This window comes from uncultured Streptomyces sp. (assembly GCF_947488945.1).
Taxonomy (GTDB): Bacteria; Actinomycetota; Actinomycetes; order Streptomycetales; family Streptomycetaceae; genus Streptomyces.
The window spans coordinates 287,119-342,812 of record NZ_CANLBS010000003.1; the positions used below are offsets into that span (position 1 = coordinate 287,119).

General features: G+C 72.7%; 50 protein-coding genes, 1 pseudogene and 1 CRISPR repeat array (2 of these 52 only partly in view). Of the genes and pseudogenes, 18 read left to right on the forward strand and 33 right to left on the reverse strand.

Annotation, left to right across the window (positions count from 1 at the left end):
- Positions 1 to 235, forward strand: the 3' portion of a protein-coding gene (locus Q0994_RS05685; protein WP_299529841.1) for an AI-2E family transporter. Its footprint begins 881 nt before the window's first position; the window shows 235 of its 1,116 coding nt (coding positions 882-1,116); its start codon lies beyond the left edge, outside the window; its stop codon occupies positions 233 to 235.
- 28 nt (positions 236 to 263) lie between these two features.
- On the opposite strand, the gene Q0994_RS05690 is transcribed toward Q0994_RS05685, so the two are convergent.
- On the reverse strand, positions 264 to 2,393 hold the full coding sequence (locus Q0994_RS05690; RefSeq protein ID WP_299529843.1) for a SpoIIE family protein phosphatase: 2,130 nt from the start codon (positions 2,391 to 2,393) through the stop codon (positions 264 to 266).
- A 240-nt stretch (positions 2,394 to 2,633) separates the two neighbouring features.
- On the opposite strand from Q0994_RS05690, the gene aspS reads away from it, so the two are divergent.
- The 3 genes and pseudogenes from aspS to Q0994_RS05705 all read left to right on the forward strand — a co-directional run bounded on the left by aspS (position 2,634) and on the right by Q0994_RS05705 (position 6,073).
- On the forward strand, positions 2,634 to 4,433 hold the full coding sequence (aspS, locus tag Q0994_RS05695; RefSeq protein WP_299529845.1) for an aspartate--tRNA ligase: 1,800 nt from the start codon (positions 2,634 to 2,636) through the stop codon (positions 4,431 to 4,433).
- Positions 4,434 to 4,613: 180 nt separating this feature from the next.
- A pseudogene (locus Q0994_RS05700) lies at positions 4,614 to 5,162 on the forward strand (dioxygenase); the annotation flags it as partial.
- 119 nt (positions 5,163 to 5,281) lie between these two features.
- Entirely contained in the window at positions 5,282 to 6,073 is a 792-nt protein-coding gene (locus Q0994_RS05705; RefSeq protein WP_299529847.1) for a L,D-transpeptidase family protein, read from the forward strand.
- A 129-nt stretch (positions 6,074 to 6,202) separates the two neighbouring features.
- Here the strand turns inward: Q0994_RS05705 and metG are convergent, their stop codons facing one another.
- Complete coding sequence (gene metG, locus Q0994_RS05710; protein ID WP_299529849.1) at positions 6,203 to 7,810, reverse strand: methionine--tRNA ligase; 1,608 nt, start codon at positions 7,808 to 7,810, stop codon at positions 6,203 to 6,205.
- Positions 7,811 to 8,029: 219 nt separating this feature from the next.
- Positions 8,030 to 10,087: a VWA domain-containing protein gene (locus Q0994_RS05715; RefSeq protein ID WP_299529851.1), complete on the reverse strand. Its 2,058-nt coding sequence runs from the start codon at positions 10,085 to 10,087 to the stop codon at positions 8,030 to 8,032.
- 270 nt (positions 10,088 to 10,357) lie between these two features.
- On the opposite strand from Q0994_RS05715, the gene Q0994_RS05720 reads away from it, so the two are divergent.
- Both Q0994_RS05720 and Q0994_RS05725 read left to right on the forward strand, forming a co-directional pair.
- The gene (locus Q0994_RS05720) at positions 10,358 to 12,412 is read left to right on the forward strand and encodes a PhoX family phosphatase (protein WP_299529853.1); all 2,055 of its coding nucleotides are present in this window, start codon (positions 10,358 to 10,360) and stop codon (positions 12,410 to 12,412) included.
- Positions 12,413 to 12,475: 63 nt separating this feature from the next.
- A complete protein-coding gene (locus tag Q0994_RS05725) occupies positions 12,476 to 12,892 on the forward strand; it encodes an RNA-binding S4 domain-containing protein (RefSeq protein ID WP_299529855.1) in 417 nt (138 codons plus the stop codon).
- 139 nt (positions 12,893 to 13,031) lie between these two features.
- Here Q0994_RS05725 and Q0994_RS05730 read toward each other — a convergent pair whose 3' ends face one another.
- The 4 genes from Q0994_RS05730 to Q0994_RS05745 all read right to left on the reverse strand — a co-directional run bounded on the left by Q0994_RS05730 (position 13,032) and on the right by Q0994_RS05745 (position 17,353).
- On the reverse strand, positions 13,032 to 14,987 hold the full coding sequence (locus tag Q0994_RS05730) for an FUSC family protein (protein ID WP_299529857.1): 1,956 nt from the start codon (positions 14,985 to 14,987) through the stop codon (positions 13,032 to 13,034).
- Positions 14,988 to 15,069: 82 nt separating this feature from the next.
- Complete coding sequence (locus Q0994_RS05735) at positions 15,070 to 15,321, reverse strand: DUF2630 family protein (protein WP_299529859.1); 252 nt, start codon at positions 15,319 to 15,321, stop codon at positions 15,070 to 15,072.
- A gap of 78 nt (positions 15,322 to 15,399) precedes the next feature.
- Entirely contained in the window at positions 15,400 to 16,359 is a 960-nt protein-coding gene (locus tag Q0994_RS05740; RefSeq protein ID WP_299529861.1) for an NADP-dependent oxidoreductase, read from the reverse strand.
- Between the two features lie 118 nt (positions 16,360 to 16,477).
- The gene (locus Q0994_RS05745; protein WP_299529863.1) at positions 16,478 to 17,353 is read right to left on the reverse strand and encodes a hypothetical protein; all 876 of its coding nucleotides are present in this window, start codon (positions 17,351 to 17,353) and stop codon (positions 16,478 to 16,480) included.
- Positions 17,354 to 17,470: 117 nt separating this feature from the next.
- Here Q0994_RS05745 and Q0994_RS05750 point away from each other — a divergent pair, with 117 nt between their 5' ends.
- Positions 17,471 to 17,878, forward strand: coding sequence for a hypothetical protein (locus Q0994_RS05750; RefSeq protein ID WP_299529865.1), 408 nt, complete (start codon positions 17,471 to 17,473; stop codon positions 17,876 to 17,878).
- 160 nt (positions 17,879 to 18,038) lie between these two features.
- On the opposite strand, the gene Q0994_RS05755 is transcribed toward Q0994_RS05750, so the two are convergent.
- The 3 genes from Q0994_RS05755 to Q0994_RS05765 all read right to left on the reverse strand — a co-directional run bounded on the left by Q0994_RS05755 (position 18,039) and on the right by Q0994_RS05765 (position 20,486).
- Positions 18,039 to 18,461, reverse strand: a complete 423-nt coding sequence (locus Q0994_RS05755; RefSeq protein ID WP_299529867.1) for a universal stress protein — start codon at positions 18,459 to 18,461, stop codon at positions 18,039 to 18,041.
- 268 nt (positions 18,462 to 18,729) lie between these two features.
- Positions 18,730 to 19,386: an FMN reductase gene (locus Q0994_RS05760; RefSeq protein ID WP_299529869.1), complete on the reverse strand. Its 657-nt coding sequence runs from the start codon at positions 19,384 to 19,386 to the stop codon at positions 18,730 to 18,732.
- Positions 19,387 to 19,391: 5 nt separating this feature from the next.
- Complete coding sequence (locus tag Q0994_RS05765) at positions 19,392 to 20,486, reverse strand: LLM class flavin-dependent oxidoreductase (protein WP_299529871.1); 1,095 nt, start codon at positions 20,484 to 20,486, stop codon at positions 19,392 to 19,394.
- Positions 20,487 to 20,779: 293 nt separating this feature from the next.
- Here Q0994_RS05765 and Q0994_RS05770 point away from each other — a divergent pair, with 293 nt between their 5' ends.
- On the forward strand, positions 20,780 to 20,914 hold the full coding sequence (locus Q0994_RS05770; protein WP_299529873.1) for a DUF6126 family protein: 135 nt from the start codon (positions 20,780 to 20,782) through the stop codon (positions 20,912 to 20,914).
- A 256-nt stretch (positions 20,915 to 21,170) separates the two neighbouring features.
- A CRISPR array of direct repeats spans positions 21,171 to 21,384; the repeat unit is 31 nt; unit sequence GTGCTCTCCGCGCGAGCGGAGGTGGGCCGCA.
- Between the two features lie 48 nt (positions 21,385 to 21,432).
- Here Q0994_RS05770 and Q0994_RS05775 read toward each other — a convergent pair.
- A complete protein-coding gene (locus Q0994_RS05775; protein WP_299529875.1) occupies positions 21,433 to 21,612 on the reverse strand; it encodes a hypothetical protein in 180 nt (59 codons plus the stop codon).
- Between the two features lie 695 nt (positions 21,613 to 22,307).
- Here Q0994_RS05775 and trpS point away from each other — a divergent pair.
- Entirely contained in the window at positions 22,308 to 23,357 is a 1,050-nt protein-coding gene (gene trpS, locus Q0994_RS05780) for a tryptophan--tRNA ligase (protein WP_299530318.1), read from the forward strand.
- Between the two features lie 112 nt (positions 23,358 to 23,469).
- Here the strand turns inward: trpS and Q0994_RS05785 are convergent, their stop codons facing one another.
- A complete protein-coding gene (locus tag Q0994_RS05785; RefSeq protein WP_299529878.1) occupies positions 23,470 to 25,494 on the reverse strand; it encodes an NAD-binding protein in 2,025 nt (674 codons plus the stop codon).
- A gap of 240 nt (positions 25,495 to 25,734) precedes the next feature.
- Entirely contained in the window at positions 25,735 to 26,253 is a 519-nt protein-coding gene (locus Q0994_RS05790) for a hypothetical protein (RefSeq protein WP_299529880.1), read from the reverse strand.
- Between the two features lie 343 nt (positions 26,254 to 26,596).
- On the opposite strand from Q0994_RS05790, the gene Q0994_RS05795 reads away from it, so the two are divergent.
- Entirely contained in the window at positions 26,597 to 27,670 is a 1,074-nt protein-coding gene (locus Q0994_RS05795) for a CdaR family transcriptional regulator (protein ID WP_299529882.1), read from the forward strand.
- Positions 27,671 to 27,976: 306 nt separating this feature from the next.
- Here the strand turns inward: Q0994_RS05795 and lysA are convergent, their stop codons facing one another.
- The 3 genes from lysA to Q0994_RS05810 all read right to left on the reverse strand — a co-directional run bounded on the left by lysA (position 27,977) and on the right by Q0994_RS05810 (position 30,518).
- Positions 27,977 to 29,350, reverse strand: a complete 1,374-nt coding sequence (lysA, locus tag Q0994_RS05800; RefSeq protein WP_299529884.1) for a diaminopimelate decarboxylase — start codon at positions 29,348 to 29,350, stop codon at positions 27,977 to 27,979.
- A 14-nt stretch (positions 29,351 to 29,364) separates the two neighbouring features.
- Positions 29,365 to 29,736, reverse strand: a complete 372-nt coding sequence (locus Q0994_RS05805) for an SAV_915 family protein (RefSeq protein WP_299529886.1) — start codon at positions 29,734 to 29,736, stop codon at positions 29,365 to 29,367.
- Positions 29,737 to 30,017: 281 nt separating this feature from the next.
- Complete coding sequence (locus Q0994_RS05810; RefSeq protein WP_299529888.1) at positions 30,018 to 30,518, reverse strand: hypothetical protein; 501 nt, start codon at positions 30,516 to 30,518, stop codon at positions 30,018 to 30,020.
- Positions 30,519 to 31,541: 1,023 nt separating this feature from the next.
- Between Q0994_RS05810 and Q0994_RS05815 the strand changes: the two genes are divergently transcribed.
- Positions 31,542 to 32,135 carry a hypothetical protein gene (locus Q0994_RS05815; RefSeq protein ID WP_299529890.1) on the forward strand — a complete coding sequence of 198 codons (594 nt, stop codon included), beginning with the start codon at positions 31,542 to 31,544 and terminating at the stop codon, positions 32,133 to 32,135.
- A gap of 109 nt (positions 32,136 to 32,244) precedes the next feature.
- On the opposite strand, the gene Q0994_RS05820 is transcribed toward Q0994_RS05815, so the two are convergent.
- The 5 genes from Q0994_RS05820 to Q0994_RS05840 all read right to left on the reverse strand — a co-directional run bounded on the left by Q0994_RS05820 (position 32,245) and on the right by Q0994_RS05840 (position 37,309).
- Entirely contained in the window at positions 32,245 to 33,627 is a 1,383-nt protein-coding gene (locus tag Q0994_RS05820; RefSeq protein WP_299529892.1) for a cation:proton antiporter, read from the reverse strand.
- Positions 33,628 to 33,629: 2 nt separating this feature from the next.
- Positions 33,630 to 34,100, reverse strand: coding sequence for a cation:proton antiporter regulatory subunit (locus Q0994_RS05825; RefSeq protein WP_299529894.1), 471 nt, complete (start codon positions 34,098 to 34,100; stop codon positions 33,630 to 33,632).
- A 284-nt stretch (positions 34,101 to 34,384) separates the two neighbouring features.
- The gene (locus tag Q0994_RS05830; RefSeq protein WP_299529896.1) at positions 34,385 to 35,872 is read right to left on the reverse strand and encodes a flotillin family protein; all 1,488 of its coding nucleotides are present in this window, start codon (positions 35,870 to 35,872) and stop codon (positions 34,385 to 34,387) included.
- Between the two features lie 174 nt (positions 35,873 to 36,046).
- A complete protein-coding gene (locus Q0994_RS05835; RefSeq protein WP_299529898.1) occupies positions 36,047 to 36,556 on the reverse strand; it encodes a hypothetical protein in 510 nt (169 codons plus the stop codon).
- Between the two features lie 267 nt (positions 36,557 to 36,823).
- Positions 36,824 to 37,309, reverse strand: coding sequence for a peroxiredoxin (locus Q0994_RS05840; protein ID WP_299529900.1), 486 nt, complete (start codon positions 37,307 to 37,309; stop codon positions 36,824 to 36,826).
- Between the two features lie 313 nt (positions 37,310 to 37,622).
- Here Q0994_RS05840 and Q0994_RS05845 point away from each other — a divergent pair, with 313 nt between their 5' ends.
- Complete coding sequence (locus tag Q0994_RS05845; protein ID WP_299529902.1) at positions 37,623 to 39,557, forward strand: SpoIIE family protein phosphatase; 1,935 nt, start codon at positions 37,623 to 37,625, stop codon at positions 39,555 to 39,557.
- Positions 39,558 to 39,616: 59 nt separating this feature from the next.
- On the opposite strand, the gene Q0994_RS05850 is transcribed toward Q0994_RS05845, so the two are convergent.
- Positions 39,617 to 39,856: a hypothetical protein gene (locus Q0994_RS05850; protein ID WP_299529904.1), complete on the reverse strand. Its 240-nt coding sequence runs from the start codon at positions 39,854 to 39,856 to the stop codon at positions 39,617 to 39,619.
- A gap of 659 nt (positions 39,857 to 40,515) precedes the next feature.
- Between Q0994_RS05850 and Q0994_RS05855 the strand changes: the two genes are divergently transcribed.
- The 4 genes from Q0994_RS05855 to Q0994_RS05870 all read left to right on the forward strand — a co-directional run bounded on the left by Q0994_RS05855 (position 40,516) and on the right by Q0994_RS05870 (position 44,469).
- Complete coding sequence (locus Q0994_RS05855) at positions 40,516 to 40,848, forward strand: MerR family transcriptional regulator (RefSeq protein WP_299529905.1); 333 nt, start codon at positions 40,516 to 40,518, stop codon at positions 40,846 to 40,848.
- A 318-nt stretch (positions 40,849 to 41,166) separates the two neighbouring features.
- Entirely contained in the window at positions 41,167 to 41,370 is a 204-nt protein-coding gene (locus tag Q0994_RS05860) for a cold-shock protein (RefSeq protein ID WP_266706811.1), read from the forward strand.
- A 380-nt stretch (positions 41,371 to 41,750) separates the two neighbouring features.
- Positions 41,751 to 43,328: a DEAD/DEAH box helicase gene (locus Q0994_RS05865; protein WP_299529910.1), complete on the forward strand. Its 1,578-nt coding sequence runs from the start codon at positions 41,751 to 41,753 to the stop codon at positions 43,326 to 43,328.
- Between the two features lie 340 nt (positions 43,329 to 43,668).
- Complete coding sequence (locus Q0994_RS05870) at positions 43,669 to 44,469, forward strand: peptidoglycan recognition protein (RefSeq protein ID WP_299529912.1); 801 nt, start codon at positions 43,669 to 43,671, stop codon at positions 44,467 to 44,469.
- Positions 44,470 to 44,486: 17 nt separating this feature from the next.
- On the opposite strand, the gene Q0994_RS05875 is transcribed toward Q0994_RS05870, so the two are convergent.
- The 9 genes from Q0994_RS05875 to Q0994_RS05915 all read right to left on the reverse strand — a co-directional run bounded on the left by Q0994_RS05875 (position 44,487) and on the right by Q0994_RS05915 (position 51,834).
- On the reverse strand, positions 44,487 to 44,852 hold the full coding sequence (locus tag Q0994_RS05875) for a PH domain-containing protein (RefSeq protein WP_299529914.1): 366 nt from the start codon (positions 44,850 to 44,852) through the stop codon (positions 44,487 to 44,489).
- Between the two features lie 114 nt (positions 44,853 to 44,966).
- Positions 44,967 to 45,362, reverse strand: coding sequence for a molybdopterin-binding protein (locus tag Q0994_RS05880; RefSeq protein WP_299529916.1), 396 nt, complete (start codon positions 45,360 to 45,362; stop codon positions 44,967 to 44,969).
- A 107-nt stretch (positions 45,363 to 45,469) separates the two neighbouring features.
- Positions 45,470 to 46,297: an enoyl-CoA hydratase/isomerase family protein gene (locus Q0994_RS05885; RefSeq protein ID WP_299529918.1), complete on the reverse strand. Its 828-nt coding sequence runs from the start codon at positions 46,295 to 46,297 to the stop codon at positions 45,470 to 45,472.
- The gene (locus Q0994_RS05890; protein WP_299530320.1) at positions 46,294 to 47,424 is read right to left on the reverse strand and encodes a cytochrome P450; all 1,131 of its coding nucleotides are present in this window, start codon (positions 47,422 to 47,424) and stop codon (positions 46,294 to 46,296) included. The genes Q0994_RS05885 and Q0994_RS05890 overlap by 4 nt, the downstream gene beginning before the upstream one ends.
- A gap of 255 nt (positions 47,425 to 47,679) precedes the next feature.
- Positions 47,680 to 49,074: a cytochrome P450 gene (locus Q0994_RS05895; protein ID WP_299529920.1), complete on the reverse strand. Its 1,395-nt coding sequence runs from the start codon at positions 49,072 to 49,074 to the stop codon at positions 47,680 to 47,682.
- A 187-nt stretch (positions 49,075 to 49,261) separates the two neighbouring features.
- Positions 49,262 to 49,852, reverse strand: a complete 591-nt coding sequence (locus tag Q0994_RS05900; RefSeq protein ID WP_299529922.1) for an ATP/GTP-binding protein — start codon at positions 49,850 to 49,852, stop codon at positions 49,262 to 49,264.
- Entirely contained in the window at positions 49,827 to 50,201 is a 375-nt protein-coding gene (locus tag Q0994_RS05905) for a DUF742 domain-containing protein (RefSeq protein WP_299529924.1), read from the reverse strand. The genes Q0994_RS05900 and Q0994_RS05905 overlap by 26 nt, the downstream gene beginning before the upstream one ends.
- Positions 50,198 to 50,602, reverse strand: coding sequence for a roadblock/LC7 domain-containing protein (locus Q0994_RS05910; RefSeq protein ID WP_299529926.1), 405 nt, complete (start codon positions 50,600 to 50,602; stop codon positions 50,198 to 50,200). The genes Q0994_RS05905 and Q0994_RS05910 overlap by 4 nt, the downstream gene beginning before the upstream one ends.
- Positions 50,599 to 51,834: an ATP-binding protein gene (locus tag Q0994_RS05915; RefSeq protein WP_299529929.1), complete on the reverse strand. Its 1,236-nt coding sequence runs from the start codon at positions 51,832 to 51,834 to the stop codon at positions 50,599 to 50,601. Before Q0994_RS05915 ends, Q0994_RS05910 begins: the two co-directional genes overlap by 4 nt.
- A gap of 1,355 nt (positions 51,835 to 53,189) precedes the next feature.
- Between Q0994_RS05915 and Q0994_RS05920 the strand changes: the two genes are divergently transcribed.
- Positions 53,190 to 53,414, forward strand: a complete 225-nt coding sequence (locus tag Q0994_RS05920; RefSeq protein ID WP_299529931.1) for a hypothetical protein — start codon at positions 53,190 to 53,192, stop codon at positions 53,412 to 53,414.
- A 223-nt stretch (positions 53,415 to 53,637) separates the two neighbouring features.
- The gene (locus Q0994_RS05925; protein ID WP_299529933.1) at positions 53,638 to 54,030 is read left to right on the forward strand and encodes an ATP-binding protein; all 393 of its coding nucleotides are present in this window, start codon (positions 53,638 to 53,640) and stop codon (positions 54,028 to 54,030) included.
- 175 nt (positions 54,031 to 54,205) lie between these two features.
- Here Q0994_RS05925 and Q0994_RS05930 read toward each other — a convergent pair whose 3' ends face one another.
- Both Q0994_RS05930 and Q0994_RS05935 read right to left on the reverse strand, forming a co-directional pair.
- Positions 54,206 to 54,514 carry an SCO5918 family protein gene (locus Q0994_RS05930; protein ID WP_299529935.1) on the reverse strand — a complete coding sequence of 103 codons (309 nt, stop codon included), beginning with the start codon at positions 54,512 to 54,514 and terminating at the stop codon, positions 54,206 to 54,208.
- Between the two features lie 298 nt (positions 54,515 to 54,812).
- On the reverse strand, positions 54,813 to 55,694 hold the 3' portion of the coding sequence (locus Q0994_RS05935) for a DEAD/DEAH box helicase (RefSeq protein WP_299529937.1). It continues 663 nt past the right edge of the window; the window shows 882 of its 1,545 coding nt (coding positions 664-1,545); its start codon lies beyond the right edge, outside the window — the gene reads right to left on this strand; its stop codon occupies positions 54,813 to 54,815.

Consider the following 55,694-nt stretch of genomic DNA (forward strand, 5'->3'; position numbering starts at 1 on the left):
GATGATCCAGAGCCGCACGGTGCAGATGCACCCGGCACTCATCCTGATCACGCTGACCGCCGGGGCAAGCGTCGCCGGGCTGCTCGGGATGCTGCTCGCGGTGCCGCTGTGCGCGGCGGCCTTCGGGGTGATCGGCGAGCTGCGCGACGGCTACGGCCCGAAGGGGGCGCCGCCCGCCGCGCCGGGGGACGGCGGGCCCGGCGGCTCCTCACCTGCCGGGGACGCGGGGACGTAGAAGCGCGTCCCCGGCTCGGGGGCGGCCTTCATGCCCCGGGGAAGTCCTTCGCCTCGGTGGACTCGTGCAGTTCGAACCAGATCGACTTGCCCTCGCCCTGCGGGTCCACGCCCCAGGCGTCGGCCAGCATCTCCATCAGCACCAGGCCGCGTCCGCTGGAGGCCATCTCGCCGGGGCGGCGCTTGTGCGGCAGCTCGTCACTGGCATCGGCCACCTCGACCCGGAGCCTGCGCTCGCCCGGCTCGCCGGACGCCTCGGCCACCATCACGGCGTCCCCGTCGGTGTGCACCAGCACGTTGGTCGCCATCTCGGAGAGCATCAGCACCGCCGCGTCGACCTGTTCGTCGTCGGCCCAGTCGTGCAGCAACTGGCGCAACTGCTGGCGGGCGACAGAGATCCGCTCGGGCTCGGCCTGGGCGATGCCGAGCGCGGTACGCCGGGTCGGCGCCTCGGGTCGCGGGTGCGGGACCTCGCGGCGCAGCAGCAGCAGGGCGATGTCGTCCTCGTGGCGCTCGGCCAGCGGCCCGATCGTGTAGTGCGAGGTGGGGCCGTGCACGGCCTGCACCAGCGCGTCGGCCAGCTTGTCCAGGTCCCCGCCGTCCTCGGTACGCGCCTCCAGCACGGGCTGCAGCCTGCCCCAGCCGGTCAGCAGGTCGTGGCCGCCGGTCTCGATGAGCCCGTCGGTGCAGAGCATGAACGTCTCGCCCGGTTCCAGCACCACCCGGGTCGTCGGATAGTCCGAGTCGGCCTCGATGCCGAGCGGCAGCCCGCCCTCGGTCTGCCGGATCATCGCCGTGCCGTCGGCGCTCACCACCACCGGGTCCGGGTGGCCCGCCCGCGCGATGTCGAGCGTCCCGGTCTCCGGGTCCACCTCGGCGTACAGGCAGGTCGCGAAGCGGGCCGCGGCCTCGTCGTCCCCGGCCTCGTTGTCGTCCTCGTACGCCTCGGTGAGCCCGGCCAGGAAACGCGAGGCGCGGGCGAGCACCGCGTCCGGGCGGTGGCCCTCGGAGGCGTAGGCGCGCAGCGCGATGCGGAGCTGGCCCATCAGTCCGGCCGCCCGCACGTCGTGGCCCTGGACGTCGCCGATGACGAAGGCGATCCGGCCGCTGGGCAGCGGGATCATGTCGTACCAGTCGCCGCCCACCTGGAGCCCGCCACCGGTGGGCACGTACCGCGCGGCGACGGACATGCCGGGGATGCGCGGCCCGAGGGACGGCAGCATCGACCGCTGGAGGACCTCGGAGATCGCGCGCTCGGTCTCGGCGGCCCCGGCCCGTGCCAGCGCCTGCGCGAGCATCCTGGCCACCGTCGTCAGCACCGCCCGCTCGTCCGGGGTGAACGCCACCGGCTGCCGGAACCCCGCCATCCAGGCGCCCATGGTCCGGCCGGCCGAGACCAGCGGCAGGAAGGCCCACGACTTGCGTCCGAAGTGCCTGGCCAGCGGCCAGGTGACCGGGAAACGGCGGGCGTACTCCTCGGGCGACGCCAGATAGATGGCGCGGCCGGTGCGGGCCACCTCCGCCGCCGGATAGTCGGCGTTGAGGAGCATGTCCGAGAACGGTTCCTCGTCGCCCACGTTGTGCCCGTGGTGGCCGATGATGGTCAGCCGTCCGCCGTCGACGCCGAAGACCGCCAGCCCGTCGGGGGAGAAGCCGGGCATGGAGAGCGAGGCGGCGACCCGCAGCACCTCGGTGGTGGAGCGGGCCTCGGCGAGCGCGCGGCCGGCGTCCAGCAGGAACGCCTCGCGGGAGCGGCGCCAGTCGCCGGTGATGGAGGTCTGCGCGGCGCTGGCTCCCGGTTGCGGCTCGGCGACCTCCTGGAGCGTCCCCACCATCGAGTACACGTCGGAACCGGACTCCGCGTGGGTCAGCGGCTTGGCCCGGGTACGCACGGTGCGGATCACCCGGCCGTCGTCGTCCACCACCCGCAGCCGGGCCTCCGCCAGAGTGCCTTCCGCGATGGCGAGGCTCACCACGGCGCGGATCTCGTTCCAGTCGACCGGGTGGTAGCGGGCGCGCACCACCCTCTCCTGGACCGTCCCGGCGCCGGGCAGATCCAGGAGCCGGGCCGCCTCGGCGTCCAGCGTGACGGTCCCGGCCGTGGTGTCCCAGCGCCACAGCCCGGTGGCGAGGGCGGCCAGGATCTCCTCGGTGCGCATTGCCCCACTTTAGGAAGATGCTTTCGCCGGACGCCACCGAGGGAACGCCCCGTCCCCGCTGCCCCGGGTGTTCGGCGAGGGGTGCCGAGCGCCCGCGGGCCCGCCGTGCGGCGGCCCCCGGCGTGGTCCGGCGGCCGTCGGAACGATCTTGAGGGGGTCACTGCAATGAAGTGGTGGCGATCCGGGCGGTAGCCTGGGGTGGCTCACAGCACCCCAACCGCGAAGACTGGATGAACGACGATGCATCGGTACAGGTCCCACACCTGCGGCGAGCTCCGCGCCTCTGACGTCGGCACCGACGTCCGGCTGAGCGGCTGGCTGCACAATCGGCGCGACCTGGGCGGCATCCTCTTCATCGATCTCCGGGACCACTACGGCCTGGTCCAGCTCGTCGCCCGTCCCGGCACCCCCGGCAACGAGGCGCTGGCGAAGCTCACCAAGGAGACCGTCGTCCGGATCGACGGCAAGGTCTCCGCGCGCGGTGCCGAGAACGTGAACCCGGAGCTTCCGACCGGTGAGATCGAGATCGAGGTCACCGAGGTCGAGGTGCTCGGCGAGGCGGCCCCGCTGCCCTTCACCATCAACACCGAGGACGGGGTGAACGAGGAGCGCCGCCTGGAGTACCGCTTCCTCGACCTCCGCCGCGAGCGCATGCACCGCAACATCATGCTGCGCTCGGCGGTCATCGCCTCCATCCGCTCCAAGATGGTGGCGCTCGGCTTCAACGAGATGGCCACGCCGATCCTCGCCGCGACCTCCCCCGAGGGCGCCCGCGACTTCGTCGTCCCGTCCCGGCTGAACCCCGGCAAGTTCTACGCGCTGCCGCAGGCCCCGCAGCAGTTCAAGCAGCTTCTGATGATCTCCGGGTTCGACCGGTACTTCCAGATCGCGCCCTGCTTCCGCGACGAGGACGCTCGCGCCGACCGCTCGCCGGGCGAGTTCTACCAGCTCGACATCGAGATGTCGTTCGTCGAGCAGGAAGACGTCTTCCAGCCGATCGAGAAGCTGATGACCGAGCTCTTCACCGAGTTCGGCAACGGCCGCGAGGTCACTTCGCCGTTCCCGCGCATCCCGTTCCGCGAGTCGATGCTGAAGTACGGCAACGACAAGCCCGACCTGCGCGCCCAGCTCGAACTGGTCGACATCTCCGACATCTTCGAGGACTCCGGCTTCAAGGCCTTCGCGGGCAAGCACGTCCGCGCCCTGCCGGTGCCGGACACCGCCGGGCAGTCGCGGAAGTTCTTCGACGGCCTCGGCGAGTACGCCGTCGAGCACGGCGCCAAGGGGCTCGCCTGGGTCCGGGTGGGCGAGGACGGCACGCTGGCCGGCCCGATCGCCAAGTTCCTCACCGAGGCGGACGTCAAGACGCTCACCGAGCGGCTCTCCCTCGTCCCGGGCCACGCGGTCTTCTTCGGCGCCGGCGAGTTCGACGAGGTCTCCAAGATCATGTCGGCCGTCCGTGTCGAGGCCGCCAAGCGCGCCGGGCACTTCGAGGAGAACGTCTTCCGGTTCTGCTGGGTCGTCGACTTCCCTATGTACGAGAAGGACGAGGAGACCGGCAAGATCGACTTCTCGCACAACCCCTTCTCGATGCCCCAGGGCGGCCTGGAGGCCCTGGAGACCAAGGACCCGCTGGACGTCCTGGCTTGGCAGTACGACATCGTCTGCAACGGCATCGAGCTGTCCTCGGGCGCCATCCGCAACCACGAGCCCGATCTGATGCTCAAGGCCTTCGAGATCGCCGGCTACGAGCACGAGACCGTCGAGCGCGAGTTCGCCGGCATGCTCCGCGCCTTCCGCCTCGGCGCCCCGCCGCACGGTGGTATCGCCCCGGGCGTCGACCGCATGGTGATGCTGCTCGCCGACGAGCCCAACATCCGCGAGACCATCGCGTTCCCGCTCAACGGCAACGCCCAGGACCTGATGATGGGCGCGCCCAGCGAGCTGGAGGAGAGTCGGCTGCGTGAGCTGAACATCCAGCTCCGCAAGCCCGTCGCGGCCAAGGAGAAGGCAGAGCCGAAGGGCGACGCCGCGAAGTAACCCCGCCGCCGGACCGCTCCGGCGCATGTTTCACGTGAAACAGCCCCCGATCACCTGATCGGGGGCTGTTCCGGTACATCCGGGCGTCGGCGGGCGTACTGCCGGCCCGCCTCTCGGACGCTCGGAGGAGACCCACGGGAACGCACAGTCCGCGCCCACGTCGCTGCCGCGCGACGCGGAGGCGGCGGCACCCCGCCCTCGGGAGCCCCGACCGACATGCCGACCGACGTTCCCACGGACGTCCCCACCGGCACGCCCACCGGCACTCCGCCGTCCGGCGGCCCCGGCGGCGGGGGCGGCGGCGGCCACAGCGAGCCCACCGACGACGAGCGCTACCTGTGCGGCACCCAGCTCACCGACAAGCACGGCCGGGTGGAGTTCAGGACGGTCTTCCCCGGCTGGTACCAGGGCCGCTGCGTGCACATCCACACCAAGGTCCACGTCGGCGGCACCCTGACGGACGCCGGCTACGAGGGCGGCCACACCTGCCACACCGGCCAGCTCTTCTTCCAGGAGTCCGTCGTCCTCGACTCCGCGAAGGTGGCCCCCTACTCCACCAGCACCACCACCCGCACCACCCTCACCGAGGACACCATCTACGACCGGAGCGGCGTCACCGGCGGGCTGATGAGGGTCACCCACGCCGAGAAGCACATCGCGCGCGGCGTGGTCGGCTCGATCACCCTGGGCGTCGACCGGGACGAGACCCACGACGGCACCGACCTCTGACGGCTCGTGGGGCGGCGGACGTACAGCCGGATGGCCCCGGCCGGGGTTCGTGGAAGGCGGGCGAGGCAAAGACTGACTCCCGAGAGCCCGTCAGCCGGCATCCCGAGGAGCCTTGCACCGTGTCCGCTCACGTCCCCGAACCGCCCCGCCGCCCCTGGGCGCCGGCCGTCCTGGTCCTGATCGTGTTCCTGTTCCTCTCCGGCTGCGCGGACCGTCCGGCGGCCGCCCCGGCGGCCTTCCCGCACGGTGCCGCGGGGCCGGAGGCCGAGGGGGAGCGGGCCGCGCTCGCCGTCCCGGCCGTCCCGCGCGTCGTCCCTCAGGAGATCCCCGGACTGGGTCCGGCGACCCGCGACCTGATCCCGAGCGGCGCGCTGCAGGCGTTCGTGGTGACCGGTGAGGACGCCGACTCCAACCGCTCGACGGCGGTCCTCTACGCCCGCGACTCACCGGCCGCGGACTGGCGGCCGGTGACCGGCCTCTGGCCCGCCCACAACGGGATGCAGGGCTGGACCGGCTTCCACGAAGCCGGTGACCTGCGGTCCCCGACCGGTGTCTACGCGCTCACCGACGCGGGCGGCCTGCTCCCCGACCCCGGCACGCTGCTCCCCTACGACCAGCATGAGTACTTCGCCACGGACGGCGAGGGGTTCTTCGGGGAGTCCCTGGAGGGGTCCTTCGACTATGTGGTGGCGATCAACTACAACCGCACGCCGGGGATGTCCCCGCTCGACCGCACCCGCCCGCTCGGAGCGGAGCGCGGCGGCGGGATCTGGATCCACGTCGATCACGGCGGGCCCACGCAGGGCTGCGTCTCGGTCGAGGAGGAGCACATGGAGGAGCTGCTGCGCACCCTCGACCCGGCGAAGCAGCCGGTGATCGTGATGGGGGACGCGACGTCGCTGGCGCGCTGACCCGTACACCGGGACGGCGGACGGGAGCAGGGGCACGGACGCGGAAGAGGGCGGGACCCGGTGCTCGGGTCCCGCCCTCTTCGCCGTTCACGGCCCTGCGCCGTTCACGGCCCTGCGCCGTCCCCGTCGTCAGGAGGCGGGCTTCTCCTCCAGGCGGGGGAAGAGCACCGCGCCCTTGGTGACCGTCGCGCCCACCGGCAGCCGGCCCCAGGTGCCCGCGTCGGCGATCAGCTGGTCGGCCAGGGCGCCCAGGGAGGCCTCGGCGCCCAGCGACTCCCACAGCTTCTGCGAGGTCTCCGGCATGACCGGGTTCAGCAGGACGGCGACGCCGCGCAGCGCCTCGGCCGCCGTGTACAGGATCGTCGCGAGACGGGCCTGGCCCTCCGGGGAGGTGTCCTTGGCCACCTTCCACGGCTCCTGCTCCGTGATGTAGCCGTTGACCTGCTTCACGAAGTCGAAGACGGCCAGGATGCCGGCCTGGAAGTCCAGGTCCTCGCCGATCTTCCGGTCCGCCGTGGCGACCGCCCCGGCCAGCCCTTCGTGGATCGCGGCCTCGGCGTCACCGGCGGCCGTGGCCTCCGGCAGGGCGCCGCCGAAGTACTTGCCGACCATGGCCGCCACCCGCGAGGCGAGGTTGCCGTAGTCGTTGGCCAGCTCGGAGGTGTAGCGCGCCGAGAAGTCCTCCCAGGAGAACGATCCGTCGCTGCCGTAGGCGATGGCCCGCAGGAAGTACCAGCGGTACGCGTCCACGCCGAAGTGCGAGGTCAGGTCCTGCGGCTTGATGCCCGTGAGGTTCGACTTGGACATCTTCTCGCCGCCGACCATCAGCCAGCCGTTGGCGACGACCTTGCCGGGCAGCGGGAGGCCCTGCGCCATCAGCATGGCCGGCCAGATGACCGAGTGGAAGCGCAGGATGTCCTTGCCGATCAGGTGGACGTCGGCCGGGAAGGTGCCGTCGAACTTCTCCTGGTTGGAGCCGTAGCCGACCGCCGTCGCGTAGTTGAGCAGCGCGTCGATCCACACGTAGATGACGTGCTTCGGGTCCCACGGGACCGGGACGCCCCAGTCGAAGGTGGAGCGGGAGATCGACAGGTCCTGGAGGCCCTGCTTGACGAAGTTCACGATCTCGTTGCGGGCCGACTCGGGCTGGATGAAGCCGGGGTTGGCCTCGTAGAACTCCAGCAGCTTCGGTCCGTACGCGCTCAGCTTGAAGAAGTAGTTCTCCTCCTTGAGGAGCTCCACCGGCTTCTTGTGGATCGGACAGAGCTTGGTGCCGTCCTCGGCCTCGATCAGGTCGCCGGGGAGCTTGTACTCCTCGCAGCCGACGCAGTACGGGCCTTCGTACCCGCCCTTGTAGATCTCGTCCTTGTCGAACAGGTCCTGCACGAACTCCTGCACACGGTCGGTGTGCCGCTTCTCCGTCGTCCGGATGAAGTCGTCGTTCGCGATGTTGAGGTGCTCCCAGAGAGGCTTCCACGCCTCGTCCACGAGCTTGTCGCACCAGGCCTGCGGGGTGACGTTGTTCTTCTCGGCCGTGCGCATGATCTTCTGACCGTGCTCGTCCGTGCCGGTGAGGTACCACACCTTCTCGCCGCGCTGGCGGTGCCAGCGCGTGAGCACGTCGCCTGCGACGGTCGTGTAGGCGTGGCCCAGGTGAGGAGCGTCGTTGACGTAGTAAATGGGGGTCGAGACGTAGTACGCCGTCGCCCCCTGCTTCTCGGATCCAGTGGCCGCCATGGTCAAAATCCTAACGGTCCCCGGAAGATCCCTTCACCCCGATAAGCCGCCGCCCGGCCGCCTCGCAAGCGCGTTCGCGCCCACTGCGTCCGCGGGACCGGGCCGTCGCGCGGCGGGCGGGCGGCCGGCGCGGTCCGCCGAACGCCGAAGGCGGCGCCGGCCACGGGGGGCGGGCGCCGCCTTCGGCGGGTGGGACGAACGGGCCGGGCGCGGGCGGGGTCAGCCGCCGGAGGTGGTGCGCCGGGTCTCGATCCAGGCGGGCAGTGCCGTCAGGATCGCCTCGTAGAGCGTCGCGTCCGGGACCTCGGCGGGCGCGGGGCCGGCGTGGAAGAACGCGGCGTTGGGGGCGTTCAGCCTGCGCAGGAAGTCGAAGCCCTTCGCGTCGTGCTCCCCGAAGGCCACGAACTGGAAGAAGATCGGCAGCCGGGCGGCCTCGGCCAGCGCCTGCTTGGCGGCCAGTTTCACGTCCGGCGGGCCGTCCGTCTGGAAGACCACGAGGGCGGGCCCGGTGGCACCGGACTTCTCGTAGTGCGCGACGACCTCCTCGACGGCCCGGTGGTAGTGGGTGCGGCCCAACCGGCCGAGGCCCGCGTGCAGCTCGTCGATCCGGCCCTGGTGGGAGGCCAGTTCCAGGTCGCCGGTGCCGTCGACGTCGGTCGAGAAGAAGACGACCGGGACGGTGGCGGCCTCGTCGAGGTGGGCGGCGAGGGCCAGGGTGCGGTCGCCGAGGTGCTGTGCGCTGCCGTCCTTGTAGAACGGGCGCATCGAGCCGGAGCGGTCGAACACCGCGTACACGGAGGCGCGGAGACCGGTCAGGCCGTGGCCTTCGAGTGCCGCTCCGGCCGCCTCGTACGGGGCGACGAGGCCGGGTGCCTCCGCCGAGATCCGGGAGGCGGGTACGGCGGGACCGGTCCCGGCGGGTGCCGGGGCGGCCTCGGGGGCCTTGGGGGCGGTCTCGCTGGGGGGAGCGGCCGGGGCGGCGACCGGGGTGGGCTCTACGGCGGCCTCGCGCTTCGGGGCCCCGGGGGTCTCGACGTCCGCTTCCCGGGCTGCGGCGGCGGCCGGGGCCTCTGCGGCCTCGGGCTCCGGGGCGGCGGGGGTCTCCGGGGTGGCGTCGGGCTCCGGGGCGGCGGCGGCCTCGGGCTCGGTTTCCTCGTCCGGGTAGGCGAGGGTGATCAGCGAGGGTGCGGGCTCGGCCTCGGGGGCGGTCCCGGCCTCCACCGTCCCCACGGGGCCGGTTGCGGTGAGGGGTTCGGCTGCGGGGGCCTCTACGGGGTCGACCGTCTCGGGGACCGAAGCCGTCGGCTCGGGCGCGGGCGCGGCCTCGGGGGTGTCGTCCGGCGTGGCGACGGGCGTCTCGGGGACGGCTGCCGTGGTGACGACGACCGGCTCCGCTTCGGCTTCCGGTTCCGGGTCCATGTCGATGGTGACGGCGGACAGCACGGCGGCCGGAACGGGCTCGGCCGGCTCGGACGCGGTCGCGGGCACGTCCTCGACGGCGGGGGCGTCCACGGCGGGGGCGCCAGCGACGGAGGCGTCCACGGCCGGGGCGTCTTCGGCCGGGGCATTCCCGGTCATGGCGTTCCCGGCCGGGGCGTCTTCCGTCGGAGCGTCTCCGTCCGGTGCCTGCACGGCCGGCGCTTCGGCGGCAACCTCGGCCTCAGGCTCGACGGCCGGGGCCTCGGCCGTGGGCGCGGCCTCCGCGTCCGCTTCGGCCTCCGCTTCCGGCGCCGCCGCGGCTTCGGGCTCGTCGGCGCGCGCGTCGGCGTCCGCCGGCGTCCGAGAGGCGGCGGCTTCCGGTGCGGCGGGCTCGGCGGCTTCCGGCGCCTCGGCGGCCACCGGGGCGTCCTTCGCGTCGGCCTCGTCCACGCGCGGCTCCGCGGTGGTCTCCGCCACCGGTGCGACCGGTTCCGGCGCCTTGGCGGCCACCGGGGCGTCCTCGGGCGACGAGCCCTGGACCGGGACCGTCGAACGGGGCGCGCGCGGGGTGGACGGCTTGTCGAACGCCGCGGCGACCAGGTCGGCCGCCAGGCTGCCGCCCCGCTCCGCGCTCGCGGGGGAGCCCGCCGTCGGAGCGGCGGCGGGGGTCGCGGAGGAAGAGGCGGTCTCGGCCGCTGCGGGAGCCGGCACCGCCGGTTCCGGGGTGGGTGCGGTCGCGGGGGCGGTCTCCGCGTCCGTTGTCCGGGTGCGTTCGGCCTGGGAAGGGACGGTGGCCGTGGCCGGTTCGTCCTGCTCCGTGCGGCCGAACACCTTGCGCAGCATGCTCCGAATGCCCATGGGCGAGGCCTTTCGCATGAGTTGGGTGCGAGCAATGTCCGACCTGCGGGAAATCATCCCTGGCCAGGGCGGATACGTAAGGTTAGCGGCCGGATCCGGTCGTTCGCGGATCCGGCCCCGCTCCGCGTCGAAGGCGTCGTGCGCGACGTCTCCCTGAAGATCAACACACTTTCCGGCCACGGGACTTCACCCCGCGTTCACCCCACGTCCGCTCCGTGGAGCGCGTGTGCACCTAGCGTCACGATCGACCCAAAGACGGAGGGAAACGACGTGCGCAATCTGCTGCCGCTCATCGGCTCGCACCAGGGCGGGCGTTCTGCTCTGACCTGCCGCTACCGCTGCGGCGACGCCTGCTTCCAGGAGGTGCCCAACACCAGCGACAACGCGTACGCCGGTGACATCATCGCCGGTGCCGTGTCGCGCCGTTCGATGATGCGCGCCGCCGCCGTGGTGACGGTGGCCGCCGCCGGGGCCGCGACTCTGGTCGGGCCGTCCGCGCCGGTCGCGGAGGCCGCGCCGGCCGCCGGACACGGGCACAAGCCGCAGCCCAAGCCGACCGGCGCACGGGGCCTGCGCTTCGCCCCGGTCGCCCCGAACAACGACGACCGGGTGACCATCCCCGAGGGCTACGGCCAGAACGTGGTGATCCGCTGGGGCGAGCCGATTCTCCGCGGCGCCCCCGCCTTCGACGCCGAGAAGCAGACCGCCAGGGCCCAGGCGGGTCAGTTCGGCTACAACAACGACTTCCTGTCGCTGCTGCCGCTGAAGGGCGAGCGCGGCCGGCAGATCCTGGTGGCCAACCACGAGTACACCGACGAGAACCTGATGTTCCGCGGCTACGACCCGGCCAACCCGACGCGCGAGCAGGTGGAGATCGCCTGGGCGGCCCACGGACTCTCCGTCGTGGTCGTCCAGGAGGAGAACCGCACGGGCAAGCTCGTCCCGGTGTCCCGCCACCCGCTCAACCGCAGGCTCACCGCGACCAGCGAGTTCCGGCTCACCGGACCGGTGGCCGGCAGCGAGCTGCTGAAGACCTCGGTGGACCGCACCGGCCGCAAGGTGCTCGGCACCCTCAACAACTGCGCCGGCGGCACCACTCCGTGGGGCACCACGCTGCACGGCGAGGAGAACTTCAACCAGTACTTCGCCAACGCGTCGACCCCGCAGCAGGCCCGGTACGGGATCGGCACCGGCGCCACCGAGCGCAAGTGGGAGCGGTTCGACAAGCGCTTCGACCTCGCCCAGGAGCCCAACGAGGCCAACCGGTTCGGCTGGGTCGTGGAACTCGACCCGTCCGACCCCGACTCGGTGCCGCGCAAGCGGACCGCGCTGGGCCGCTTCAAGCACGAGGCCGCGGCGCCCCGGCTGACGGCGGACGGACGACCGGTCGTCTACATGGGCGACGACGAACGCTTCGACTACTTCTACAAGTTCGTCTCCAGCAAGCGGATGATGAAGGGGTCCTCGCGCGCCGCGCGGGAGCACAACCTGACGCTGCTGGACGAGGGCACGCTGTACGTCGCGAAGCTGACCGGGGACTCCCCCGCGGCGGAGTTCGACGGCACCGGGAAGCTGCCCTCCGACGGCGAGTTCGACGGCAGCGGGGTCTGGATCCCGCTGGCGACCGGAACCACCTCGCACGTGCCCGGCATGACCGCCGAAGAGGTGTACGTCTACACCCGGCTCGCCGGTGACGCGGTCGGCGCGACCAAGATGGACCGGCCCGAGGACGTCGAGCCGTCGCCGCGGACCGGCCGCGTCTACGTCGCGCTCACCAACAACACCGACCGCGGCAAGGCCGGCAAGGCGCCCGCCGACGAGGCCAACCCGCGCAACGCCAACAAGCACGGGCAGATCCTGGAACTGGCGGAGAACTGGGACGACCCGGCGGGCGACGGTTTCGCCTGGCGGCTGTTCCTCGTCGCGGGCGACCCGGAGGACCCCGCGACCTACTTCGCCGGCTTCCCCAAGGAGAACGTCAGCCCCATCTCGTGCCCCGACAACGTCGCCTTCGACGATCACGGCAACCTGTGGATCTCCACCGACGGCGCCCAGCTCGGTTCGCACGACGGTCTCTTCGGGGTGGCCACGCAGGGCGACCGACGCGGTGAGCTGAAGCAGTTCCTCACCGTCCCGACCGGAGCCGAGACCTGCGGGCCGGTCATCCAGGACCGCCGTGTCCTGGTGGCGGTGCAGCACCCGGGCGAGCTGACCGGGGCGACCGTGGAGAACCCCGCCAGCGTCTGGCCCGACGGCGCCGGAAAGATCGTGCGCCCGGCGGTCGTGGCCGTGTGGCGCAAGGACGGGAGCGACATCGGCGTCTGACCTTTCGGGTCGCGGTCGCCGCACCGGGCCCGTGGCCGTCCGTCCCGCACTACAGTCGGACGCATGGTTTCCGGTGAGGCGCCGCAGACGGCGGGCAGCGTCCGGGTCGACGTGTGGATCTGGTCGGTCCGGCTGACGAAGACCCGTGCGCAGGCCGCGGCCGCCTGCCGCGCCGGGCATGTGAAGGTCGCGGGCGAGCGGGCCAAGCCGGCCCAGGCGGTCCGGGTCGGTGACGAGGTCCGGTTGCGGCACGAAGGCCGCGACCGGGTCGTCGTCGTCTCCAGGATCGTGAAGAAGCGGGTGGGCGCTCCGGTGGCCGCGGAGTGCTTCGTGGACAACAGCCCGCCCCCGCCGCCGCGCGAGCTGGCGCTCCAGGTTCCGGTGCGCGACCGCGGCGCGGGGCGTCCGACCAAGCGCGACCGGCGCGAGATGGAGCGGCTCCAGGGCCTGCCCGACCGGGCGGACCCGGACCGCCGCTGACCTGCCCTGACCGGCCCGTGCTGCGGTGCCGTCGCCAACCGGTGCCGTCGCCACCACCTCGGGCCTGTCGAACGCCCGTCGGGCCGCTGTTTCACGTGAAACAGCGGCCCGCTGCCGTACCGCCGCCCACCGCCACCGTCTATCGCTGCGGGGACGCCACGGCGCGGGCCGCCGTCACCTCCTGCCGCACCGGCTCCAGCACGCTCTCCGGATCGCCGCCGAGATCGGTGCGGACGGCGGTCAGCACGTCGCTGCGCCGTACGTCGGCGGCCAGTTCCCGCAACTGCCGCACGATCGGTTCCACCTCCCACGCCGGTGGTCCGGGTGCTCCCTGTCCGACCCGCACCCGGGCCGCCGTGGTGGCGTCCACGATGCGTTCGACCGCCACCACCAGTGGCCACCAGGCCGCCGCCCGCCGCCCCACCGGGGGTGGCTCGGTCAGGGCCCGCTGGAATTCGGTCCGTACGGCGGACAGGTCGCGGTAGAGCAGCCGCCGCGCCCGGTTCAGTCCCGCACGGTCGTGGGACGCGCCGTCGAAGGCGTACGCGACATAGTCGGCGATGTCGTCCACGGCTTCGGCGAGGCGCGAACCGACCCGGGTGTGCCAGCTCTCCGGCCACAGGAGGTAGCCCGCCACCAGCACGATCGCGCAGCCGATCAGCGAATCCACGAACCGCGGCACCACCAGGCTCACCCCCTGGTGGCCGAGCAGGTCGGACAGCAACAGCACGGCGGGGGTGATGGCCGCGGTCTGGAACGCGTACCCCTTCGCCGTGAAGGCGGGGATCAGGGCGGCCAGCACCATCATCACCGGTACGTCCCACCAGCCGGTCGGCACCTCCGCGAGCAGGGGCGCCGCGATGACCAGCCCGGCGGCGGTGCCGACCGCCCGCAGCACCGCGCGGGAGAAGACCGAACCGAAGTCGGGCTTCAGCACGAAGGTGACGGTGAGCGCGACCCAGTAGGAGCGCGGTACCGGGATCAGCGCGGCGAGGGACTGCGCCAGCCCGATGCAGAGCGCCAGCCTGAGGCCGTAGCGCCAGGACTCGCGGGAGAGCAGCGCGCCGCGCAGTGCCTGCCGGACGCGCGCCCGGAGCGCGGGGTCGGCCGCCCGGTCGTGGCCGGCGTCGGGGGCGTACGGATCGGGTGCCGAACCGTGGACCACCGCGACCGCGTGCAGCAGCGCGCTGTCCACCGGGCGGGTGGCGCGGGGCGTGGGCGGCGGCGGTTCGGCGGGGGCCGTCCCACGGGTCCGGTCGCGCGCGATGTCGTCGGCGAGGGCGCGGACGGCGGCCGGGATCCGCGGGGGCAGCGGTCCGCCGTGCACATGGGCGGCGGGCGCGGCCTCGATCAGCGGGATCAGCGCGTTCAGGCGGGCGAGCAGCCGTACCAGCGGTGAGCTGCGCCCGTGGTAGCGGGCGCGCCGGGCGAGGATCAGGTCGTACGCGGTGTCGAGCGAGGCGGTGACGGCCTGGCGCCGCTGTTCGTACGCCGGGGTGCCCGCGGCGGCGAGGAGGTCGGCGACCGAGCGGTAGGCGGCGGCGACCGCCGACCGTTCGGGGAGACCGCGCCGGAACGGCCAGGTGAGCAGCGCCAGTGCCAGCACCACCAGTCCGCCGACGGCCAGCAGCAACGGGGCTACCCACCAGGGGTCGGGCATGGGGAGTCCGGCGCCGACCACGGCGTTCAGCAGGAGCAGCAGCCCGGAGACCGAGGCCACGGCACCGATCGTGGAGATCATTCCGGAGACGAGCGCGACGGCCGTCAGGACGGCCACGGACGCCCAGCCGGTGTCGAAGACCAGCGAGCCGAGAGTGACGCCGAGCGCCCCGAAGAGCTGCGGCACCGCGATGTTGAAGACCCGCATCCGGTAGGCGTCGGCGGTGTCCCCGATGACGCCGGAGAGCGCGCCCATGGAGACGAGCGCGCCGTAGGACAGCCGGTCGGTGGCGATGCCGACGGCCAGCGGCGCCGCCATGGCGACGGCGGCCCGCAGCACCGGCCCGCGCGGGACCGGGGTCTTCTGCGGGCGCAGGCCGGACACGAGCCAGGCCGGCGGCCCCACCCGTTTCCTTCCGGCGTCAGCCGTGGCCACGGCTCATTGCCTCCCTGCTGGTACGGGCGGGTACGGGTCCGCGCGCGGTATGGGCCCACGCGCGGTCGGCGGGCCGGTCACGTCAGTTGCGGTAGCCCTCGACCTCACCGGGCGGGCGGATACGGGCGGCGGAGGGGTCCTCGCCGTACTCGCTGAGGGCGCGGCGCTGGCGGAGCAGGTCCCAGCACTGGTCCAGGCGGATCTCCACCTCGCGCAGTCTGGCTCGTTCCTCGTCCGCGAGACCTGAGGTGGTGGACCGGCCGCGCAGGGCCCGTTCCTCGGCGACGAGCCGGTCGATCTCGCCGATGATGTCGTCGTTCCGGTCGGCGGCCATGTCGTGGTCCTTTCTGGGGGTGTGGTCACAGGTCCGGCGCGGGGCGCCGGACGGTTCCGCGGCCGCGGCCGCGGCGCGTCAGGGAGCGAAGAGCGTCTTTCCGCGCGCCCCGCCCGCACGGTTCCGGTCGAGGGCGTCCGGCGCCTTCTCCAGCGGCAGTTCGGCGTCGACGAGGACCCGCAGCGCACCGTCGGCGACCGCGGCGGCCAGTCGTTCGAGCGAGTCGCGCCCGGGGGCGAGCCGGAAGTCCGTGCGGACCACCCGTGGCCCCTCGGCGGCGGGGCCCGCGGCGGAGGCGGCGCCACGGGTGCTGAGCGCGGTCCCACCGTCGCGGACGAGGCTGACGTGGACGCCGAACTCGGTGGGGTCCGCGGCGACGAGGTCCACCAGGACGTCGACCCCGTCAGGGTGGGCCCCGCGTACGGCGGGTCCCAGGGTCTCGGGCCCGGCCGAGGTGTCGACGGTGAGCGCGGCGCCGAGGGCGGTCATCCCGAGGCGCGCGTTGCCGCGCACGGCGGCCACCACCCGCATCCCGCGCGCGGCGGCGAGCTGGGTGAGGAAGGTGCCGACGCCGCCCGCCGCACCGATGATCAGCAGGCTGTCGCCGTTCCGCGCGCCACTGGCGTCGAGCAACTGGGCGGCGGCGGTACCGGCGGTCGGCAGCGCGGCGGCGGACCGCAGCGACAGCCGGCGCGGTACCAGCGTGACCGGGGAGTCCTCGTGCACCGCCACGTACTCGGCGTACGCACCGCGCCCCGGCCCCGGCTCGCAGACCCGGCCGACGACGCGGTCACCGACCCGGAAGCGGTTGTCGCCGGGACCGATCATGTCGACGCGGCCCGCGAAGTCCACGCCGACCACCAGCGGGAGAGGCACCGTTTCCGGACCGTTTCCGACGGCGTCCGCGGCCTGCCAGTCGCCCGGATTGAGGGCCGCGTACTCGACCCGCACCCGCAGCTCCCCCTGTCCCGGAACGGGTTTCGGGAGTTCGGCCAGGACCGGCGCCCGGTGGGGCGCGCTCACGGCGACGGCTCGCATACGGCTGACCTCCCAGTCGCCGAGTGGCAGTGGTCGACGGACCGATCCCACTCTCGCCCGCTCCACCCCCGAGCGCACCCCGAACGGCCGGGCGCCCGGCGGGGCAGGCCGGTACGGATCAGACCGCGACGCCGTCGCGCCCGCCCCGCCGGAGCAGCAGCCGGCCGGCCACCCCGGCGACCAGCAGCACCGCACCCGCCGTCAGCACCCACCAGACGGTGGTCCGCAGCGAGGCGGTGAGCGCGTCGGAGACGGCCGCCGCCCCCGCCCGGTCGCCGTCCGGCACCGCGTCCAGCACCCGCGACCTGGCGACCGCCAGCAGTACCCGCAGCACCAGCGCGCCGATCATCAGCCCCGCCCCCGCGACCGCCGCCGCGAACAGTCCGGCGGCGCGGCCGCCCCGGACCGTGGCCAGCCCCACCACCAGGACCAGGAGGACCGCGGTTCCCACGGCCGGCCAGACGCTGGCGTACCGCAGCCACCGGAACGAGCTGCGCAGCCGGTCCGCCGCGTCCCCCGACACGACGGTGAGTTCGGTGTGGGTGACCGGGATCTGGTCGGCGAACGGCGTCCCGTCGTCCACCAGCCGCTGCTTCACCTGCTCGATCACCGGGGCCAGGTCGATGGTGACCGCCTCCCCGTCCTCGTCGTCGAGGGCCCGGGTCATTGCGGTGTGCGCGGTGCGGTTGGCGGAGTCCCACGCGGTGCGGAACGTGTCCGTCGTGGTGAAGGAGAGCACGCCCCGGTGCAGGAACTGCTCGGCGGAATCCTGGAGCGGACCGAGGTCGAGGTGGGTCATCACCTCGTCGGTGATCAGGTCGGCGACGGTGTCGCGCACCGCGGGGTCCGAGGAGAGCGGCGAGACGGCGGCGACATAGCGGTCGGTGTCGTCGATCTCCAGATCCACCCAGGCGGAGAGCGCGCTCAGCGGCACCAGGACGGCGAGCAGCACGAGCAGGAGGGCCGAAAGTGTCGCTGAGTGAGAGGTCCGCACCCGCCCAGCCAATCCCGGCGGCGGGCGGGGCGCTGCGGGCCGTCGGCCATTCGAGTTGCCGTGCGGTGCGACCGGGTGTGCTCTGGAGAGAACGGGGCGAAGGAAGGAGCCATCGCGATGGCCACACACGCAGCCATGCCCTCCCGTGGGGGACCACGGGCCCGCACGCCCGCCCGTCGGCACACGGCGCTGGCCTGGGCGCTTCCGCTCGTACTGGGCGTGATCTACGGCTTCTACGCGGCGTTCATCCGGCGCGACGGAGGCCCCATCACCGGTGGACAGGTCGTGCTCGGCCTGGTGGCCGGGGCGGCGATGGCGGCGCTCTGCTTCGCGCTCGGGCGGGTTCATCACTCCCTGCCGCGCGAGATGCGGGCCGCCGCGTACGGTGCGCTGACCGCCTGCGCGATCGGCTTCCTAGTGAGCCTGACCGACACCACCGTGCTGCGGTCCTCGGTCCTGGGACTGATCGTCGGCATCCCGGTGGCGGTCGCCTGCTTCTACCTGTTCTACACGCACGAGGAGTGAGCGGGACCGGATGAGCCGGTGCGCCTGCGCACCTGCCCGACCGGACGGCAACCGGTAGGCAGGGAGTGACGGCGGGCGAAGACGAAAAGGGGCCCGTGCCGTTCGGCACGGACCCCTTTCGGCGGGGAGGGCGGCGATCGCCGGTCGCGGGCGGGCCGGTTCAGTCGCGGACGACCGTCACCGGGCAGTTGGCGTGCTGCACCACGTGGAGGCTCACCGAGCCCAGCAGGGTCGCCTTGAAACCGCTGTACCCGCGCGCGCCGACGACCAGCAGGTTCGCGCCCCTGGCGCGCTCGATCAGCGACTGCGCGGGATTGCCGAGCACCACGATCTTGGTGATCCCGGCCGCGCCCTCGACACCGAGCGCTTCTTCCAGCGCCTCGTTCAGCGAGGTGGTCGCCAGAGCATGCGGGTCGAAGTCCTCCGGCATGCCCGGCATCATCGATGCCCAGCTCGTCGCGGGGTACTCCCAGCTGTTCACCGCCTCCACGGTGTCGCCCGTGTACTCGGCCTGGCGCACGGCCCACCGCAGCGCCTTGATCGACGGATCCGAACCGTCCACGCCGACGACGATCCTGCCCATGTCTGCCTCCCGTTCCTACGCTTTCGAGGCGTCCCGCCGAGGCGGCGGGACGCCTCCCACTGTAATCAAAACGGACATAAGCCTCTCAAGCGTGGTCCGGGAGAGTCCGGAGTCCGGGAGAGTTCGGGAGAAAGTGGCCGTGATGCCGGGACTGGGCCTGCCGCTCCGGGGCCGGGCCCCGCCGGGACCGGGCCCCCGCGCCGGGGACCGGCATCCCGGGTCTGTATCCGGTGCCGCGCCGTGCCGGCCACCGCCACGGGCCCGTCGCTCACTCCGGGCGCAGTGCCGCCAACTGCTGCTCGAACGGCACGATGGCGTCCAGCCCGTCGTCCAGGCCGAGATCGCGCGTGGCACCCGAGACGGTGCGCCCGAGAACGGCCGAGGCCAGCTCGCCGCCCGCGCGGCGGATGCGGGACGGCAGGCCGTCCGCGTAGCCGTCACCGGCCGCGCCCCAGTCCTCGGAGGCCGCGTAGACGGAGGTCGGCAGCGTCACGGTCCGCAGGTAGGCGAAGAGCGGACGCATCGCGTGCTCCAGCACCAGCGAGTGGCGGGGTGAACCGCCCGTCGCCCCGATGACGACGGGCTTGCCGGTCAGCGCGGTCTTCTCGACCAGGTCGAAGAAGGACTTGAACAGTCCGCTGTACGAGGCGCTGAACACGGGCGTCACCGCGATCAGGCCGTCCGCGCCGGTCACCGCGTCGATCGCCTCGCGCAGCGCGCTCGGCGGGAAGCCGGTGACCAGGTTGTTGGCTATGTCGACGGCGAGGTCGCGCAGCTCCACGACGCGGACCTCGACGGGGCGGTCCGTGCCGGCCGCAAGCTGTTCGCGGGCGGCGGCGGCCAGCCGGTCGGCGAGCAGCCGGGTGGAGGAAGGGCTGCTCAGACCCGCCGACACGGCGACGATCCTGAAAGCGGTGGTGGTCATGACGGTCAGACCTCCTGGGGGGTGGCGGCGGCACGGGCGGCGGTGACCGCCGGGTGGACGGGGGCGTCCGGGACACCGGCCGGGCGCAGTCGGTCGAACTCCTTGCGCAGCACCGGAACGACCTCCTCGCCGAGAATGTCGAGCTGCTCCAGGACCGTCTTCAGCGGGAGTCCCGCGTGGTCCATCAGGAAGAGCTGGCGCTGGTAGTCGCCGACCTCGTCACGGAAGGACAGGGTCCGCTCGATGACCTCCTGCGGGGAGCCCACGGTCAGCGGGGTCTCGCGGGTGAAGTCCTCCAGCGACGGCCCGTGTCCGTAGACCGGCGCGTTGTCGAAGTACGGGCGGAACTCCTTGACGGCGTCCTGCGAGTTCTTGCGCATGAACACCTGGCCGCCGAGTCCGACGATGGCCTGCTCGGGCGTCCCGTGGCCGTAGTGGGCGTACCGCTGCCGGTACAGGCGGACCATCTTCTTGGTGTGGTCCATGGGCCAGAAGATGTTGTTGTGGAAGAAGCCGTCGCCGTAGTACGCGGCCTGCTCGGCGATCTCCGGGGACCGGATGGAGCCGTGCCAGACGAACGGCGGGACGCCGTCCAGCGGGCGGGGGGTCGCGGTGAACGACTGGAGCGGAGTGCGGAACTTGCCTTCCCAGTCGACGACGTCCTCGCGCCACAGCTTGTGCAGCAGCGCGTAGTTCTCGATGGCCAGCGGGATGCCCTGGCGGATGTCCTTGCCGAACCACGGGTAGACCGGGCCGGTGTTGCCGCGCCCCATCATCAGGTCCACGCGGCCGTCGGCGAGGTGCTGCAGGGTGGCGTAGTCCTCGGCGATCTTCACCGGGTCGTTGGTGGTGATCAGCGTGGTGGAGGTGGAGAGGATCAGCTTCTCGGTGCGGGCCGCGATGTAGCCGAGCGTGGTGGTCGGCGAGGACGGGACGAACGGCGGGTTGTGGTGCTCACCGGTGGCGAACACGTCGAGGCCTACTTCCTCGACCTTCTGCGCGATGGCCAGCGTCGCCTTGATCCGCTCGTTCTCGGTCGGTGTCCGGCCGGTGGTCGGGTCGGTGGTGATGTCTCCGACGGTGAAGATCCCGAACTGCATGGCGCCCGCCTCCGTTGTTGTTGAACCTTGAACTATCTGAACACACCCTACAACGGGACCACCCCCCGCCCTATTCCGGCACCTCGCCCCCGACCGCGTTCCGCCCGGTCCGCCCTGGTCAGGAGCGTCGCCCTGTCCTCCGCCGGCCGACCGACAGAGGGACGGCGCGTACGTGCGTACGCCGGGGGCCGACGGGTGCGCGATGGTGGTCGGTGCTCGGCGGACGACGGAGCGGCGCCCCCTCCGGGCGTGAAGGTGCGGGTGTGTTGCGGGGCGACAGAGAGGGAGCGTCCGTGAGCGAGCGCGAGACCGAGGAGTGGAAAGAGCGCGGAGTGGCGCTCCGCGTCTTCCTCTATATCTTCGGCACGCACCTGTTCGCGGGTTTCGTCTACCTGCTGTTCTACGTCGGCGACCACGCCCACAAGTGACCCTCCGTGCACGGGGGCGACTCCGGGGGTGCACGGGGACGGTGGGTGATGCGGTGCGGCGGGGGTTGCGGGGGGCGTGGGCGAGGGGTGCCCGGCGGGCCGGTGGGCGGTGCGAATGGCGCTTGATGTGCAGCGAGTTGGCCTGTGGTGGCTGGCCGGGCCATAGACTCGTGGAGCACTGTGGCGAGGGGGTTTGCGTGAGGTCGGGCAGGAAGCAAAGAAACAGCAAAGCCCCCTGAAACGCGCAGGTCGCGAAGTGCTCTCCGCGCGAGCGGAGGTGGGCCGCACCCCGGCGGCGACGAACACGGATGCGGCGCGTGCTCTCCGCGCGAGCGGAGGTGGGCCGCGGCTCGGCCTGGCACCCCCCGCGGGTCCGGTGTGCTCTCTGCGCGAGCGGAGGTGGGCCGCACGGCGGCACCCTGCGCCGCCTCTGACTCGGGTGCTTTCCGTGCGAGCGGAGGTGGGCCGGATTCCGGGGACGGGATGGGGGATCGGCTCGGCGGGTGGGCCGCGTGGGGTCATCGGGGTCGTCGTCGGTAGCGCAGGAACGTGGCGACCAGTTCGGGCAGCGCCCTTACGACGGCGACTGTGTCGGAGCGGTTGGCGCGGAACAGGGCGACGATGCAGACGACGGCGGCGCAGAGGATCCCGAGAACAAGCGCGATCGGCAGCAGAAGAAGCATGGGGTCGATGGCCATGGGTCCGTTCTCCCTTGGTAGAAAAAGTCCTCCCGTCCCGGACACCTCCGGGACGACGGGAGCACAGTGGGGGACCAGGGGGTTAGCCGGGCAAGGGGCGTTCTGCGTCCCTTCAGGGTTTGCGGGGCGGGCCCTGACCGGCGACCGGTGAGTGCCTGGAGTTCCCGGCTGAGGCCGGACACGGAGATGTCTGCATCCACGAACAACTCGCCGCAAACGCGAGAGAGTGGCCCATGGCAGAGCGGGTGAACGTGCGGATCCTTCTGCTGCTGGGCAATCGGTCAGGTGCTGACCGGTTCTATGTCGTGCCGCCACCGCGACGCGGAGGGCGCGGACGGCGCGGGCCCCGCAGGGCCCCTTGCCGGTGGTGAGGCCGTGTTGTCACCCTGCCCGCCATACCCGCCTGAATCCCCCGGCCTTCGCTTATCCCCGCGCGTTACACTCGCCCCATGACCTCCGTACCGTTCCGCGCTTGGTGGCGCTCCCTCTAGGGGCGGCCACCTTCTGCGCGCGCGGGACCAGGGCCGTTCGAATAGGGACGGCCCTTTTTGCTGCCCGGCGGGCGGCCGAGCGGACCCGGAACGCCTTGCCCGCGAGCGGGCCGTCCTCCACGCATCCAGCGTCGCGAGGAGACTTCCGTGAACACCGTCACCGCACCCACCGCACCCGCCGTAACCGCACCGCCCACCTCACCCCTGGCCGCCGCCACGCTCGCCACCGCTCGGCGGCGTACCGCCGAGCTGGAGCGGGAGATCGAACGGGAACCCGGGCGCTTCCGGGTCGTCACCGGAGACCGGCCGACCGGGCCGCTCCACCTCGGGCACTACTTCGGGACGCTGCGTAATCGCGTACGGCTCCAGGAACAGGGGGTGGAGGTGTTCGTGCTCATCCCCGACTACCAGGCGCTGACCGATCGGGACGTCGTGGACGGGCTCGCCGGGACCATGGAGGGGCTGGTGCTCGACCATCTCGCCACCGGCATCGATCCCGACCGCTCCACGATCTTCCACCACAGCGCGGTACCCGCCCTGAACCAACTGCTGCTGCCCTTCCTCAGTCTGGTCTCCGTCGCCGAGCTGGGACGCAACCCCACGGTGAAGGACGAGATCGCGCACTCCCGGCAGCAGGCGGTCAACGGGCTGATGTACACCTATCCGGTCCACCAGGCCGCCGACATCCTGTTCTGCAAGGGGAATCTGGTGCCGGTGGGCCAGGACCAGTTGCCGCACCTGGAGCTCACCCGGACCGTCGCCCGCCGATTCGCCGAGCGGTACGGCCCCGTGTTCCCCGAGCCGGAGGCGTTGCTCTCCGCCGCGCCGCTGCTGCTCGGCACCGACGGCGGCAAGATGAGCAAGAGCCGGGGCAACGCCATCGCCCTCGGGGCCACCGCCGACGAGACGGCGCGCCTGATCAAGCGCGCGGTGACGGACACCGAGCGGAGGATCACCTACGAGCCCGAGCGCCGCCCCGCCGTCTCCAACCTGGTGCTGCTCGCCGCCCTCGCTCAGGACCGTGATCCGCACGAGGTCGCGGAGGAGATCGGCGACGGCGGCGGGGCCGCTCTGAAGCGGATCGTGACGGATGCCGTGAACACCCACCTGGCTCCGTTGCGCGCCCGGCGGGCGGAGTACGCCCGCGACCTCGGCCACGTGCGGTCCGTGCTGCGGGCGGGCGACGCGCGGGCGAACGAGATCGCCGAACGCACCCTGGACGAGGTGCGCGACGCGATGGGCACCCTGCGGTAGGCCCTCCCGCCCGGCCCCACGTCCGCGCAGCAGCGCCGAACGCGGTGGCCCGCTACCCCCGCGTCCCCGTCACCGCCACCCGCGCCGACCGGCGGCGCGAACCGGTGGCCCGCTACCCCTGCGTCCGCGTCACCACCCGGGGCCGGCGCAGCAGTTCGGCGAGGCCGCGGCGGGTGGCGGCTATGACGACGCGGTCCTCGGCGCGCAGGACGTAGCCGGGGTGCAGGTCCCAGACGAGGCCGGAGGCCGGGCGGGTGCCGTCGGGGCCGTACGGGGGCACGGCGGCCAGGTCGGGTAGGCGGTCGCCGGGCGGCGTCGTGTCCATCGCGATGACCCGCCAGGCCCCTGCGCGGAACGCCTGTGCCACCGTGTGGCCCTCCAACTGCGGGTGGTCGCCCACCTCCAGGGCGGCGAACAGCATGACCTTGCGCTCGACCGGCACCGCGCCCAGGATCTGCCGTCCCATCATCGCCACCGCGAAGGACGGCGCGGACAGGTGCGTCACCGAGCGGGAACGGGTGACGGCCTGCGGGTGGGCGGTGCGCAGGGTGCGGTGGACGGCGGTGGCGAACTCGTCGTCGTACAGCCGTAGGGCGACCCGCAGCTCGGGCTTGATCGACCGGGCGTACAGGGTCGCTTCGAGGTTGGTGGTGTCGTTACTGGTCAGGGCGAGCAGGGCGCGGGCGCGGCCGATCTTCGCCGCCTCCAGCACGCCTTCCTGGGTGGCGTCGCCGACGACGGTCGGCACGTGGAGCGAGCGGGCCACCGGGATGCCGCGCGCATCCGGGTCGTTCTCCACGACGACGACCGGGATGCCGAGTTCGCGCAACCGTACGAGGACCCTCGTGCCGACCTTGCCGAGGCCGAGCAGCACCACGTGCCCGGACAGGCCGCGCGGCGGGCGGCGCAGGGCGGAGGCGGTGCGCAGGGTGCCGAAGGCCTCCAGGACGGCGGCGACGAGCAGGGGCAGGAGCAGCAGCCCGGCGAGGCCCGCCAGTAACTGGATGACCTTGCGGGCGTCGGGTGCGCTGTCCTCGGCGGGGTCGCCCATGGCCAGCAGGTCGAGCAGCGTGAGGTACGCGGCATGCAGGGGGCTGTCCTGGGTGGTCACCACGGAGGCGATGGCCAGGGCGACGACGGAGGCCGCGACCCCTGCCGCCGACCAGCGCAGCCGGCGGGAGAAGACCTGGCTCAGCGGTGCCCCCCGGCCGCCCATCCGAGGGGCGGTGCGGTCCCGCCCGGCCTGGACGACCGTCTCCAGGACCACTGTCCCGCGGCCGTGGGCAGCGGCCACCGACGCCTCGTCGGGCAGCAGTCGCGGCCCGTCCGAGCCGCTGCTGTCGGACCCCTCGGCGCCCGCCGGGTCGGTACGGGTGGAGGAGAGCAGGGCCAGGGTGCAGAGCCCGGGGTCAGGGGTCTCGCCGGGACGCGGCGGGAGGCGTTCGGCGGCGCGCAGCAGGATGCCCTCCGCCTGCACGATCTTGCTGGAGCCGGTGAGGGCGGTCGCGGCGAGGGCCGGGGCCGCGGTGTCGGCGTCGGAGAGCACGGTGGTGCTGGTGTCGAGCGCGGTTCCCGCCAGGCCGGGCGCGGCGACGGCCGCCGCCTGGTCGAGAAGGGTCTCCAGGTGCTGTCCGAGCTTGCGGTTGTAGAGCCGGATCACCAGCCGGAGACGGGGGTTGAGCCGTCGGGCGGTGAGTGCGGCCCGGATGTTGCGGTCGTCGTCGTCGTAGACGAGCGCGAGTGCCGCGGCGTGCCCGATGCCCGCCCCGGTCAGCACGTCGTCCGAGGGTTCGGCGGCCTCGACGATGGTGACGGGGTCGACCTGGGCGTTGGTGTCGCTGTCGCTCGCACCCACCCCGTCGAGGGTCCCGTTGGCCGCTCCGGCGCGGTTGATGGCGGCCGACATCCGGCCGAAAAGCGCTGCCGCGCGGGCCCGTTGGGTCGGCGGGAGGTCGGGCCGGCCGGACTCGCGGTCGGGCGGGACCAGCAGGGTGACCCGTTCGCCGTAGACGTACCGCAGCTCCACGGCGAGCCGCCGGGCCAGGGCGTCGTCGCCGCACACCATCATGTGGCGGTGCGCGGGCGGGTGCGGGGGGCGCTGGGGCTGTTGGGGTAGTGGCGACACGAAACCCAGCATGCCCTGCCTCCCTGCGGTCGTGGTGGAGTCCGGGTGATCTTCGGGTGGGCGGCCGGTCGGAGTTCGGACACCGGAGTACGTACCTCCGGTCCGGGGCGCAGCGGGACGGCGGGACCCGGGCGGGACCGCGGCCGGGACGTCCCGGCGGTGTCCGGCGGGGGACCCGGCCGGGGCGCCCTGCGGGGTACGGCCGGGGACACCGAGGAGACCGGTCGAGGCTGTCGGGCCCTACGCCGCTCGTCAGTCCTGACGTTGTCGCTGCCGTTGTTCCTGTCCCTGTCCCTGTCCCTGTCCCTGTCCTTGCCGCGCCCCGACCGCTGGGCGGGCCCCCGTCGGTGGGCGGTCCTCCGTCGGCCGGCCGACCCCGATCGGCCGCAGGGCCCGCCGCATCCGCTCCGTGGCCAGGCCGAGGGGGACGAGACAGACGGCGACGAGGCGTACGGCGGTCCACGCGACGAGCAGCGCTCCGGTCAGGACCGCGAGGGCGAGCAGTGCTTTCGGGCCGCCCTTCACGCCGTGGTGCAGCAGCAGCGCGGAGCCGGTCAGGGTGCAGAGCCAGCCGACGCAGACGATCAGCGAGACGGAGACGGCGACCGGCATTCCGCCGAGTCCGGCGCGGTGCGGATCGAGGTCTTGGTCGAACGCGTCGGGCCGGGCCGCGCCCGCCGCGACCAGCAGCCAGAAGCAGGTCACGACCACCAAGGCCGCGCTGAAGAGGACGGTGGGAAACCCGACCGCCGCGTGAAGGTAGACGTGCATGGTCATCGGTCCCGGTCCCCCCGTAAGCCGTGGGGGGTGTGTACGGGCCGGGCGGGGGAGGCGAGGGGGCGGGGTCCAGGGGTGCGGCTCCGTACGTGGAGTCGCACCCCCGGAGGTTCCCCCGTTTCCCCGTTCCCCCCGTATCCCCGTGAACTCCCCCGTGTTTCCCCCGTGTTGTCCCCCGCTGTTCCCCCTGTGTGGTGCTGACAGGATCGTGTCAGGGGAGACCGCTGTGCGCATTGCCGGAATCCGGCAATCTTTATGCATACTTGATGCCGGGCACTGGCACCGGCGCATGTGCGTTCCGCCCCTGTACGCGAGGTTCGCACGGGGGAGGGCACACATGGCGGAGCCGAGGATTCCGGCCGAGGCGCTGGGGGACTACACCGGCATTCTGGCCGAGGTCGCGCGCACCGGACGGCGGCTGACCCGCGCGGAGTTGGAGACCCGGAGGGAGCTGGGCCGGGCGGCGGCGGAGGCGGGGTACCAGCTCCGCGCCCTGGTGACCCTGCATCTGGCGGTGACCCGCGCGCACTGGCCGCAGGCCGCCGTGGCGGCAACGGCCTCGACCACGGACTCGGTGCTGGCGGCGGTGGAGCAGGCGGTCGACGCCTTCGCGGAGGGTTTCGAGCGGGCGCAGCGGCTGACGGTCCGGCGGGAGGAGGCCGCGCGCCGCGAGTTCATCGACGATCTCCTCTACGGACGCAGCGACATGGGACGGCTGGCCGAGCGGGCGACCCGTTTCGGGCTGCGGTTGTCGCGCGCCCACGCGGTGGCGGTGGCGGCGGGCGGTGAGGCGTACACGGAGACGGATCCGGTGCCGCGTGCGGTGGAGGCGGCGCTGCTGGCGCGGTTCAGTGGCCGGAAGATCCTGCTCACCACGAAGGACGGCAGGCTGGTGTGCATCGCGCCGGGCAGCCAACCCGACGTGCTGCGGCATTTCGCCAAGCAGTCGCACGCGGCGACCGAGGGCGGCCAGGTGGCGATCGGCCGGGCGCACCGCGGGCCGGGCGGCGTGGTGGCCTCGTACGACGAGGCGCTGGAGGCGCTGGACCTGGCGACCAGGATGGGGCTCGACGATCCGGTGCTGCACGCCTCCGATTTGCTGGTCTACCCGGTGCTCACCCGTGACCGGCAGGCGATGGCCGACTTGGTGCGCAGCCAGCTCGGGTCGCTCCAACGGGCCAGGGGCGGCGCCGAACCGCTGCTGGAGACGCTCTCGGTCTACTTCGACGTCGGCTGTGTCTCGGCGGAGGCGGCCCGCCGTCTCTCGCTCAGCGTGCGGGCGCTGACCTACCGCCTCCAGCGCATCCACGAGCTGACCGGTGCCGACCCTTCCGACCCGATGCACCGCTACTCCCTGCAAACGGCCGTCATCGGCGCCCGGCTGCTGGACTGGCCCGCGACGGAGCTCTGAACGCGCGGCCCGGACCCGACGGGCCGACTGCCGAGGGGTGGCGTGCGGGGTTACGGGGTGGCGCGCGGGGCGCACGCATCGGCGGCCTCACTGCCGGACTCCGGCAACGGTTCCGGCCAGCTCGCGCCCGCCCCCGGGCCGCGCCCGTCCCCGTCCCCGGCCCGCGCCCGTCCGGCCCCGCCCTGAGCGCGGACGCGCGTGCTCACGGAGGACGAGCGCGCTCACGAAGGGCGGGCGCGCTCACGAAGGGCGGGCGCGCTCATGAAGGGCGGTCGCGCTCACGAAGGGCGGTCGCTCCTGCGGGTTTCAGTCCCCGACGTCCCGTTGCCGTAGGTCGTCCAGCGACTCCCGGCGTATGAGCAGCCGCGCGGCGCCGTCGGCGACGGCGACCACCGGCGGCCGTCCCACCAGGTTGTACGCGGACGCCATCGACAGGTGGTACGCCCCCGCCGCCGGCACGGCCAGCAGGTCTCCCTGCCTTACGTCGCCCGGAAGTCCGACCCCGTCGGCCAATACGTCCCCGGCCTCGCAGTGGCGGCCGACGACGGTGACTCCCCGCGCGGGCGCGGCCGAGACCCGGCCGACGAGTCGGGGCGCGTACCGCACTCCGTAGAGCGCCGGGCGCGGGTTGTCGCTCATCCCGCCGTCGACGGCCACGAAGGTGCGGGTGCCGGTACGTTTCACCGCCAGCACCCGGTACACGGCGACCCCGGCGGGGCCGACGATCGCGCGTCCCGGTTCGACGGTGAGCCGCGGCACGGGCAGACCCGCCCGCGCGCAGCCCTCGGCCAGTTCGGCGCGGATCCGTGCGGCCAGCGCGGGGACGTCGAGGACGTCGTCGCCCGGCCGGTAGGCGATGCCGTGTCCGCCGCCGATGTCGAGGCCGCGCAGGGTGACCCCGTGCTTCTCGTGGACGCGTGCGAGGAGGCCCACCATCCGGCGCACCGCTGAGACGTACGGCTTCACGGAGGTGATCTGCGAGCCGATGTGACAGTGCAGGCCGACGAGTTCGAGGCCCGGCTGGTCCAGCACACGGTCGATGGCGTGCTGTGCCGAACCGTCGGTGAGGGACAGGCCGAACTTCTGGTCGTCGGTGCCGGTACGGACCGCGCTGTGGCCCCCGGCGGCGATGCCGGGCACCACACGGATCATGACGGCCTGCCTGCTGCCGTGCGGGACGAGGGCGGCGAGCCGGGCGATCTCCGAGCCGCTGTCCAGGACGATCCGGCCGACGCCGAGCCGTACGGCGGTCCGCAGGTCCTCCGGGCTCTTGGCGTTGCCGTGCAGCACGACGCGGTCGGCGGGGAAACCCGACTCGACGGCCACCAGCAGTTCACCGGCCGAGCAGACGTCGAGGCCGAGTCCCTCCTCGCGGACCCAGCGGACCAGGGTCCGGCAGAGGAACGCTTTGGCGGCGTACACGACGTCGGCCTCGGCCGCCGGGAAGGCGGCGCGGTAGAGGCGACAACGGCCGCGCACCTCGTCCTCGTCCAGCAGGTAGAGCGGGGTACCGAAGCGGTCGGCGGCCTCGGCCAGTGGAACCCCGCCGACCGCCACGTCCCCGCCGGGGACGAACCGTGCGGAGGTGGGCCAGGGACTGCCCGGCTCTGCGGCGGCGCGCGGCGGTGGCGGGCACGGCCGGTACGGGGACGGGACCTCGGGCGTGGTGACGACGGTCATGGCAGACCCCCTTCTCAACTGCGGTGCAGGGCGAGGCCCGTGGCGGAAACGGGCGACGGGCGGTCGGCGGCTGCCACGCGACCGGAAGGTGCGACCGGAGCGGCCGAGAACTGAGGGTCCACGACGAGCCGGCGCACGCCGAGTGGCGCGGCGAGGGCCCGGAGAGCCGGTTCGGACAGGACGATCCACCCTTGCGCGGCCCCCAGTACGCGGGCGAGTCTGGCCGGTGAGGTGAAGGCGACCGCCGTACGGTCCCCGAGCGGGGTGCGGAACAACCGCGCCGTGATCACCGAGGCGTGGCGCTCGGATCCCGGCCGGACGGGCACGAAGAGAGGTCCGGCCGGGACGGGTTCGAGGGGGTCGGGCTCCGACGAGGCAGGGTCCATGGAGTGCTCCAGGCGTCTGCGGACCACGGGTGCGATCCGGTGTGCCCGACCGACGCTATGCGCGCTCCGCCCGCCCGTCGGCCGGCTCTTCGAGGACTGACGCGCGCTTGACGCCGACCCCGGCGACGTTGACGCCGCACTGACGCGAGCGGCCGGTCCCGTGCGGCCGGACCGCCCGAGCGAGCCACCCGACGAGATACCGGCCGACGCGCTGCCCCCGCCCGGAGCGTGCTGCCCCGGTCACGGACGGGCGCGCGGGCGTGCGGGGCGAAACAGAAGGGCTACCCGGCTCCGCCCCGCTGGCGCTGCACCGTCTTCACCAGGTGCGCGAGGGCCGCCTGCGCCTCGCGGTCGCGTGCGTCGTCGATCGCTTCGAGGGCGGCGGCCGCTGCCTCACGGACGGGGTGGGGAACACCCTCGGCGGCGGTGAGCCGGTACGCGGCGGCGCGGCGCGCGGCGCGTTCGGCGGGATCCACCGCCTCGGGCCCGGCCAGCGGGAAGACGGAGACGCCGTAGGCGGATATGCCCAGCACCACCATGTCTCCGAGGCCGTCCGCGTACCCGAGGGAAGCCGCCCGGTCGCGGCCTTCCCGGATTCCGGCGGCCATGCGGCGGCGTGCCAGCACCGTCCCCAGGGCCGCGCCGCCTCCCAGCGAGAGCATGCACGCGGCCGCGAGGAACGGGCCGTCCCAGACATAACCGGCTACCGCGCCGAGCCCGGCGAGAGCCACGGTCCAGCCGGCCGCCATCCGGGTGCTCATCTGCTCGGGAGTGGTGTCCATGGGGGGAGTGTCCCAGCCCGTCCGGCCGGACCGCCGTGGGGCCCCGCTTCAACTCGACGGGTCAGGCGAGGCCTTGGGCGCACGAGGGCGGGGGTGACGCCGTTCCGTACGCGGTGAGCAGCGGTGTTGTCGGCACGGAAGGGCGGAAGGGGAAGGGCGCGAAGTTGACGAAGCGTGAATGGCGCGGGGCGGTCACTGTCCGGGGACAGCCTCGCGGTTCGCGGCATCGCGTCGCTCGTTCGGGTGTGCAGAACCGTTCCGGCGACGGGAGCGGGCATGGAGGCCCGTTGCGGGGACTTACGGTGACCGCATCTGACGCTCCGTGCAGGAGGTCGAGGTAGTGACCCGCGCACGGAGCGGCCCCCGGAGGTGTAATCACACCGCGCCGAGGGCCTTCACACCAGTGGAACGGACCCACCAGAAATGCTGCGTCATGTTATCCCGCCCTCTTCGCGCTACACCAAGGCGTCGAACGACATCGTGCGGCATCCGCGTCTGAACAGTGACGCGAAGATCCTTCTGTTGTACGTCCAGGGGCTTCCGGGCGACGAGCAGTGCAAGCCGTTGGGTGAGCTGGCGCGGCGGGCGAGGATCACGGGGCGTGCGTACCAGGCGGCGAAGACGGGGCTGAAGGAACACGGGTATCTCCACGAGGTCCGTCGTCAGGTCGAGGGCGGTCTGTGGGCGACGCGTCAGTTCCTGACGAATGTGCCGCTGTCGCCGGAGGAGGGCGCCCGCCGACTGGGCGAGGGCCCTTCGGGCGCCGGGGTTCCACCGAGTACGCACTGTCCGACGGTCGGTGGACCGGGGAGCCGGTTCGCCGGTGGTCAACTACCCGGGGAAGACCACAGTGATAAGACCACTCCCCACCCACCCCCCGGAACGCGTGGCCCTCACGTACCGGCTCCTGCCAGCGGTGAACCGGCCGTGACGACACCCGAACCGGCCGTGACGACATCCGAACCGGGCGTGACACCCGAACCGGGCCCGGCACTCGAACCGGCCGTGACGTCCGAACCGGCCGTGACGTCCGATCCGGCCGTGATGCCCGATCCGGCCGCCACACCTGAGCCGTCCGCCGCACCCGCGATCGTCCCCGCCCCTGAGCAGTCCGCCCCGCAGCAGTCCGATCCCGCTCGCGCCCGCCGTCTGCGTACCGCCGAGCGCGTGCTGCTGTCGCTGCGGCGCGCACGCCGCGAACTCCACCTCGGGGAACAGGAAGCACGCTCCCTCGCCCCCGAAGCCGCCGAATGGCTGGCCCGGGGCATCACCGAGGACGACCTGCGCCACGCCCTCCTCGCCGAACACCCCACCGACGGAATCCGCTCCGCCGTCGGCTTCCTCCGCCACCGCCTGAACCGGAAACTCCCCGAACCCCGGTTCGCCCCGACCCCACCGCCCGTCTTCCTCCCCCGGCCCCTGCGCCCCTGCACCGCCCCCGGCGACGAACACCTCTTCCGCCCCCACGCCGACGAAACCGAATGCCCCCAGTGCCGCCCACGCCCTACGCCCCCCACCACCTGGGTGGCCGACGACACCCCCGACTTCCCACCCACCGCCACCTGGCGCGAACGCTTCACCATCGTCGCCCAACAGGACGCCGCGCACCGGGAGTAACGACCTGCGCGCACGGCACGCGCACGGCCCACGCGAACGGCCCGCGCGCCGTTCAAGGACGGTGCGCGGGCCGCAGGGAAGCCGAAGCCGTTCGGGTCGGGTCAGGAGGTCAGGACCGGTTGATCGGTTCCTGATCGCGCGTCTCGCCGAGTTCCTCCGGCGTGAGTCCGTCCGGAGTGAGGTCGTCCGGCGTGAGTCCCTCGTACGCGGTCCGGGACGCGCCCGGGGACGCGGTTCGGGCCGCGCCCGGAGCCGTACCGGAGTCCGCGCCGGTCTTCTCGACCGCACCCGGAAGCCCCTGCGGGGCGGGCGCGGTCCCGACCGGCTTGTCCGAACCGGCGCGGGCCGCCTGGATCCTGGCGGCGACCGGCTGCGTCCACCGGGCGGTGAGCGGGCCGAGGATCACCAGGATGAGGACGTACGCGGTGGCGATCGGCCCGATCCGGGGCTCGGTGGCGACGGCGAGGCCCGCGATGACGATGGAGAACTCGCCGCGCGCGACCAGCGTCCCGCCCGCACGCCAGCGGCCGCGCGAACCGATGCCCGCGCGCCGGGCCGCGTACCAGCCGGTGAAGATCTTCGTCGCCACCGAGACGATCGCCAGCAGCGCGGCGGGCAGCAGCACCGGCGGGATCTCGGCGGGGTCCGTGGACAGGCCGAAGAACACGAAGAAGACGGCCGCGAACAGGTCCCGGAGCGGGGTGAGCAGCTTGCGCGCGCCCTCGGCGACTTCGCCGGAGAGCGCGATGCCGACGAGGAACGCGCCGACGGCGGCGGAGACCTGGAGCTCCTGCGCCACCCCGGCGACCAGCACGGTCAGTCCGAGGACGACGAGCAGCAGCATCTCCGGGTTGTCGGAGGAGACCGCGCGGCTGATGGTGCGGCCGTGGCGCAGTGCCAGGTAGAGGACGAAGCCGACGGTGCCGAGCGCGATCAGCAGCGCCATGCTGCCCCCGGCGAGTCCGGCGCCCGCAAGCATCGCGGTGAGCAGCGGGAGGTAGACCGCCATCGCCAGGTCCTCGATGACGAGGACGCCGAGGATGACCGGGGTCTCCCGGTTGCCGAGGCGTCCGAGGTCGGTCATGACCTTGGCGATCACGCCGGACGAGGAGATCCAGGTGACTCCGGCCAGCGCGACCGCGCCGACCGGCCCCCAGCCGAGCATCAGCGCGGCGACCGCGCCGGGTGTGGCGTTGAGGACGAAGTCGACCAGTCCGGAGGGGTATTGGGTCTTCAGGCTGGTGACCAGCTCGGAGGCGCTGTATTCGAGCCCCAGCAGCAGGAGCAGCAGGATGACGCCGATCTCGGCGCCGACGGCGGTGAACTCCTCGCTCGCGCCGAGCGGCAGCAGCCCGCCCTCGCCGAACGCGAGGCCGGCCAGCAGATAGAGGGGGATGGGCGAGAGGCCTATCCGGCCGGCGAACCGGCCGATGATCCCGAGTCCCAGGATGACGGAGCCCAGCTCCACCAGCAGTGCGGTCGTGTCGTGCACGGTCAGCCCTCCGCAATGATCTCGGAGAGCGCGTCGACGCCCTCACGCGTGCCGACGACCACGAGGGTGTCGCCGATGGCCAGCCGGAAGTCGGGGCCGGGGGACGGGTGGGCGCTGTGGGTCCGCAGCACCGCCACGATGGAGGCGCCGGTGCGCGTCCGTGCCCGGGTGTCGCCCAGCACGCGGCCGCCGTAGGGCGAGCGCGCCACCAGCGGGATGTGCTCGGTGACGAGGTCGATCCCGTCGGTGCGGACGGCGTCGATGGGCGCGGGGTCGATGAGGTGCGCGAGGGCGGTCGCCTCGTGCGTGGTGAGTGGCACCGTCAGCCGGCACGTATCGGGGTCGTCCTGTTCGTAGAAGCCGATGAACCGGCGCCCGTCGTGGTGGACGACGACCGACATGTGCTGACCCGACTCGGTGATGAAGTCGTACCGGGCTCCGACTCCGGGCAGCGACGTACGGCGAGTTCCCATGGCTTCCTCCCGACAGGCGCTCCCGCGCCGGTGGAGTGCGCCCCGCACTCCTTGGTGATCTCTTTAACCGACCATTACTTTAACGGGATCCATACGCGCATCGGAGGGCCGGGGTGGGCGGCGAGGTGGTATGGGCCCCGCGCGTACGGGTGCCGTCCCTCCGGCCGGCCGACGGCGGTGGACGAGGTCCGGGCATGGAACAGCCCACGGCGGCGGGGTGCGGAGTGCGCCGTGGGCCGAACGCTGCGGAGGCGGGCGGAAGAGGCTCGGAGCCCGTCCCCCTCTCAGTCGGTGACGTCGATCCTGCCGTCCTGGGACGCAGCCTTTCCGGTGGCGGCGGTGGCGGCGGTGGCGGCCGGCTGAGCGGGGACCCCGCCCGTCGCCCCGGTGGAACCGGTCGCCGCGCGTACGCCCTTGAGGTTCTGGAGGACGGACGCGAGGTCGACCCCCGTGGCGGAACTGAGGAGTTCCATGCCCTGGGTGACGTTGTCGGTGACCGTACGGGCCAGTTGGCTCGCGCCGTCCGTGGAGATGACCGTCAGCTTGTCCACCGCGCTGAGCGGCTCGGACGCCTTGGCGACCACCTGCGGCAGTACCTCCACCATCATCTGCAGGACGGCCGCGTCGCCGTACTGCGCGAACGCGTCCGCCTTCTTCCGCATCGCCTCGGCCTCGGCGGCACCGGTGGCGGCGATGGCCGACGCCTCCGCCTCGCCCTCGATGCGCACCGCCGCGGCCAGCGCGGAGCGGTGCAGCTTCTCGCCCTCACCCATCAGCCGCGAGCGCTCCGCCTCCGCCTCGGCCTCCTTGACCCGCGCGATGCGGCGTCCCTCCGCCTCCTGCTCGGCGCGGTAACGGGCGGCGTCGGCGGGCTTGCGGACCTGGGTGTCGAGTTCGCGGTCGGTCAGCGCGGCCTGCCGCTGGGCCACCTTCTCCTGCTCGGCGAGGACTTCCTGTTGGCGCGCGGCCTCGGCGAGCGGACCCGCCGCGTTGGCCTGTGCGGCGGCCTCGTCGGTCTGGGCCTTGATCTCGGCCTGCTTCAGGTAGAACGTCCGCTCCGCGACGGCGATCTCCTCCGCCGCCTTCAGCCGGGCCTGCTCGGCCGCCCGCCGGGCGATGGCCTCCGCGATGTCGGCCTCCTGCTTGGCGCGTGCGGCCTCCGGGCGGCCGAGGTCCTCCAGGTAGGAGCCCTCCGTGGTGATGTCCTGGATCTGGAAGGCGTCGATGATCAGGCCCTGGCCGGAGAGGCTGGCCTCCGCCTCTTCCGCGACCTGCCCGGCGAAGGCGGCCCGGTCGCGGATGATGTCCTCCACCGACATCCGGCCGACGATGGCCCGCAGCGCGCCGGAGAGGACTTCCTGGGTGAAGCGGACGATGCCGTCCTGCTGCTGGAGGAAGCGCTGGGCGGCGGCCCGGATGGCGTCCTCGCTGCCGCCGACCTTGACGATGGCGACGCCTTCGAGGTGTGCCTTCACCCCGCGCAGCGTGACCGCGCCCCGTACCGCGACGGGGATGTGCCGGCTGGAGAGGTCGAGCGCGAACTTCTGCTGGACGAACGGCACCACGAAGACGCCGCCGCCGACGACGACCTTCTGGCCGCTGTTGTCGATGCTGGTGCGGCCGGTGGCCGGATCGGTCTGCCGCTTGCCGCGGCGGCCGGTGATGATGAACGCCTGGCTGGGCCCCGCGACCTTGTAGCGGGTGATCACGGCGAGGCTCAGCAGGACGAGCAGGACGACGACGCCGATGGCGGCGATGACGACTGGACTCATGTGGACGAATCCCCCCTGTGCCGCCCGGTCGGACGGCGGTCGTGTGCGGAATGCGGGTGGTGCGAGCGGTGCGCATGGTGCGAGCGGTGCGAGCGGTGCGTGCCGTTACGGCGGGGCGGGCGCGGGGCCGGTGGGGCCGGTGGGGCCGGTGGGGCCGGTGGGGTCGGGCCCGGTTCAGCGTTCGACCGGGCGCACCGAGACCGAGGTGGTGGACAGCTCGGCCTCCACCCATATCTCGGCCCCCCGGGCGACCGGTGCGGCGGATTTCGCCGCGTATTTCACCGTGTGGCCGCCGAGCCGCAGCAGCACTTCGCCGTAGCCGCCGGCCGGGATGGCGGTGACGACGGACCCGGAGGTGCCGATCAGGTCTCCGCCCCGCGGGGTCGCGTCGGTCTGGTCGCGCATCAGGGCGCGGCTGAAGCGCCAGGTCAGCCACCCCGCCGCCACTCCCGCGACCGCCCCCGCGGCCACGGCGACGAGGGGACCGGCCGCGGTGGTGCCGAGGACGAGCGCGCCGCCGAAGCCGAGCATCGAAACGAACCCCGCGATCACCGGAAGCGACAACAGGCCGTCGAAGAAGCCGCCGAGCATGTCCCCGAAGAGCCCTTCGAGCAGCCCGTCGAGGACCAGCGAGACCACCAGCAGCGCGATCCCCGCCATGCCGAGCCCGAGAAAGAAGGTCATTCGCCCGCCCCCGCGTGTGCGAACCAGGTGCCGGACACCCCCGATGCCCGGCCGGATCACTGGACTTGTTCCGTCGGACCGGCACCCCGAAACCGTCCGTGCGGAGTTGTTGCGGACCGTGCCGAACCGTGGCGGACCGGACCGTCGGACCGCCCCCGGACCGCCGACGTCGGTGCCGGGTTCTTCCGGACCGCCGCCGGTTCCGCCCGGCTGACCGGACTGTCCCACGGCCCGGCCGACCGGTTCATTGCCGGAATCCGGCAGAGTTCACGCGGACTTGATGCCGGAGAGCTGCTCGGCCAGGGTGTCGAGCGACTGGAAGGTCGCGCCCAGCAGGGCCACGTGCTTCCACCGCAGCGTGCCGTCCGGGCCGATCAGGAAGATCGACCGCCGCACCCCGATGCCCGGCGCGGTCACGCCGTACGCCCGCGCCACCGTCCGGTCCGTGTCGGCCAGCAGCGGCATGCGCAGACCGTTGCCGAGCGCGAAGGACTCGTGGCTGTCCACACCCTGTGGACTGATGCCCCAGACCTCCGCCCCCAGCTCCTCGAAGGTTTCCAGGCCGGAGGAGTACGAGCAGAGCTGCTTGGTGCAGACGGCGGTGTTGTCGCCGGGGTAGAAGGCCAGCACGAGCGCCCGGCCGCGCGCGGCGGACGGCGTGTACGCGCCGCGTGTGAAGTTCTCGCCGGTCAGCGCGCCGCCCGGCAGCGTGAAGTCGGGTGCGGCGTCGCCGACGCGGGGTCCTGATGCCATGACGTCTCCAGTGGTCGGTGTCTGGCGTGCGCCGCGCCCACCGCGGGCCGCCGGTCGGCGGCGCCGGCGTTCGTCCGGGACGCGGACACGCGGATGCCGAGCAGTATGGCCCCGCGACCGTCCGGCGCCGTGAGTGTCCGGCCCTGTGACCGTCCGGTCCCGCGACCGTCCGGGGACCGGACCGCTTGCCGCTCGCGGGTCCCCCGCGTCCCCCGCCGTGTCCCTCCTTTGCCCGGCCGGGTGTCCACTCGCATGGGCATACCGGGTGATGCCGGGGGAAACTGGTCACGGACCGACGAAGCGGAGGTGTCGTGTGCGGGCCGAAACCGATGGGGAACCGGCGTCACCCGACGACCTTTGCCTGCTGGCGGCCCTCGCCGACGGCTCACCCGCCGGGGTCGCCGTGCTCGACGGCCGGCTGCGCTACGTCTACGTGAATCCGGCGCTCGCCCGGCTCCACGGCATCTCCCCCGCCGGTCACCTCGGCCGGACCGTCGGGGAGGTGCTGCCCGACTTGGACGTGCGGGAGGACGTGGTGCGCAGCGTGCTGGCCGACGGGGTCCCCCGCGAGACGACCTCGACCGGGAGCACCTGGAGCCCGTCCGCCCACCCGCACCGCTTCTGGCACGTCGCCTACCACCGGCTGGCGTGGCGGGACGGGGCGCACGCGGTGATGTCGGTGGTCACGGAGATCAGCGACGTCCAGAACGCCAAGGACGAGCTGGAGCGGGCCCGCCGCCACCTCTCCATGCTCGACACCGCCGCCGTCCGCATCGGGACGACGCTGGACATGGACACCACGTGCGCCGAACTCGCCGACTTCGTCGTCCCCGAACTCGCCGACATGGCGTCCGTGGAGGTCTTCCCGCCGGACGTCGGACACAGCGTGCGCCACGCGCCGCCCGGTGTGCTGCGGCTGCGGCGGGCCGCCTTCGCCACGCGTCCGGAGTTCCGGGAACCGGCGAGCGTGTTCTCCCACGAAGGGGAGTACATCGACTACGACGAGGATTCGCTGGTCGCGCGGTGCCTCGCGACCAATCAGCCGGCCGTCGAGCTGCTGGGGAACGCGACCCGGTTGCGCAGGGCCGATCCCCCGGAGGAGATCATCGCCGCCCACCGCGCGGTGGGGCTGCACTCCGCGGTGGTCGTCCCGCTCGCGGTGCGCGGACGCCCGGTCGGCACGCTCAACCTCGTACGCGTCGGTGATTCCCCCACCTTCACCGACGACGACGTGCTGGTGGCCCGCGAACTCGCCGGGCGGGCCGCGGTCGACCTGGACCACGCGCGCCGCTACACCCACGAGCACAGCATCGCCAGGGAACTCCAGCGGGCGCTGCTCTCCGAGCCGCGCGGCCCGCACGCCCACGTCGAGGTGGCCACCCGCTATCTGCCGGCCGACCGGGGCGCGGTGGTGGGCGGCGACTGGTTCGACGTGGTGCCGCTGCGGGACGGCCGGCACCTCAAGGTGATGGGCGACGTGATGGGTCACGGCGTCGAGGCGGCCGTCGCGATGAGCCACTACCGCTCGCTGCTGCGGATGCTCGCCGGGGACGACCTGCCCCCGCACCGCGTGCTGGAGCGGCTCGACACGATGGTGGAGCGCTCCGGGATCGACCGGGCGGCGACCTGCCTGATCGCTGTGGTCGACCGCTTCGGTGGGGTCTGCGAGATCGCCAGCGCCGCTCACCTGCCGCCCGTGCTCATCGAACCGGGTGTGGGCGCCCGGGTGGTGCCGGTGGCGCCGGGGCCGCCGCTCGGCATGGGCTTCGGCGGCTACCGCACGGAGGTGGTGCCGTGCGGGCCGGGGGCGGTGCTCTTCATGTACACCGACGGGCTCGTGGAGCGCCGGGGCGAGGACATCGATGTCTCCGTGGGGCGGCTGGAGACGCTGACCCTCCCGGAGAGCGGGCTGCTGGAGGACCTGCTGGACGAGGTACTCGACCGGTTCGGCGACGGCGCGGACGACGACATCGCCGTGCTCGCCTCGCGGATCAAGGAGAGCGTCGGCCAGATCGCGGAGGTGCACGAGACACCGACGGCGGCCCCGGCATCCGCACCCGCCCCGGCATCCGCGCCCGCATCCCTGCCCGACTCGGCGTCGCCGTCCCGCCCGGTGCTGGTGGACGGCCCCCGCCCGGCGCGCGGCGCCCGGCTCCTGGACGCCGAAGACACCGAGCCGTCCGGCCGCGGCGGCGGGAACGGCGGACGCGGGGACGCGGACCACCCGCCCCGGGAGCCGAATCGCTGAGCTCCCGGAGCGGGTGGTGGGGTGGGGGATACGGGTCGGCCGTCAGCCGGACCGCCGTGTCACTGCGCCGTCTCTGGTTTGCGGCGGAGCTGCCGCAGCACGATCGCCGCCGAGGTGATCAGCGGGAGCAGACCCGCGACCGCGTCGGCCGTCGTCAGCTTGTCCGTCGTGCCGCGGGTGTGGCGGACCCGTTTCAGCGCCCTGACCACCGCGAGCGCGCTGGTGCCGAAGCTCAGCGCGAGACGCGCCTTCGACCCGCCCGCGCCGCCGCTCCGGTTCGTCGACCTGATCCTGGCCATCTGCGCGTACCTCCTCTGGTGCGCTCCGTGCGGTCCGTGCGGGGGGTGACCGGGAGTTCCGGTGCCGCCTCCGCCCGTCCGCCGAGCCGTCCGCCGTACGTCGAAGCCGCCCGTACGTCCGCATCCCACGAAACCGGGTGCGTGCGGCCGCCGCAAACGGGGGGACCGCGGGAGCCCGTCGCGCGGACGCGGTGGGTGGAGCGCCAGGGGACAACCACCGCTCGAACGAGGGGCTTTCGGGGGTGCGGAACGTGAAGTAGCCCTTCACGACGGGGGATGCGTGAAGGGCTACGCGCACATTATGGACCCGTCGGCCCCGGGGCGACAACTGACCGGTAGGTCAGCACGGTTCGTGCTGGCGCGAGGGCGGGCGGGGTCGCTGCGGCCGGCGCGCGGCAGGGCCGCCGGAGCCTCGCGCTCCGGCGTGCGCCCTGCTGCGGCACCACGCGGAAGCGGGCCCGCGGACGGCTGGTCACGGGGCGCGGCCGGACCCCGGTCCTGCGGCGGGACAGAAAGTTTCCTGCCGTGGCACCGGAAAACCTGTCCCGGCTACCATAGAGATGACACGCTTGGACACGAGGAGTATCTGGGACCTGGGAAATCTGCGGGAGCGGCGGAGCCGCTCCCGGGTGTCACCCACGGATCCCGGAAGAGGTGCTATGCCCCCGGAAACCACATCACGAGCCGCGGACCCGCTGGACGACGACGACTACCCCGCCTACACCATGGGGCGGGCCGCGGAGATGATCGGCGCCACGCCCGCGTTCCTGCGCGCACTCGGCGAAGCCCGTCTGATCGCCCCGCTCCGCTCCGAGGGAGGCCACCGCCGCTACTCCCGCTACCAGCTCCGCGTCGCGGCACGCGCCCGGGAGCTGGTCGACGCGGGCACCCCGGTGGAGGCGGCCTGCCGCATCGTGATCCTGGAGGACCAGTTGGAGGAGGCGCTGCGCCTCAACGAGCAACTGCGCGGGGGCGACGGCTCCGGCGGCTGAGGGGGTTCCGGACGGGCCGGCGGCGGGACTGCCTGAATATCTGTCGCGGCCGGGGCAGATATACGGGTAATGCGCGGAGAGAATTTATGGGCCGCTGGGGTGACGCGTAAATCGGTCCTCCCCTATTCGGCGACACCGTGCTACGGTTGTTACCAGTTGCAGTTGTGGTTCCCGAGAACTTCACGTGCTCTCGCCGGTTATATGCTGGTGGGCGCGCTTTTGTGTTTCCGGTGCATAGTCCCGGACGGGGTAATCATCGCGGCGACGTAGGGCTCGCACGGTGCGTGCCCGCGGGCACTGCCCCGAAGGAGATATGACATGGCTACTGGAACCGTGAAGTGGTTCAACTCGGAAAAGGGCTTCGGCTTCATCGAGCAGGACGGTGGCGGCGCTGACGTCTTCGCCCACTACTCGAACATCGCCGCCCAGGGCTTCCGTGAGCTTCAGGAAGGCCAGAAGGTGAACTTCGACATCACGCAGGGCCAGAAGGGCCCGCAGGCCGAGAACATCACCCCTGCCTGATCGCTCACGATCAGACACGCGTAGCTGGGGCCCGCACCATGGGGTGCGGGCCCCGGCTCGTTGTCGTTTCCGTATGACGCGCGCGGCCCGCAGGGCCACGGAGCGTGGTGAACCCCAGGACCTGACCGGCACGGGCACGACGACGTGCGCCGGCGGGTACCGGGCACCCGACCTCGTCCGGCGCACCCCCGGCCCGACGCTCGCGTGAATCCACTGCGTTTCACGTGAAACACCGTTCCGCGTGTTCATCGCGCGGTCGGCCGGAATTAAGTTTTCCGTTTAATTAATTCGGCTCGTTCTAGCGATTCTTGGCGTCCATTCGGGTTGCCGCTGTTCACAAAGAATCCCTCGATACGTGCCTCATCGAGGAAAGGTTCCGTATGAACCGCGATCGTGCACCCCGTTCGAATGACAGGTTTTCCCGCACCCGCTCGGGTGGTTCTGCGGGCGGCCGCTCCGGCGGCGGCTACGGCGGCGGTCCGTCGTTCTCCGGCGGCGGCGCCCCGCGCTCGGGCGGCCCGCGCCGGTCCGGTGGTGGTGGCGGACGCCGCCCCGCGGTCAAGAGCGAGTTCGCGCTGCCGGTGACCATCACCCCGGCTCTGCCCGCCGTCGAGGCGTTCGGCGAGCTCGACCTGCCCGCACCCCTGATGGCCGCGCTGACGTCCGAGGGCATGAGCGTCCCGTTCCCGATCCAGGCGGCGACGCTGCCGAACACGCTGGCCGGCCGGGACGTGCTGGGCCGCGGCCGGACCGGTTCCGGCAAGACGCTGGCCTTCGGCCTGGCGCTGCTGGCCCGTACGGCCGGACGGCGCGCCGACGCGCGTCGGCCGCTGGCGCTGGTGCTGGTGCCCACCCGTGAGCTGGCGCAGCAGGTGACCGACGCGCTCACCCCGTACGCCCGGTCGGTGAAGCTTCGGCTGGCGACGGTCGTCGGCGGGATGTCGATCGGCCGGCAGGCCTCCGCGCTGCGCGGCGGCGCGGAAGTGGTCGTAGCGACCCCCGGACGTCTGAAGGACCTCATCGAGCGCGGTGACTGCAAGCTGGACCGCGTCACCATCACGGTGTTGGACGAGGCCGACCAGATGGCCGACATGGGCTTCATGCCGCAGGTCACCGAGCTGCTGGACCAGGTGAACCCGGAGGGGCAGCGGATGCTGTTCTCCGCGACCCTGGACCGCAACGTGGACCTTCTGGTGCGCAAGTACCTGCACGACCCGGTGGTCCACTCGGTCGACCCGTCGGCCGGAGCGGTCACCACGATGGAGCACCACGTGCTCTACGTGCAGAACGCCGACAAGTACGCGACGACCACGGAGATCGCGGCCCGCGACGGCCGGGTGATCATGTTCCTGGACACCAAGCACGCGGTGGACCGGCTCACCGACCACCTGCTGCAGAGCGGCGTGCGCGCGGCGGCGCTGCACGGCGGCAAGTCGCAGCCGCAGCGCACCAAGACGCTGGAGCGGTTCAAGACCGGTCATGTGACGGTGCTGGTGGCGACGAACGTCGCGGCCCGCGGCATCCACGTCGACAACCTCGACCTGGTCGTGAACGTCGACCCGCCGAGCGACCACAAGGACTACCTGCACCGCGGCGGTCGCACCGCCCGCGCCGGCGAGTCCGGCAGCGTCGTCACCCTCGTCCTGCCCAACCAGCGCCGCGAGATGTCCCGGCTGATGCTGGACGCCGGGATCACCCCGGAGATCGCCCACGTCCGTTCGGGCGAGGCCGAGCTGAGCCGGATCACCGGCGCCAAGGCCCCGTCCGGTGTGCCCGTCATCATCAGCTCGCCGCCGGCCGAGCGGTCCGGCCGTCGCGGCGGCGCCCCGTTCGCCGGCCGTGGCCGCCCCCGCGGCACCGGTGGCGGTTCGGGTTCCGCCCCGCGCCGCCGGCCGGGCGTCGCCTCGCCGGAGGAGCGCGCCGCCGCCGCCCAGCGCCGCGCCAACCGGGCCGCCTGAGCCGGTCGGCCACGGAGGCATCCGGCCCGGCAGGCAGGACGGCCCCGGGCCCGCTCGTACGACGCACACGGCCGCCGCACCCCGCACGGGGAGCGGCGGCCGTGCCGCGTCCCGTCCCGGGCTCAGCGTCCCGCAGCGCCGGGCAGTGCCGCGACGGCGCGGCGGTGACGGCGGTCCCGACTGCCGCGCCGACCGCCCCGGCCGGGTCCGGACGCACCGGACGCGGGGCGTACCAGCAGGTCACCGCAGGTCTGCGGGAGGCGGCGAGCCGACGACGGCGGTGTCACCCGATCGCCCCGCCCCTCTGCGCGGGAACGCGCTCCGGGTGAGGGTAGGGACCATGTGGTCCCGCCGTATCGCCCTGGGAGCCGTGCTCCTGTCGCTGGCTTTCGTGGCTTTCCTGATACTCCGGGACGGCCCGGTCGGCCGTGCCCCCGCCGAGCGGGCCGCGGCGGTCCCGAGGACGCCGGTGACGGCCCCGCGGCCGCACATCGTGAGCCGGGCGGTCTGGCACGCCGACGAGTCGCTGGTCCGGGAGAAGCCGCACTACACCGGGGCCGCCAGGGCGGTCTTCATCCATCACACGGGCCATGGCAACCGGTACGACTGCGACGACGCCCCGGAGATGCTCCGGTCGGTGCAGAGCGATCACGTGGGCGCCGAAGGCTGGGACGACATCGGTTACAACTTCGTCGTCGACCGCTGCGGAACGATCTACGAGGGGCGGGCCGGGGGAGTCACCCGTCCGGTGCGAGGGGCGCACACCAAGGGGTTCAACACCGACACCGTCGGGATAGCGGCCCTCGGCACCTTCGACGCGGGCACCCCCGTGCCCCGGCCGATGCTGGACGCCATCGCGAAGGTGGCCGCCTGGAAGCTCGCCCCCGGCATCGACCCGCGCGGCTCGGTGCGCCTCGTCTCGACCAACGACGAGAGCCTCTTCGACAAGGGCGAGGCGGCGATGCTGCACGTCGTCTCGGGCCATCGGGACAGCTACGAGACCGACTGCCCCGGCGACGCGCTGTACGGGAAGCTGCCGGCGCTGCGGGAGCAGACGGCGGCGCTGCGGAAGGCCGCGACCGGCCGGGCGGACGCAGCGACCGCCGCGTCCGCCGCCTCCGCGCGGGCCGCCGTCCACTGACGACCGGCCCGCGCGGGTCAGCGGGCGACGAACTGGGTGAGTATCGCCTGCACCTCGTAGATGTCGACGCCCTTGGTGAACGTCTTCTGGATCGGCGTCGGCGTGCCCGAGATCCAGATCTTCAGCTCCGCGTCCAGGTCGAAGGTGCCGGCCGTCTCCACCGCGAAGTGCGTGATGGACCGGTACGGCACGGAGTGGTACTCGACCTTCTTGCCGGTGATGCCCTGCTTGTCGACGAGCAGCAGTCGGCGGTCGGTGAACAGGATGGTGTCGCGGATCAGCAGGAACGCCGCGTGCACCTGCTCGCCGGGTCCGAGCAGCCGGGCGTAGTCCTGCTGTGCCGACGCCGGGTTGATCGTGTGCGCGTTGCCGAACAGTGCCATGGCGGTTCCCGTCTGCGTGTGCCGGAGCTGCTGTCGGACGGTCCGACACTCCCAGGTGTCAGACGTTCCGGACGCTCCGGCCGTTCCGGCGGGCGCGGCGTGGATCGGGTGAGGTCAGGTGAGGTCGATGTGGACGTTGGTGGACTTCACGCGGGCGGTCGCCTCCATGCCGACCTCCAGGCCCAGCTCCTCCACGGCCTCACGGGTGAGGAGGGAGACGAGCCGGTGCGGGCCGGCCTGGATCTCCACCTGTGCGGCGACGTCGCCGAGCTTGACGGCGGTGACGATGCCGGGGAACGCGTTGCGCGCCGAGGTGTAGGGCGTCCCGTCGTCCGGGTCGCCGCCCTGTCCGACCTCGATCGAGAGCGCGGCGAGCGCCCGCCCGTCGATGAGCCGGCGACCGGCGTCGTCCCGGTGGGTGGCGACCCGTCCGGCGTCGGCCCAGCGGCGGGCGGTGTCGGGGCTGACGCCGAGAAGCCGGGCCGCCTGACCGATGGTGTAGGTCTGCATCTGCGGGATGATAGGGCGTATTGCCTTGCGTACGGTCGACCCCGCCCTGCCGGGGCTGCCGGTGAAGGCCCCCGGTCGGGGGGCCGTGCCGGTGCGAGCGGTCGTCCTTACTGCACCCGCGTCGCGGTGCCGGGCCGCTCGGTTCCGCGGTCGCGTGCCCGGCGGGTGGTGGCGGCGACGGTGGCCATCAGCTCGGCGTCCAGCACCGACGGATCGGCCAGCCGGGTCGGGGCCGCGTACGCGTTGAGCAGGGCCTTGGTCACCCGCAGGGCCGCCTCGGGCCGGCGCACCACGGGCTTCGCCCAGGCGGTGACCGCGTCGTCGAGGGCGTCCTCGGGGACCACCTTCTGCAGCACCGAGAGCTCCCGCGCCTCCTCGGCGCCGAAGGCCCGCCCGGTGAGGATGAGTTCGCGCGCGCGGGCGGCCCCCACCTCGTGGATGAGCCGGGGCAGCAGACCGCCCCAGGCGGTCGGCAGGCCGAGCGCCAGTTCCGGCAGCCGGAAGGAGGCGGTGTCGGCGCCGACCCGCAGGTCGCAGGCGAGAGCCAGCGCCATGCCCGCGCCGACCGCCTTGCCCTGGACACGGGCGATGGTGACGGCCTGGCCGGTGGTGAGCGCCTCGCAGACCCGGCGGGCCTTCTCACCGGCGATCCGGATGCCGCGCCCGGTGGGGTCGTCGTCGAGCCAGTCGGCGAACTCGTTCCGGTCGCCGCCGAGGCAGAAGTCGTCCCCGGCGGCGCTCAGCACCAGTACGCGTACGTCGGGGTCGGGCACGGCCAGGACGGCCAGCAGATCGTCGAGCATCGCCTCGCCGACCGCGTTGCCGTTGTCCGGATCGTTGAGCTCCACCCGCAGCACGGCCCCCTCGCGCAGCGTGCGTACGAGGGGGGTCCGCTTGCCGTACGGGGTCAGGAACTCGGGCAGGGACAGCTTCATGTGGTCACGCTCAGGGAGGTGATGCGGCGGAAGACCATGCGGGACGCGTAGACGGGGGCCGACGCGGTCCGCAGGCCGGGGAACCGGTCGAGCAGCTGGACGAGCAGGGTGCGGGCCTCCAGCCGGGCCAGCGCCGCACCCAGGCAGTAGTGGACCCCGCCGCCGAATGTCAGGTGGGAGCCCTTGCGGAGGATGTCGAAGGCGTGCGGGTCCTGGTTGCGCCGGGGATCGTGGTTGGCGGCCCCGTACATGACGTGGACCATGGTGTCCTTGGGGATCGGCACCCCCGCGAGGACGGTGTCGCGGCCGGCGACCCGCGTGTTGAGCTGGATCGGGAACTCGTGGCGCAGCGCCTCCTCGACGGCGTCGTCCACGTGCTCGGGGTGCTCCCGCAGCCAGGCCCAGCGGGCGGGATCTTCCAGCAGCAGCCGGACCATCGCCGACAGCAGGGTGGCGGTGGTCTCCAGCGAGGCGATGGTGACGAACATCGTGAGGCGGTAGAGGATCTCGTCCGCCTTCTCCCGGTCCGGCTCCATCCCGTCCCAGGTGTGGATCCAGCCGGTCAGCACGTCGTGGCCGGGGTTGGCCCGGCGCTCCCGCACCATGGTGGTGAAGTACTCGCGCAGCTGGAGCGTCGCCTCGGCGGACACCGCGAGCTGCTTGCGGGTCGGCAGCAATTCCTGCGCGTGCACCTGGTTGTGGGTGATGTTCAGGATGTGCGGATAGTCGGACTCCGGAATCCCGAGCCACGACCCGATGGTGCTGATGGGCAGCTGCTCACTGACGAGGTTCACGAAATCCGCGGCACCATAAGCGAGTTCGCGCCCCAGGGTGTCCAGCAGGCGGGCGGTGTGGAGTTCGACGTCCGGGGTGAGCCGCTGGATCGTCGAGCGGTCGAAGAGGTTGCCGAGGCTGCGGCGCTGGCAGGTGTGCTCGGGGGCGTTGAGGCGGGAGAGGGTCTTCGTCATCTCCCGGGTGGCGAGGGCGTCCCACTTCTTCGCGTCGTCCTGGCGCTCCTGCCAGGCGAAGTCGGGCGCGAGCCAGTCGCGCCCGCGCAGCACCTGGTTGCAGGTGTCGTATCCGGTGACGAAGTACCCGCTCCACGGAGCGGGTACCACGTCGCCCATCTCCCGGAGCTGGTCCAGGAGGGGATGCGGATCGGCTTGGCCTTCGGCGGAGTGGAGCTTCCTGAGCAGGGAGATGAGAGCTCGGCGGTCGACCACGGGTCTGTCCGTACCACGTATGACGCTCACGCAGAGTTCCTTGCTCTGGGCTCCGGGTTACCGAACTGAACTTACCCTTCCGAATGTATGCGCCAAGCGTTGATCATTGTTGTTCATGTCACAGGAATATGCGGTCATACGCGTCCAGGTGACGAACTGTCAGACACGGAAGACATCCAGGAACGAGCTCCACCAGCCCTTGGGCTTGCGGTGCGTCTCGCCCTGCCGCTGCTGCGGCACGGAGGCCCCGGTCGCGGACGGTTGCGGAGCGGGGGCCTGGGCGCCGGGTGCGGGGGCCGAGGCGGAAGCGCGGCGCGGGGCCGGCGTGAAGCGGACCGGCAGTGCGGCCTGCGCCCGGTGGAACGGGCCGCGCCGCCATTCGATCGCGTCCGCGGGGACGCCGAGGGTGATGTCGGGAACCGCGTTGAGGACCTTCTCGATCGCGGTGAGGGCGATGAGCTGGGCCGGGGACTTCGCGGGGCACACGTGCGGGCCCGCGCCCCACGCCAGGTGCGCGCCCTTGCTCAGGGTGCGGCGGGCGTCGGTGAGCGCGGGGTCGGTGTTGGCGGCGGCGAAACTGATCAGCACCGGGGTGCCGGCCGCCAGCGTCAGGCCGTTGAGCTCCACGTCCTGGGTCGGGTAGTGCGTCGCGTAGTTGGCGATCGGCGGGTTGTTCCACAGCACCTCGTCGAGGGCGTCCTCGACCAGCATGCCGGTGCCGCGCCGGTCGCCGTCGCCGAGGCCGGTGTCGAGCATCAGCAGCAGGGCGTTGGCGATCAGGTTGCGCTCCGGCTCGATGCCGGCCCCCATCAGCATGACGAGCTGGTCCTTCAGCTCCTCGTCCCGCAGACCGGCCGGGTGCTGGATGAGCCAGGAGGTGATGTCCTCCCCGGGCTGGCGTCGCTTGAGCGCGACCAGTTCCATCAGGCACTCGTTCAGCTCGGCGTTGGCGCGGAGCACGTCCTCGCCGTCGAAGATCGCCGACATGGAGCGGGTCAGCCGGTCGCCGATGTCCCCCGGGCAGCCGAAGAGCTGGTTGAAGAGCAACAGCGGAAGCAGCTTGGCGTACTCGGCGAGCAGGTCGGCCGAGCCGCGTTCGATGAACTGGTCGACGAGGTAGTCGCCGATGCGCTCGACGTCGCGCCGCAGCCGGCTCGGGTTCAGACGGCCGAGGCTCTCGGTGACCGCCTTGCGCAGCCGCAGGTGCTCGGTGCCGTCCGTGAAAAGGCAGTTGGGGCGGTACGCCATCATCGGCAGGACCGGGCTGTCCATCGGGATCGCGCCCGTGGCGAGCGCCGTCCAGCGACGGGAGTCGCGGGCGAAGAGGGCCGGGTTCTGCAGGACGCGGAGCGCCGCCTCGTGCGACACCACCAGCGTGGCGTCCACGCCGGGGGCCAGCTCGATCGGCGCCGCGGGGCCCTGGGCGCGCAGTTCGTCGTACACCGCGTGCGGGTTCGCCGCGAACTCGGGTCCGTAGAGCGAGGTCTGGCTCTTGGCGTGCATCGGGCATCCCGTGGGGGCGCCGTAGGGGGTGGCTCCCGGCTGAGAGTCCATGTGTGATTCCTCGGTGTGATCGCGGGCCACTGGCCCCGGAAGGGGGACGGCGGGCCGGTCGGTGACCGGCCCGCCCGGGTGGTGCTCGGCGGTGCCCGGTCCGTGCGGGCGGGAACCGGCCGGCCCGCACGGGGCGGGCGGTCGACTCCCGCCCCCGCACGGTCCGGCGGAAGGGGTGCGCGGGCGGTCAGTCCACGCGGGAGAGCAGGTGCGTCACCAGGGTGATCAGCGCCTGCGCGGACGATTTCTGGTCCCGGGCGTCGCAGTAGACGAGCGGGGTGTCCGGCAGCAGGTCGAGCGCCTCGCGCAGCTCGTCCTCGCCGTGCCGCGACTCGGGGTCGAAGCTGTTGACCGCGATCGCGTACTCCAGGCCGTACTTCTCGATCAGGTCGATGACCGGGAAGGTGTCGGCGAGGCGTGCGGGGTCCACGAGGAGCAGGGCGCCCAGCGAACCGCGCGCCATGTCCTCCCACAGCTCCACGAAGCGCTGCTGGCCCGGCGTGCCGAACAGGTACAGGACCAGTTCGTCGCTGAGCGTCAGCCGGCCGAAGTCCAGCGCCACCGTCGTCGTGACCTTGCCGTGCGCGCCCTTCAGGTCGTCGAGGTGCGCGGCGGCCTGCGTCATCCTCTCCTCGGTCCGCAGCGGGGCGATCTCGGAGAGCGTGCCGATGAGCGTCGTCTTGCCCACGGCGAAGTGTCCGACGACGAGGATCTTCGCCGCACGCTGGACCGCGTCCGGTACGTAGATGTTCTCAGCCGAAGCGGACGTGGAGTCCATGCAGCACCTCTTCGAGGATCTTCCGGTCGACGAGCTGGGCGGCGGGCGGGGCCTTCCGGCGGAGCAGATGGCCCTGTTCCGCTAAATCCTGGAGCAGCAGGCGGGCCACCCCCACGGGCAGCTGGAGGCGGCCGGCCACCTCCGCCACGGAGAGATAGCCGCCGGAACACAGTTCCCAGATCGCACGGACCTCGGGGCTCGGGTTCGGCGGCGGCTGCCGGTCGGGGGCGATGGTCACCAGTGTGACGAGCGAGAGATCCTCGGCGTCGGGCAGCCCGCGCCCGCCGGTGATGACGTAGGAACGGACGAACCCGCCGCTGACCGCCCGCTCTTCGCCCGGTGCCGTCATGCGTCGCTGCCCGCGGTCTGGCGGGGAGGTGTGGTCATCGCCTTCCCCAGCGCGCCGACCTGCTGCTGCATGCGGAACGACATCGCTTCCATGTCGACGTCCGCGGCCGCGGCGGCGGCCAGGTAGGCACCGCTGCCCGCCGCGATCAGGAAGATCCAGCCGCCGTCGTACTCCAGCAGCGTCTGCCGCCAGTAGCCGGGGGTCTGGCTGCCGATGAAGGGGGCGACGGCCCGGCTCAGCGACTGCATCGAGCTCATGGCGGCGGCGACCGTCTCGGCGTCGTCACGGCCGATGTCGGTGGAGTTGGCCAGCAGCAGCCCGTCGGCGGACACCAGGATCGCGTGCCGGGCACCGGGCACCTGGAGCAGGTCGTTGAGCACCCACGACAGATCGGGGTTCACTGGATCTCGGGTCCTTCCATCGTCGTCGTGTCACGTCCGGACCTGGTGCCCCGCTGGAACGCGCCCAGTCGGGAGGCCGTCTCCTGATTGCTGGGCGCCGGGACCGGGGCGGCGGGCGGAACCACCGACACCGGGCTCTGACGGCGTCGCTTCGGCAGACCGCCGGCGGTGGTGATGTGGGCCGCGGACTGCGGGGCCGCTTCCTGCCGCACGGCGTTCGGGAACAGCGGGGTCGGCGTGGGAGCGGGCTGCGTCGCCTGGCGCCGGGGGAGCGACGACACCTCGGCGTCCTGGGGCGCGGCCGCCACCGGTGCCGGGACCGGGGGCAGGTCGTTGGTGAGCAACTCGTCGGGCAGCAGCACCACCGCGCGAACGCCTCCGTAGGGCGACACCGAGTCGACCGAGACCCGGAATCCGTAGTGGGCGGCGAGCATGCCGGAGACGGCGAACCCGAACTGCGGGGGGATGCCCAGCGAGGAGACGCTGATCGGCGACCGGGGGTCGAGGAGGGCCGTCGCGCGGTCCTTCTCCTCCTGGCCCATGCCGAGGCCGGCGTCGTCGACGATCAGGCAGACGCCCTTGGGCACCGCCTGGATGTTGATCTCGACGGGGGTGCCGGGGGCGGAGTAGTTGGTGGCGTTGGCGAGCAGTTCGGCGAGGACCATCGCGACCGGCTCCACGGCCTTCGGCACGACGGAGAAGTTCACCTGGCCGTTGATCCGCACCCGGTCGAAGTGCCGGATGCGTCCCTGCGCGCTGCGGGCGACGTCGAAGACCGAGGCGACGGTCTCCCGGCGGCCGAGCCAGCCGCCGCAGAGGACGGCGATGCCCTGGGCGCGGCGCCCGAACTGGCTGTTGGCGTGGTCGATGGACATGAGGTCGGCGAGGATTCCGGGATCGTCGCCGTACTTCGTCTGGGCCTTCTCGATGACGAGCTGCTGTTCGTCGGCGAGCCCCTGCAGCGTGCGCACCGCTGCCTTGAGGACGGCCTTGGTCTCCTCCTCCGCGTCCTTGCGGACTTCGGCGAGTTCGGTGGAGTGCCGTTGCAGCAGACCGGAGTGGGCAGCGTGGAACTCGTCCCGCTGGCCGTGGAGCGACTCGCGCTCCCTCCGGAGGTCGGCAACCTGTCTGCGTAGCCGGATGTTGGTCGTGCGAGCCCGCAATACGGCACCCACGGCGACCAGTGCTACGACAATCAGCGCCCAGAAGACAGCGCTCTGGGTAAATGTCATGAGACTCACTTCAAGTGCCATGGCTAGGGATACGGCTTGACGTCCCCGCACCTGCCGCGACCGGGCTCTCGGAGCCACGGACCACGCCACATCGGGGAACGCCCCTCCGAGAACGGGGCCGAGGATGCCACCCCTCTCGGGATGCCCCCCATACGCCATCAGCCCACTGGAAGTCAGATGATCTTACAACGCTCTGACACGGAAGTGTGCACATGCGCACGGCAGTTGCACGGTGGTAGTGAAATGTTCACATGGATGACGGAGTGTCAACTGGGCCGGGGGCCAAGGTCACGGAGAGAGAGGAGCGCGCTCCACCCCGGAACCGTGTGTGTACGGGTGGAGACGGTGTGTCCGGGCGGGGCCTTCCGGCGCGGACGGTGCGGGAGTGGTAGACGTTCCGCACCGCCGGTGGACGCCCGCCCGAAGGATACGGCGGGGGTACGTCGAGGGGCCCCGGTGGTATGCACCGGGGCCCCGAGGGGTGTTGCGGAACCATCGTCCGGCGTCAGTGTCGAGCCGGACTTCTTCGACCGCCGCTCCGCCCGTCAGAAGGGCCGGAGTGCGGGAATCGCCGAGGCGTGACCGGGAACCACCTTCCGTTCGGTGCTGGAGGGACCCGGGACGACGGCCCGTGCCCGGGGGTCCTGATGGCGTCCGCCTCCCTTCGTACGGCGAACCACTTGCATGCTCTGCGTCAACCGCAGTCGGTCGCCCCTCGTCCGGGGGCGCCTCGCCCGGCCTGCCGTCCTGCCGCCCACTGATCTGGACGGGCGGAGGACCCGCCTGCCGGACTTCCCCGCACGCGCGCCCGCGGACCGGCGCCTTTGCGGGGATCCCGCGCTCCCGGACCGACCGTCGTGCCGGTCCGGGAGCGCCCGCTCCTCCGTGGCGGCCCCTGATGATGCGGGCCGCCCGCTGCGGTCGTCAGTCCCGTCGCCGTCCTTCACGACCCTGGCTCCGGAACTCCACCACCGCAGCGTCCTGCTGTCCGGCGATCCGTCCCCGCCGGTGCTCTTTCCCTTGGCTACGGAAGAAACCTTAGGCACATGATCGGCGAATGTCTACTCCCGTGGGAACAGATTTAGCTGATCGGGGATCGGAGAAAATCTGCGGCAGTCGATCGTCCCCGCCGCTGCACCTCGGTTTGCCCAGGTCGGGGCGGGTCCATGCCTCGGGGCCGCGGTCGGATCGTGCGCGGCGGTGCTCCGGTGCCCTGCGGCGTGTCCCGCGCGTGTCCCGCGGTCAACCGCCCGTCCCCGGCCCACTTCTGTGACACAGCGTGTTTATGGAGGCGCGCGCTGGTAACGATGGGTGAAGAGAAGGAATCGTCGGTCACCGGAAGGAAGGTGGATCACATGACGGTGGGAACCCTGCTCATCCTCGGCATGGTGGTAGCGATCGTCGCGGCTCTCGTGCTCGCCCCGTCCCTGCCGAAGACGGGCCCCGCGGGCCGCACGCCGCAGGGCGGAACAGGCCGGGGCGCCGGCGCGCACCGGGCCACCGGCGGTCGCGGCGCCGTGCGTCGCCTGTCGACCGTGCCCGCGCCGCGTCGCGCACCGCACCGGCACACCCGCGGCTGAGCCGGTGACCGGATGACGGCGGAATCCGGTGTTTCCGCCCCTGTTTCCCCGGGGTAAAGGCCCGTTGCCGACAGCACCGCGGTCCGGCGGCCCCCGACGGGCGGCCGGACCACGGAGAGCCGCGCGGGACGCCGGGCAGACGGGTCCCGCACGGTACGGGGAGGCGGCGGGCGACCACCGCCGGAGCAGGCGAACGCCGCACGGACCAGGGGGAGAAGGACAGATGACCACCATCACCGCGAGCGCCACGATCAGCTACTCGGGGACCGTCGCGGCCGACGCGCGCGAGGTCACCAGAGCGTTCCTCGACCGCCTCACCACGCCGGCCGTCGACGACGACGCGGCCGACACGGTCGTGCTGGTGGTGTCCGAACTCGTCACCAACGCCGTCCGGCACGGCGGCGGCACCTTCACCCTGGAGCTGACCGAGTGCCCCGGAGGCGTCGAGGTGGCGGTCCACGACCTCAGCTCCGCGATGCCGCGCATGCGCACGCCCGACCTGAACGGCGGGGCCGGCGGCTTCGGATGGCCCATGGTCCACCAACTGGCCCGCACCACCTCGGTCACCCCGCGTCCCGGCCACGGCAAGACGGTGCGGGCCGTGCTCGACCGCTGAACCGGCCGCGCACCTGCCTGTGGACCGCACGGCCGCGCAGGCAGGTGCGCGGCCGCACGTACGCGGCACGCGGGCGCCGCACGCAGGGGAGGGCCCGACCGCCACGGCGGTCGGGCCCTCCCCTGCGCTCACCCCCATGCCGCCCGGCGGTCGCCGTCGGCGTGCCGGGGCGCGCTCAGACGGATACGGGCGAGCCGAGCATCGCGGACGCCTGCTGCACCGCGGTGAGAGCCTGCGCGGGCTCCTCCTTGGGCGCCGTGCGGCAGGTGAAACCGAGCGCGGCCATGGCCCGGACGACTTCTCCGGCGCTGAAGTCGCGGCGGTCCTGCCGGGTGACGACCTCGCCCACCTGCATCACCGGGTAGTGGCGGCGGCTGATGATCACCGAGTCACCGGTGATCGGCTGGGGCTTGACGCCCTTCATCGAGTCCTGCACGCCGCTCTTCGTCAGGTCGAACGGGAAGCGGGCGATGACACAGCGCATGTTGCCTCACAAGGAGTAGGGGAGAGCGGTGCGGGCGGAACGGGCTCGGCGACGGGAGGGCGAGGACGCCCGGAACGCCACCTCGGCCGTACACGCCGACCACGGGATTCCTCCGGGTGCCGGAAGCGCAGGGTGTGCCCGGCTCCGGCCAGAGTAGCCAGTGCGGCGGCGGACCGACGACCTTCGCAGGCCGAAGGGGCCGGCGCGACCGGTCGGCCCGTGGCGGCCCGCACCGGATCCCGCCCGAACGGGGGACGGACGTCGGATCCGTACGGGGGACGGGCGCCCCGCGCACGACTCAGGCGGCGTCGGCCGCGGGGCGGCGCTGGCCGGTCCGGCGGGCGCTCTGCGACGGCCGTCCGCGCCGCGAACGGCTGCCACTGCCGCCGCGCTCCCGGCGCTCGGCGGCCGGTGCGGTGATGACGACCGGAACGCCCGACGGAGCCTGCGCACCGGTGATGCGGTGCAGCTCGGCCTCGCCCGAGTGGACCTGCGTCACCTGCGGCCGGATCCCGGCGTCCGCCATCAACCGCACCATCTCGCGGCGCTGGTTGGGCAGGACGAGGGTGACGACGCTGCCGGACTCGCCGGCGCGGGCGGTGCGGCCGCCGCGGTGCAGGTAGTCCTTGTGGTCGCTCGGCGGGTCGACGTTCACGACCAGGTCGAGGTTGTCGACGTGGATGCCGCGGGCCGCCACGTTCGTCGCCACCAGCACCGTCACATGACCGGTCTTGAACTGGGCGAGGGTACGGGTCCGCTGGGGCTGCGACTTGCCGCCGTGCAGCGCGGCGGCACGGACCCCGCTGGCGAGCAGGTCCTGGGTCAGCCGGTCGACGGCGTGCTTGGTGTCCAGGAACATGATCACCCGGCCGTCGCGGGCCGCGATCTCCGTGGTCGCGGCGTGCTTGTCGGACCCCTGGACGTGCAGCACGTGGTGCTCCATCGTCGTGACCGCTCCGGCCGACGGGTCGACGGAGTGGACGACGGGGTCGGTCAGATAGCGACGGACCAGCCGGTCCACGTTGCGGTCCAGGGTCGCGGAGAACAGCATCCGCTGCCCCTCCGGCCGGACCTGGTCCAGCAGTTCGGTGACCTGCGGCATGAAGCCCATGTCGGCCATCTGGTCGGCCTCGTCCAGCACCGTGACGGCGACCTGGTTCAGCCGGCAGTCGCCCCGGTC

What these genes read in the sequence shown, in the direction of transcription:
- Q0994_RS05690 (WP_299529843.1), bottom strand. Translation starts at nt 2,393, where the DNA reads ATGCGCACCGAGGAGATCCTGGCCGCCCTCGCCACCGGGCTGTGGCGC.
- aspS (WP_299529845.1), top strand. Translation starts at nt 2,634, where the DNA reads ATGCATCGGTACAGGTCCCACACCTGCGGCGAGCTCCGCGCCTCTGAC.
- metG (WP_299529849.1), bottom strand. Translation starts at nt 7,810, where the DNA reads ATGGCGGCCACTGGATCCGAGAAGCAGGGGGCGACGGCGTACTACGTC.
- Q0994_RS05715 (WP_299529851.1), bottom strand. Translation starts at nt 10,087, where the DNA reads ATGGGCATTCGGAGCATGCTGCGCAAGGTGTTCGGCCGCACGGAGCAG.
- Q0994_RS05725 (WP_299529855.1), top strand. Translation starts at nt 12,476, where the DNA reads ATGGTTTCCGGTGAGGCGCCGCAGACGGCGGGCAGCGTCCGGGTCGAC.
- Q0994_RS05735 (WP_299529859.1), bottom strand. Translation starts at nt 15,321, where the DNA reads ATGGCCGCCGACCGGAACGACGACATCATCGGCGAGATCGACCGGCTC.
- Q0994_RS05740 (WP_299529861.1), bottom strand. Translation starts at nt 16,359, where the DNA reads ATGCGAGCCGTCGCCGTGAGCGCGCCCCACCGGGCGCCGGTCCTGGCC.
- Q0994_RS05750 (WP_299529865.1), top strand. Translation starts at nt 17,471, where the DNA reads ATGGCCACACACGCAGCCATGCCCTCCCGTGGGGGACCACGGGCCCGC.
- Q0994_RS05755 (WP_299529867.1), bottom strand. Translation starts at nt 18,461, where the DNA reads ATGGGCAGGATCGTCGTCGGCGTGGACGGTTCGGATCCGTCGATCAAG.
- Q0994_RS05760 (WP_299529869.1), bottom strand. Translation starts at nt 19,386, where the DNA reads ATGACCACCACCGCTTTCAGGATCGTCGCCGTGTCGGCGGGTCTGAGC.
- Q0994_RS05765 (WP_299529871.1), bottom strand. Translation starts at nt 20,486, where the DNA reads ATGCAGTTCGGGATCTTCACCGTCGGAGACATCACCACCGACCCGACC.
- Q0994_RS05775 (WP_299529875.1), bottom strand. Translation starts at nt 21,612, where the DNA reads ATGGCCATCGACCCCATGCTTCTTCTGCTGCCGATCGCGCTTGTTCTC.
- Q0994_RS05785 (WP_299529878.1), bottom strand. Translation starts at nt 25,494, where the DNA reads ATGCTGGGTTTCGTGTCGCCACTACCCCAACAGCCCCAGCGCCCCCCG.
- Q0994_RS05790 (WP_299529880.1), bottom strand. Translation starts at nt 26,253, where the DNA reads ATGCACGTCTACCTTCACGCGGCGGTCGGGTTTCCCACCGTCCTCTTC.
- Q0994_RS05795 (WP_299529882.1), top strand. Translation starts at nt 26,597, where the DNA reads ATGGCGGAGCCGAGGATTCCGGCCGAGGCGCTGGGGGACTACACCGGC.
- lysA (WP_299529884.1), bottom strand. Translation starts at nt 29,350, where the DNA reads ATGACCGTCGTCACCACGCCCGAGGTCCCGTCCCCGTACCGGCCGTGC.
- Q0994_RS05805 (WP_299529886.1), bottom strand. Translation starts at nt 29,736, where the DNA reads ATGGACCCTGCCTCGTCGGAGCCCGACCCCCTCGAACCCGTCCCGGCC.
- Q0994_RS05810 (WP_299529888.1), bottom strand. Translation starts at nt 30,518, where the DNA reads ATGGACACCACTCCCGAGCAGATGAGCACCCGGATGGCGGCCGGCTGG.
- Q0994_RS05825 (WP_299529894.1), bottom strand. Translation starts at nt 34,100, where the DNA reads ATGGGAACTCGCCGTACGTCGCTGCCCGGAGTCGGAGCCCGGTACGAC.
- Q0994_RS05830 (WP_299529896.1), bottom strand. Translation starts at nt 35,872, where the DNA reads ATGAGTCCAGTCGTCATCGCCGCCATCGGCGTCGTCGTCCTGCTCGTC.
- Q0994_RS05835 (WP_299529898.1), bottom strand. Translation starts at nt 36,556, where the DNA reads ATGACCTTCTTTCTCGGGCTCGGCATGGCGGGGATCGCGCTGCTGGTG.
- Q0994_RS05840 (WP_299529900.1), bottom strand. Translation starts at nt 37,309, where the DNA reads ATGGCATCAGGACCCCGCGTCGGCGACGCCGCACCCGACTTCACGCTG.
- Q0994_RS05850 (WP_299529904.1), bottom strand. Translation starts at nt 39,856, where the DNA reads ATGGCCAGGATCAGGTCGACGAACCGGAGCGGCGGCGCGGGCGGGTCG.
- Q0994_RS05855 (WP_299529905.1), top strand. Translation starts at nt 40,516, where the DNA reads ATGCCCCCGGAAACCACATCACGAGCCGCGGACCCGCTGGACGACGAC.
- Q0994_RS05860 (WP_266706811.1), top strand. Translation starts at nt 41,167, where the DNA reads ATGGCTACTGGAACCGTGAAGTGGTTCAACTCGGAAAAGGGCTTCGGC.
- Q0994_RS05865 (WP_299529910.1), top strand. Translation starts at nt 41,751, where the DNA reads ATGAACCGCGATCGTGCACCCCGTTCGAATGACAGGTTTTCCCGCACC.
- Q0994_RS05870 (WP_299529912.1), top strand. Translation starts at nt 43,669, where the DNA reads ATGTGGTCCCGCCGTATCGCCCTGGGAGCCGTGCTCCTGTCGCTGGCT.
- Q0994_RS05875 (WP_299529914.1), bottom strand. Translation starts at nt 44,852, where the DNA reads ATGGCACTGTTCGGCAACGCGCACACGATCAACCCGGCGTCGGCACAG.
- Q0994_RS05880 (WP_299529916.1), bottom strand. Translation starts at nt 45,362, where the DNA reads ATGCAGACCTACACCATCGGTCAGGCGGCCCGGCTTCTCGGCGTCAGC.
- Q0994_RS05885 (WP_299529918.1), bottom strand. Translation starts at nt 46,297, where the DNA reads ATGAAGCTGTCCCTGCCCGAGTTCCTGACCCCGTACGGCAAGCGGACC.
- Q0994_RS05890 (WP_299530320.1), bottom strand. Translation starts at nt 47,424, where the DNA reads ATGGGCGACGTGGTACCCGCTCCGTGGAGCGGGTACTTCGTCACCGGA.
- Q0994_RS05895 (WP_299529920.1), bottom strand. Translation starts at nt 49,074, where the DNA reads ATGGACTCTCAGCCGGGAGCCACCCCCTACGGCGCCCCCACGGGATGC.
- Q0994_RS05900 (WP_299529922.1), bottom strand. Translation starts at nt 49,852, where the DNA reads ATGGACTCCACGTCCGCTTCGGCTGAGAACATCTACGTACCGGACGCG.
- Q0994_RS05905 (WP_299529924.1), bottom strand. Translation starts at nt 50,201, where the DNA reads ATGACGGCACCGGGCGAAGAGCGGGCGGTCAGCGGCGGGTTCGTCCGT.
- Q0994_RS05915 (WP_299529929.1), bottom strand. Translation starts at nt 51,834, where the DNA reads ATGACATTTACCCAGAGCGCTGTCTTCTGGGCGCTGATTGTCGTAGCA.
- Q0994_RS05920 (WP_299529931.1), top strand. Translation starts at nt 53,190, where the DNA reads ATGACGGTGGGAACCCTGCTCATCCTCGGCATGGTGGTAGCGATCGTC.
- Q0994_RS05925 (WP_299529933.1), top strand. Translation starts at nt 53,638, where the DNA reads ATGACCACCATCACCGCGAGCGCCACGATCAGCTACTCGGGGACCGTC.
- Q0994_RS05930 (WP_299529935.1), bottom strand. Translation starts at nt 54,514, where the DNA reads ATGCGCTGTGTCATCGCCCGCTTCCCGTTCGACCTGACGAAGAGCGGC.